Raw genomic sequence first — 53,906 nt, forward strand, 5'->3', positions numbered from 1 at the left:
CATAGCAAGTTGGCCCCACTCCTTCCCATCTCGAACAGGACAGTGAAACGACTTCGCGCCAATGATAGTGTGCATCCGCATGTGAAAGTAGGTCATCGTCAGACTCCTTACAAACAAAACGCCCCTCCAGAAATGGTGGGGCGTTTTGCTTTGTGCGATTTGATTTGCGTTCTGCTTGAAAGAAGTGACTTGCCCTCAGGTTTAACCGCTGCCCAGAGTGCGGCCGCTGCCGGGCGTGCATGGTTGGCCATTGGGGCCATACAGGCCGGCGGCGTGTTGTGACGAACTGATGAGTGCCTGCAGGGCTTGCTGGTTGTAGCGCTGTCCGATCTGAATTAGTTCACCATTGCTTCGGTTCAACTGGCCGGCATGCGCGGCGAGCTGGCGGAGGTCTTGCCAAGCCGTGAGTGCGGTGGGTGCATTCTGGTGCAGCCAAGGCTCGATGGCGGCAGTTGCGGCGGGGAAGAGGGTTTGGCGTTGGCGGACGGATGTTGCCAGCGTTTCCGCCAGATGCATTTTCTGCTTGGCCAGTTCAAGCAAGGGGTCGGTGTCTGAAGAAAGCAGAACGTGTTGTTCACGCTCGAGCAGTACGATAAATGCACGTAGCGCATCGCGCTCGGTGTCGATCAGTTGCAGGATGGCGGTTGGGGAGGTGCTCAACGTGTGCTCGTGCGGATGAGGTCCTGCACAGTGTCGATCAGGCGATCGGCGACCACTTCGGCGTTGACCTGGAAGCGGCCCTCGCTGATGGCCTGCTTGATCTCGGAAACTTTTTGGCTGTTCACCACCGGCGCACTGGCAATGCTGCTTTCCAGCTCGCGCAATTGGGCGCCGGTCGTCCCCAGATGCACGCGGGTGCTGTCGGGCGCGATTGCCGTGCCAGCGCCCGCCGGGCCGGATTTTGCCGCCGGACTACGCGCGGTGGATTCGCCGTTGCTGCTGGGGGGTAGAGGTTTGCCGGTCTGGTTGATTTTCATGCTGTACTCCATGCGAAGGGTTCGATTGAGTGTTATATCGTCCTGTCTTGCAAAAACTTTAGCAGACTTGCCCATTTTTCGCTGCGAATCGTGTGCCATGCCATGATTGTTTTCCTCCCCCCAAGCCTGCTTGCGGGCAAAAGAGGCGCGCGAATTTTAGGCTAACGCATCAGTTCGGCCACGCCGCTGCCCGCGGCGCGCGCGGTCATGACTTGTCCCGAAGCAAGACGGATGCGCACGGCTGCTCCCGCAGCGGCATCGTTCAGCGCTTGACCTTCATTGCCGAGGGCGTAACCCGCGCCGTGCACGATCAGGTTGACCGTCTGTCCCTGCCGGATCAACCACGGCTCGCGCAGCATGTCCACGCGCAGGACCTGTCCGGCACCGATGGCATATTTGAGGGTCTGGCCGATGGCCTGTTGCGGCGAGGTGAGCAGGCCGGGGCGATCCATTTCACCGCGTTGCAGGGTGAAATCCGCCTCGCTCACGATGCTGCCCTGCAGCAAGGGTTTGTTGGCAACCAGCAAATCGAGCGACACGCGTATCGTTGCCGGAACCAGAATGGTCCAGCCCTTGGGCATCGCGCAACGCACGCCGATCGTGGTGTGGCCGAACAGTTTTGCGCCCGGCGGAAGCCAGGCCTGCAAGGCGGGACAGGCGGCCAGTGTCAGGCGCGGATCAATGCCACCGACTTGGATCTGAACTTCGCCCGGCAGATTGCGCGTTTGGGTCTGGAGATATGCTTCGGCCGCGGCACGGATTGCGGCATGCGCCTGCAACGGTTCGGCCGCAATCGTGCCGCTCCACAGACTTAAAGCCAGCAATAGGGGGGAAACGTGTTTCATGGCGGGCATTGTCCCGCGCGCGCGCGGGAGCGAAGGCGGGAAATGCGACGGATTTCCACCGTTAATCGGCTGATAGGCTGGACGGCGGCGGGCCTAGGATGGCAGACATCAAGAAACCTTCGGGTGGGAGTCGCAAATGAGCGGCAGGATAGACGAACTGTTCCAGTTTCATCAGACGGCGCTGAATTTGCGCGCGGCGCGGCAGGAATTGCTGGCCTCGAATATCGCCAATGCCGATACGCCGAACTACAAGGCACGAGATATCGATTTCACCAGTGCGCTGCAGGGCGCATTGCAGGGAGACGGGACGGCGCTGCCGCTGCTGACCAGCGCGGCGGCGCATCTGCAGGCGGCCGGCGGCGAAACGGTGATGGGTGCGCCGGTGCAATACCGCATTCCCGCGCAGCCCAGTGCCGACGGCAACACGGTGGAGATGGATACGGAGCGGGCACAGTTTGCCGACAACGCGCTGCGCTACGAGGCCAGTGTGCGTTTCATCTCGGAGCGGGGCAAGGATGTGCTGGCCGCCTTGCAAGGCTAGTTTAAGGAGAAACCTTTATGTCGCTATTTAACATTTTCAACATCGCCGGTTCCGCCATGGCCGCGCAATCGCAGCGGCTGAACGTGGTGGCGAGCAATCTGGCCAATGCGGACAGCACCACCGGACCCGACGGCCAGCCGTACAAGGCCAAGCAGGTGATCTTTGAGACCACGCCGGCGGCTGGGCAGGTCGGGCAGGGGGTCAAGGTCAGTGCGGTGGTGGAGGATGCCGCGCCGATGCGGGTGGTGTATGACCCGGCGCACCCGATGGCGAACGAACAGGGTTATGTGACGCTGCCCAATGTCAATCCGGTGGACGAAATGGTGAACATGATTTCCGCCTCGCGCTCCTACCAGAATAATGTGGACGTGCTCAACACGTCCAAGTCCTTGCTGTTGAAAACGCTCACCATCGGTCAATAAGGAGACGCGCCATGGTCACATCGGTACAGAACACAGCAAACACCTTCAGCGCCCCCGCGCTCGATCAATCCCAGATCGGGGTGACGCAGGACCGATTTCTCAAACTGCTGGTGACGCAGATGAAAAATCAGGATCCGCTCAATCCGCTGGATAACGCGCAAGTCACTTCGCAGATGGCGCAGCTTTCGACGGTGACCGGCATCGACAAACTGAACGCGACCGTGCAGTCCTTGAGCAGCAGCATGCTGGCGGCGCAATCGCTGCAAGCTGTGGCCATGATCGGACACCCGGTGCTGGTCGCGGGTGACAGTCTCGAGCTGGGCAACGGCAAGGCGTTTGCTGCGGTGGAACTGGCGCAACCGGCGGACAAACTCACCGTCAGCATCAATGATGCTTCGGGCCGCAGCCTGCGCACCCTGCAACTCGGCGCGCAGGACAGCGGCATCGTCGAGGTCGCCTGGGATGGCGTGACCGACAGCGGCGCGATCGCGCCGGACGGCAGCTACACCCTGAGCGCGGTCAGCGAACTGGGCGGGCAAAAGATCGCGGCGGCGACCTTGTCTTACGGCCTGGTCAACAGCGTGGCGCAGTCGCAGAGTGGCGTTACGGTCAATGTCGGCAAGCTGGGCGACCTCAGTCTGACGGCCATCAAACAAATTTTGTGAGGAGAACACCATGGGTTTCCAGCAAGGACTTTCCGGTCTCAACGCCGCCGCCAAGAATCTGGATGTGATCGGCAACAATGTATCGAACGCCAACACGGTCGGCTTTAAGTTGTCGCAGGCGCAGTTTGCCGATGTGTATGCCAATTCGCTCGCCGGGTCCGGCGCGGCGCAAATCGGGATCGGGGTCCGGGTGGCTGCGGTCGCCCAGCAATTCACGCAGGGCAATATCAGTACCACCAACAATTCGCTGGATATGGCGGTCAGCGGCAGCGGTTTTTTCCGCCTCAGCGATAACGGTGCCGTCACTTATTCGCGCAACGGCCAATTCCAGCTGGACAAGGACGGGTTCATCGTCAGTAGCCAGGGGTTGCGCCTGACCGGATTCCTGCCGAACGCGCTGGGCCAGATTGTGGCGACCACGCCGGCGGACTTGCAGATATCGATGGCCGATCTTTTGCCGAACCAGACCACCACCATCAATGCCGGGCTGAATCTGGATGCACGTTCCGCCCTCATTCCGGCGGCGCCCCCGTTCGATCCGACGAATGCGGCCACCTTCAACAATTCCACCTCGATGACGGTGTTCGACAGTCTGGGGGCGAGCCATGTCGCTTCGCTCTATTTTGCCAAGACGGCGGCCAACAGCTGGGACAGCTATCTGACGATCGACGGCAATGGGGTGCCTGCGGCCGGCACGCCACTCACCGCCATGACGTTCAATACCAACGGCACCCTGGCGACGCCAGTCGCGCCTGTTACCTCGGCCGTCTTCAGCCCGACATCGCCGGGTATCGTGCTAGCCGGTTCATCGCTGGACGCAGCGGGCACGACGGCGACCGTAACCACCACCACCGGTCTGTCGGTCGGGGCAGCGGTCACGGGCGGCGGGTTCCCGGCGGGCACCACAATCACTGCAATCACGGGTGCGAACACCTTCACCACTTCGGCCGCCGGTACGCCGAGTGCGGTCAGCGTCAGCCTGACCGTGACCAACCCGGCCAGTGCCGCCGCGCAGACGCTGGCGTTCAATTTTGCCGGAACTTCGCAATTCGGCGGCATCTTCGGGGTCAACACCCTGAGTCAGGACGGATTCACGTCGGGTCGCATGACGGGGTTCAGTACCGGCGCGGACGGGATTATTTCCGGGCGCTATTCCAACGGCCAGACCAAGACGCTGGGGCAGGTGGTGCTTTCCAACTTCAACAACCCGCAGGGCTTGCAGCCGCTGGGGGGCAACAACTGGGCCGAGACCTCAACGTCCGGCACACCGCTCACCGGCGTGCCGGGTTCTGCCAGCCTGGGCGTGCTGCAAACCTCGGCGCTCGAAGATTCCAACGTCGATCTGACGGCGGAGCTGGTGAACATGATCACCGCGCAGCGGGTGTACCAGGCCAACGCCCAAACCGTGAAGACGCAGGACCAGGTGCTGCAGACGCTGGTGAATCTGCGCTGATTGAATTGAAGCGGGGGAGAATGACATGGATCGACTGATTTACACCGCGATGTCAGGGGCAACGCAGACGCTGCAACGCCAGGCCTCGGTGTCGAACAATCTGGCCAACGTCAACACGCCCGGATTCCGCGCCAGCCTCGACACTTTTCGCAGCGTGCCGTTGCAGGGCGCGGGGTTGCCCACGCGCGCCTTCGTGGTCGATTCCACACCGGGCACCGATTTCAGGCCGGGCGTGATCCAGCAGACCGGCCGCGCGCTGGACGTGGCGCTGGACGGCAAGGGCTGGATCGCGGTGCAGGACGCGAACGGCAATGAAGCGTACACGCGCAACGGCAGCTTGCAGATACAACCGAACGGCATTGTGCAGACGCGCAACGGGCTGACCGTGCTGGGCGATGCCGGGCCGCTCACCATTCCCGAGGACACCGAAATCACCATCGCCAAGGACGGCACGCTTTCCACTGTTCCCAGCACCACGCAGAAGGTGGGGGTGGTGGTGGTCGGACGCATCAAGCTGACCAATCCGGCGGAAGACCAGCTGGTGCGCGGCGAAGACGGATTGTTCCGCACCCGCGACGGCAATCCGGCCGAGGCGGACGCCGGTGTCACCGTCGTGTCCGGCAGTCTGGAAAGCAGCAACGTCAATACGGTCGATGCCATGGTCAGCATGATCGCCCTGGCGCGCCAGTTCGACACGCAGATCAAGCTGTTGCAGAACGCGGACGAGAATGCCCGTCACGCGAGCAGCCTGCTCAACCCCAACGGCTGATTTTCGAAAAGGAGACTCATCATGATTCGCTCACTGTGGATTGCCAAGACTGGCCTGGAAGCGCAACAGACGCAGATGGATGTCATCTCCAACAACCTGGCCAACGTCAGCACCACCGGCTTCAAGCGTTCGCGCGCCGTGTTCGAGGATCTGCTGTACCAGAATCTGCGCCAGCCCGGCGCGCAATCCTCGCAGCAGACGCAGATCCCGTCCGGTTTGCAGATCGGCACCGGCGTGCGCCCGATCGCGACCGAACGCATCCACACCCAGGGCAATCTGCAGCAGACCGGCAATCAGCTCGACCTGGCGATCCAGGGTAACGGATTCTTCCAGGTGCTGTTGCCGGACGGCAGTACCGCCTACAGCCGCGACGGGTCATTCCAGAGTGACGACCAGGGACAACTGGTGACCGCCAACGGCTACGTGGTGCAGCCGGCGATCACGCTGCCGGCCAATGCACTTTCGGTCACGGTCGGCCTCGACGGCGTGGTGTCGGTGACCCAGCCGGGCGTGACCGCGCCGGTGCAGGTGGGCAGCATCCAGCTCGCGACCTTCATCAATCCGGCCGGGCTGGAAAGCATGGGACAGAATTTGTATCTGGAAACGGCGTCCAGCGGCGCGCCCAACACCAATGTGCCCGGCACCAACGGCACCGGCAGCCTCAGTCAGGGCTATGTCGAGACTTCCAACGTCAACGTGGTGGAAGAACTGGTGAACATGATCCAGACCCAGCGTGCCTACGAGATCAACTCGAAGTCGATCACGACTTCCGACCAGATGCTGCAACGGCTGACACAAATTTAACGAGGTCCATCATGCGCCGTGTCATTATTTTGTTGGGGGTCAGTGTGCCGCTGATCTCCTGTGTGCCGACCACCCATATTCGCGAGCCGCTGACGGCGGTGGCACCCGCTGCCGCCCCGGTGCACGCGACCAACGGCGCGATTTTTCAGGCGGGCGTGAACGATCGGCCACTGTTCGAGGATCGTATCGCGCGCCGGGTCGGCGATCTGCTCACCATTACCATTGCCGAAGCGACCTCGGCGACCGGAAAATCAGACACGACGCATGAAAATAGCGGGAGTTCAAGCCTTGTGAGCTCGCTGACCAACCGCACTTTGTCCGGAAACAGCAGCCTCAAATCCGCCAGCACGAACGATGCTTCCGGCACCAATACCTTCACGGGCACGCTGACCGCGACGGTGGTCGAGGTGTTGCCCAACGGCAATCTGCGCGTGGCGGGCGAGAAACAGGTGAACATCCGCCATTCCAACGAATACGTGCGATTTTCCGGCGTGGTGTTTCCGCAGGACATCAAGGGAGATAACAGTGTGCTGTCCACCCGGGTGGCCGATGTGCATCTGGAATACAAGGGCACCACCAGTCTGGATGTGGCGGACGTGAGCAGCATGTTTGCCCGCATCTTTGCCAGCGTGCTGCCGTTCTAGGAGAGGGCGATGAAATCCATCTACCGATTTGTGCTTGCTCTGGTGCTGGGCTTGCTGGCCGCCGGAGCAGACGCCGAACGCATCAAGGACCTGGCCAGCGTGCAGGGCGTGCGCGAAAACCAGTTGATCGGTTACGGGCTGGTGGTGGGACTGGACGGCAGCGGCGACCAGACCACGCAGACCCCGTTCACCGTGCAGAGCATCGTGACCCTGCTGGCGCAGATGGGCGTGACGCTGCCCCCCGGTACCAGCCTGCAACTGAAGAATGTCGCGGCGGTCACCGTGACGGCGTCCCTTCCGCCCTTTTCGCGTCCGGGGCAGACCATCGACATCACCGTTTCCTCGATCGGCAATGCCAAGAGTTTACGCGGCGGCACGCTGCTGATGACCCCGTTGAAAGGCGCGGACGGGCAGGTGTATGCGATGGCGCAGGGCAGCCTGCTGGTGAGCGGCGCGGGCGCGGCGGCGGGCGGCAGCAAGACCGTGATCAACCATTTGGACGTGGGGCGCATCCCGGGCGGAGCGACCGTGGAGCGCGCGGTGCCGACCGCACTGGGACAGGGCGACTCCATCTTTCTGCAACTCAACACCGCCGACTTCACCACGGCGGCGCGCATGGCCGATGCCATCAACCGCGAATTCTTCCCCGCACAGAACATCGCCAGCGCGGTTGATGCGCGCACCGTGCGGGTCGCAGCCCCCCAGGACAACGAGCGCGTACAGTTTCTCTCACGCATCGAAAATCTGACGCTCGATGCGGCGGCGGGCGGGGCGAAAGTCATCATCAATGCGCGCACCGGCTCGGTGGTGATGAACCAGAACGTGATGCTGGCCGATTGTGCGGTGGCGCACGGCAATCTGAGCGTGGTGATCAGCGCCGAAAATGCGGTCAGCCAGCCCAATCCGCTGGCCGGTGGCGAGACGGCGGCAGTGAGCAATGCCAGCATCGAGATCAAGGCCGCGCCCGGCAATCTGCTGCATCTGAAGCGCGGCGTATCGCTGGGCGAAGTGGTCCAGTCGCTGAACGCCATCGGCGCCACCCCGCAGGACCTGCTGGCCATCTTGCAGGCGATGCAGGCCGCCGGTGCGTTGCGCGCCGAGCTGGAAATCATTTAGGCGCGCGCGATGTTGCCGGCGTCCCCTTCAATCAACACGCTTGCCGCCGATAGCCAGGCGCTGGACAAGCTGCGCTACCAGGCAAAACAGGCTCCCGACCAGGCGCTCAAGTCGGTGGCGCAACAGTTCGAGACGGTGTTCCTCGACATGATGCTGAAAAGCATGCGCGCGGCGACCCCGCAGGACGGCATGCTGGATAGCGAGCAAACCAAAATGTTCACCGGCATGCTCGACCAGCAACTGGCGCAGGAAATGTCAAAACGCGGCGTCGGGCTGGCCGACCTGATGGTGCGCCAACTCGGTCCGCAGGCAACGGCAGCTGTCCCACACGGCGCCAGCGCCACCCCCTATAGCGATGAGCGCCAGTCCTTCGTGAACCGGATGTTGCCGCATGCCGAGCAAGCCAGCCGCACGACCGGCATTCCGGCGCAACTGCTGCTGGGGCAGGCGGCCCTGGAGAGCGGCTGGGGCAAACACGAAATCAGACAAGCGGACGGCAGCAACAGCTACAACCTGTTCGGGATCAAGGCGGACCTGGACTGGCACGGCAAAGTGGCGGAAGTGACCACCACCGAGTACCGCGACGGGATTGCGTCCAGGCAGGTGGAACGTTTCCGCGCCTACGCTTCCTATGCCGAAGCGTTCGCGGATCATGCCCGCCTGCTCGGCGACAATCCGCGCTACGCCGGGGTACAGGCGCAGCAGGATGCGGCAGGATTTGCACAGGCCCTGCAACAGGCGGGCTATGCCACCGACCCGCGCTATGCGGACAAACTGGTCAAGGTCATCGGCAGTATCAACACAAAGGCCTAAAGATTTTTTGCGACGTGCCGATAAGCTCACCGAAGGGTTGCCAGGAGCAGTAAATGGGTTCAGGAATCTATGGAATCGGGGTCAGCGCGCTGAAGGTCGCCCAGGCGGGCATCAGCGTGACCACACACAACATCGCGAATGCCAATACGCCGGGCTATTCGCGCCAGGAGATATTGCAGGCGGCCGCGCTGCCCCAAAACACCGGCGCCGGATTTTTCGGGCAGGGTGCCGATGTGGTGGCGGTAAAACGGATTTACAGCGAGTTCCTCGGCGCGCAACTGACGGAGGCGCAGACGCGTTCCAGCAACTTGAGCACGCAGTTCGATCTGGCGACACAGATCAGCAACCTGCTGGGGGATGCCAACGGCGGTTTGAGCACGTCCCTGCAGGATTTCTTCGGTGCCGCCAATAGCGTTGCCGATGCGCCTGAATCGATCGCGGCGCGGCAGACCCTGCTGGGCAGCGGCCAGTCTTTGAGCAATCGTCTGCAAACCCTGGATGCGCGCCTGACCGAGATTCGCGACGGGCTCAACGGCCAGATCGGCAACAGCGTCACCCTGATCAACAGTTACGCAAAACAGATCGCGGTGCTGAACGACACCATCGTGCAAGCCCAGGCACAGAGCGGCCAGCGCCAGGCCCCGAACGACCTGCTTGACCAGCGCGACCAGTTGATCAACCAGTTGAGCCAGGAAATTCGCGTGACCTCGATCAAGCAACCGGACGGCTCGATGGATGTCTTCATCGGCAGCGGTCAGTCGCTGGTGATCGGCACGCAGACCTCTGCCCTGCAAGCGGCCGCTTCACCGACCGACCAGACGGCGCTCGAAGTGGTCTATGTCAACAACAAGGGCGTGATCCGCATCCAGCAAAGCGCGTTGCAGGGCGGCCATCTGGGGGGATTTCTCGCTTTCCGCGACGGAGTGCTCGACCCGGCACAGAACGCGCTGGGTCGAATCGCCATCGGCATCGCCGACACGTTCAACCAGCAACATCAGCAGGGCATCGACCTCAACGGAACGCTGGGTGGCACGTTCTTCAATGCCGGTTCGCCACAGGTTGCGGCTGCCTCCGGCAATGTGGGCAATGCCACGCTGAACGCCGTCATCAGCGATAGTGGCGCACTCACGGGCTACGACTACGACTTGCGTTTCGACGGGGCCAATTACACGTTATTCAACACGTCAACCAACGCCGCCGTGCAATCTTTCACTCCGGCCCAGCTCGCCACCCCGCAGGGGGTGAACGGAACGGGCCTCACGCTGCAATTGGCCGCCGGTTCAGTGGCCGATGTCGCGGGCGATTCCTACCGTATCCGTCCCACCGCCACCGGCGCGCGCGATTTCACCCTGGCCGTGGCCGATCCCGCGCGGATTGCGGCGGCCAATCCGGTGCGCGGCAACGCGGCCCTGGCCAACCTGGGGAATGCGACCATCGCCCAGCCCGTCGTCAGCGGCGGCCTGCCGCTGGATGCCAACCTGCAGCAGCCGATCACCCTTACTTTTGACAACCCGCCGACGACCTACACGGTCAGCGGCACGGGGGCACCGGTCGGTGCACAGCCCTACACCGATGGCGCCACTTTCACGATCAACGGCTGGAGCACACGGATTTCCGGCACGCCGGTCGCGGGCGACACGTTCACCGTTTCGGCCAACAGCAATGCCTCGACCGACGGCGGCAACATGCTCAAGCTGGCGCAACTGCAAACGGCCAACACGCTGGCCAATGGCACCACCAGTTATCAGGGCGCTTATGGCCAGCTGATCGCGCAGGTCGGCAGCCAGACCCGCGAGCTCGACGTGACCAGTCAGGCGCAGGCCAGCATGCTGGCGCAGATCACCCGGGCGCAGCAGTCCGAATCCGGAGTCAACCTGGACGAGGAAGCCGCCAATCTATTGAAGTTCCAGCAGGCTTATCAGGCGGCGGCGAAGGCGATGGCGATTTCCCAAGCCATGTTCGACTCGCTGCTGCAATTGGGAGGTTGACCATCATGCGCATCAGCACTTCTACCCTGTTCAGCGAGGGCGTGACCAGCATGAACCAGCTGCAGGTCAACCTGGCCAAGACACAAACGCAGATTTCCACCGGACGCCGGATCGTCAATCCGGCCGATGATCCGGCTGCGGCGGCGCGGGCGGTGGAGTTGAATCAGGCGGATGCAGCCAATACCCAACTGGCGGCTAACCGCACCGCGGCGACCAATACCATGGCGCTGGGCGAAAGCATTCTCGGCAGCGTGACCACACTGTTGCAGGATGCGAAAACGCTGGCGGTGCAGGCGGGCAATGCGACCCTAAACCCGGGCGATTTGCGCAGTATCGCCAGCGATTTGAGCGGCAGGCTGCAGGAGTTGATCGGCCTGGCGAACAGCACCGACGGCGCGGGGAATTTCCTGTTCTCGGGTGCCCAGGGCCGGGTACAGCCCTTCGTCGAGGCCGGGGGAAGCGTGAGCTATCAGGGGGATGAGGTGCAGCGCCTGATTCAGGCCGCCCCTTCGCGCCAGATTGCCAGCACCGATAACGGCGCGGATATTTTCATGCGCATCAAGAACGGCAACGGCACGTTTCAGACATCGCCGAATCCTGCCAATGCCGGCAGCGGCATCATCAGCCAGGGCCGCGTGCTGGATGCAACCCAGTACACGGCTAATCGCTACCAGGTGACGTTCAATGTCGCGGCTGGGGTGACGACCTATGATGTGGCCGATGTGAGCGGCGGCGCGCCGGTGGCGGTATTGAGCGGCCAGCCCTACGCCAGTGGGCAGGCCATCACGTTCAACGGCATCCAGTTCGAGGTCCAGGGTGCGCCGGCAAACGGAGACACCTTCGACATCAATCCCAGCAGCAACCAGAGCATGTTCGCCACCTTATCCAGTCTGATCGGTTCGCTCAATGCCGCCCCCGCCGCCGGCGATCCGGTGGCGACCGCCGTCTTCCAGCAAGGATTGCAGCAAAGTCTCGGCGCGCTCGACCAGGATCTGAACAAGGTCTTGAGTGTACGGGCGACCATGGGTGGGCGTTTGCGTGAACTGGATGCCCTGCAAAGCACCGGCGAAGACCTGGGTCTGCAGTACAAGCAGACCCTGTCCAGGATTCAGGACACCGACTACCTGCAAGCCATCAGCCAGCTCAACCAGCAACAGCTCAACCTGCAGGCGGCACAACAATCCTTTGCCAAGGTTTCACAGCTGTCGCTGTTCGACTTCCTGCGTTGAGCAAACCTGTTCGGTAACGCCATGCCGCCGGCAACGATGCACAATCGTTTCGCGCATCGTGGGGATTAAACCAACTGGATTCCCGCCTGCGCAAGAGTGACGGCAATACCTACTGCAATTCCCCGAAGAAATTTCTGATCGCCAGCACCCGCTGGTGCAGGTCGCCATACTTCAATTCGATGCGCAACTTGTCCTGTCCCGCCATCTTGATGTGCCGTTTGCTCTGGATCATCGTGATGATCTTCATCGGGTCGATGGGCGGTTCGGGGACGAACTGGATCACGATGGAATCAGCGGAGGCATCCACTTTGCTGATGCCGAGCGGCTTGGCGAGGATGCGCAGGCGGTGGCTGTCGAGCAGGGTCTGGGCGGGTTCGGGCAGCAGGCCGAAGCGGTCGATGAGTTCCTGCTGCATGTCGTCCATCTCTCCCTGGGTGTCGCAACTCGCCAGACGTTTGTAGATAACGAGACGCTGGTGGATGTCGCCGCAGTAGTCGGCAGGCAACAATGCGGGCGTGTGCAGGTTGATCTCGGTGGTGACGCCCAGCGGATGCGCCATGTCCGGCTCTTTGCCTTGCTTGAGTGATTTGATCGCGGCGTTGAGCATGTCGTTGTACAGGCTGAAACCGATCTCCTGCATCTCTCCGCTCTGCGACTCGCCCAGCACTTCGCCCGCGCCGCGGATTTCCAGGTCGTGCATGGCGAGATAGAAACCGCTGCCGAGTTGTTCCATCGCCTGGATCGCTTCGAGGCGTTTCTTCGCCTGACTGGTCAAGCCTTCCAGGCTGTCCACCAGCAGATAGGCATAGGCCTGGTGGTGCGAGCGGCCGACACGGCCGCGCAACTGGTGCAACTGCGCCAGGCCGAAGCGGTCGGCGCGGTTCATGATGATGGTGTTGGCGGTCGGCACGTCGATGCCTGTTTCAATAATCGTGGAGCACAGCAGTACATTGAAGCGCTGGTGGTGGAAGTCGCGCATCACTGCCTCCAGTTCGCGCTCGCCCATCTGGCCGTGCGCCACGCGGATGCGCGCCTCGGGCAGCAGGGTCTCCAGCTTCTCCAGCATGTTGGGCATGGTGTCCACTTCGTTGTGCAGGAAATAGACCTGGCCGCCGCGCTTGAGCTCGCGCAGCACGGCTTCGCGGATCACGCCCGCGCTGTAGTTGCTGACGAAGGTCTTGATGGACAGGCGGCGCTGCGGCGCGGTGGCGATCACCGAGAAATCGCGCAGGCCTTCCAGCGACATCGCCAGTGTGCGCGGGATGGGCGTTGCGGTTAAAGTCAAAACATCCACTTCTGCTCTTAAAGCCTTGAGCCGTTCCTTCTGTTGCACGCCGAAGCGATGCTCCTCGTCGAGGATGACCAGGCCGAGATTGTGGAACTTCACATCCTTCTGGATCAGCTTGTGCGTGCCGATGACGATGTCCAGTCTGCCTTGCGCCAGGTCTTTCAGCGTCTGCGTGGTCTCCTTCGCGGAGCGGAAGCGCGACAGTTCGGCCAGCTTGATGGGGAAGTCGGCGAAGCGCGTGGAGAAGTTCTGGAAGTGCTGCTCGACCAGCAGCGTGGTCGGGGCCAGCACCGCCACCTGCTTGCCTTCCATCGCGGCGATGAAGGCGGCGCGCAGCGCCACCTCGGTCTTGCCGAAGCCCACGTCGCCGCAGATCAGGCGATCCATCGGCTTGCCGGATTGCAGGTCGAGGATGACGGCTTCGATGGCGGCGGCCTGGTCGGCGGTCTCCTCGAAACCGAACCCGGCGGCGAAGGCTTCGTAGTCGTGGTAGTTGAACTTGAACGCATGGCCTTTGCGCAACGCGCGCTGGGCGTAGAGGTTGAGCAGCTCGGCGGCGGTGTCGCGCACCTGTTGCATGGCGCGGCGTTTGGCCTTGTCCCACGCGCCGCTGCCCAGCTTGTGCAGGGGGGCGGCCTCGGGTGCGCCGCCGCTGTAGCGGCTGATGACATGCAGTTGCGCCACCGGCACATACAGTTTGGCTTCGTCGGCGTATTCCAGCAGCAGAAACTCGTTCTCGCCGTCGCCCATGTCCAGATCGACCAGCCCGCGGTAGCGTGCGATGCCGTGCTGTTCATGCACCACCGGGTCGCCCGGCTTGAGCTCGGACAGGTCGCGCAGCATGCCTTCGACGTTGCTCTTCTTCGCCGTGCGCGAGATGCGCGCGCGCGACGGCGTGGCATAGAGTTCGCTTTCTGTCACCAGCGCGATGTTTTCATCCGTGAGCACGAAGCCATTGCCGACGGTCGCAACGCCGAGCATGAACTTCTCTTTGCCGGCGAGGAAGGTTGCATAGTCTTCGCACACCACCGGCTCCAGTCCGTATTCCAGCAGATAGCCGGACATGATCTCGCGGCGGCCCAGGCTGTCGGCCAGCAACAGCGCGCGTCCGTTGTAGTCGCGCAGGAAGTCGGCGAACTTCTGCGTGGGTATCTCGGCGCGGCGATCGACGGCGATGTCGGGCAGGGCGGCGGTAGGGCAGGGGGTCAGCGAGGCACTGCGCTCGTCTGCGGCGATGTCGATGCGGCCGAATTCTTTCGCCCGGACGAAGAACTGTTCTCCAGCCATGAACAGTTCACCGGGTTCCAGCAAGGGATGCTGCGGGTCGCCGCGCAGCAGCTTGTAGCGCGAGGCGGCATCCTGCGAGAACTGCCGGATGGCGCCATCCACGTCATGGTGCAGGCACACGGTGGCGTTGGCGGGCAGGTAGTCGAACAGGGTCGCGGTCTGCTCGAAGAACAGCGGCAGGTAGTACTCGATGCCGGCCGGGGCGATACCTTTGCTCACATCCTTGTAGATGCGCGATCTGGACGGGTCGCCTTCGAAGCGTTCGCGGAAGCGCTGGCGGAAGGTGGCTTGGCCTTTCTCGTCCATGGGGAATTCGCGCGCGGGCAGCAGGCGGATCTCCGGCACCGGGTACAGCGTGCGCTGGGTGTCCACATCAAAGGTGGCGATGGTCTCGATCTCGTCATCGAACAGGTCGATGCGGAACGGCAGCGCGCTGCCCATGGGGAACAAATCGATCAGACCGCCGCGCACGCAGTACTCGCCGGGCGTCAGCACCTGCTGCACATGGGTGTAACCGGCCAGCGTCATCTGCTGGCGGAAGGCGTCGAGTGCCAGCGCCTCGCCTTTCTTCAGGAAGAAGGTGTAGGCCGCCATGTAGCTCACCGGCGGCAGTGGATACAGCGCCGTGGTGATGGGCACGATGACGATGTCGAAGGCCTGGGTGCGGATATGATGCAGGGTCGCCAGCCGCTCCGAGATCAAATCCTGGTGCGGCGAGAAATGGTCGTAGGGCAGCGTTTCCCAGTCCGGCAAAAGATGCACGCGCAATGCCGGAGCGAAGAAGGGGATCTCTTCCACCAGCCGCTGCGCTTCCAGCGCATTGGCGGCGATGACGACCAGCGGCGCATGCTGCGGCGCATATTGCGCCAGGGCCAATGCATCCGAGGAACCGGCCAGACGGGTGTAACGGGGGCGCGAATGTTTTGATGAAAAAAGCATGGAAACAGCCTGAAGCAAGGGCGCGCATTATAAGTCAGCCCAACGGCTTTCCTTTACAATAACGCCATGTCCGAATTCCACGCTTTGGTCCCCGCCGCCGGCTTCGGCGCGCGCATGCGGAACGAACTGCCCAAGCAATATCTGCCGCTGGCCGGCAAGCCGATGCTCGCCCATGCCCTCGAAACCCTGTGCGGCTGCGGCGAACTCGCGACCGTGTTCGTCGTTTTGTCGCCCGATGATGCGCAGTTCCGCACTTTCGACTGGGCGCGCTTCGGCGACAAGTTGCAGCCCCTGTTCTGCGGTGGCGCGACGCGCGCACAGAGCGTGGCGAACGGACTGCTCGCCGCGGAACTGGAGGCGGACGACTGGGTGCTGGTGCACGATGCGGCGCGGCCTTGCCTCACCCAGGCGCACCTGGCCCGGCTGCTCGCCGAGTTGCGCGACGATCCCGTGGGCGGCATCCTCGCCGTGCCGGTGGCCGACACCCTCAAGCGTGCCGACGCGCAGCAGCGCATCGCCTGCACCGAGCCGCGCGAAGGCTTGTGGCAGGCGCAGACCCCGCAGATGTTCCGTGCCGGTCTGCTGATGCAGGCGCTGCAGCAATGCCGCGCGGTGACCGACGAGGCTTCCGCCGTCGAGGCGCTGGGCCTGCAGCCCAAGCTGGTGGCGGGCGACAGCGGCAATTTCAAGGTGACTTACCCGCAGGACATCGTGCTGGCGGAGTTGTTGCTAAGTAATAAAAAATGAACTGTCATTCCGGCGCGTTTATTAAAAATGCTTTCCGGTTTTGTCCCGCGTCGCGGGGGCGTTATTTTATGACTGGATTCCGGCCTGCGCCGGAATGACGGGGGAGAGGTTTTATGCGTATCGGACAAGGTTTCGACGTGCACCCACTGGTGGCAGGCCGCAAGCTCATCATCGGCGGCGTGGACATTCCGCATGAGAAGGGATTGCTGGGTCATTCCGATGCCGACGTCCTGCTGCACGCGATCTGCGATGCGCTGCTGGGCGCGGCGGCGCTGGGCGACATCGGCCGGCACTTCGCCGATACCGATGCGCAGTACAAGGGCATCGACAGCCGCATCCTGTTGCGCGAAGTGCTGCACCGCGTGCGCGCGGCAGGCTGGCGCGTCGGCAACGTGGACGCCACCCTCATCGCGCAAGCCCCGAAAATGGCGCCGCACATCCCGCAGATGGTGGAACACATCGCCGCCGACCTGCACCTCGAGAAACACGCGGTCAATGTCAAGGCGACCACCACCGAACAGCTCGGATACACCGGGCGCGGCGAAGGCATCGCGGCGCAGGCGGTAGTGCTGCTGCTGGCTGACGACTGATGCGTATCCTCGCGATCGAAACCTCCACCGAATACTGTTCCGTCGCGCTGTGGCAGGATGGTGCGGTGAGCGGGCGTTGCGAACGGGTCGGCCAGAAACATTCCGAGATTTTGCTGGGCATGGTGGACGGCGTGCTGCGGGAAGCGGGGCGCACGGTGCAGGAGATGGACGGCATCGCCTTCGGCAAGGGCCCCGGTTCGTTCACCGGGGTGCGCATTGCCTGCGGGGTGGCGCAGGGACTGGCGTTCGGCGCCAACCTGAAGGTCGTTGGCGTGTGCACCTTGCGGGCGCTGGCGGAAGCCTCGGGTAAAGACAAGATCATTGCGGCGCTGGACGCGCGCATGGGGGAGTTGTATCTCGCTGCCTATGCGCAACGCGATGGCGCCTTGAGGACGGTGGTCGAGCCGTGCCTGTGCACGGCCGGGGATGCGCCTGATGTCGGTGGCGAAGGATGGTTTGGGGCGGGGAGCGGGTTTCTGGAGAGTTCCGCCTCCAGCCCCTCCGTCGGAGAGAGCGGGGCGTTGGCGCAACGCTACTGCAAGCATCTCTCGGGTGTGGATGCGCGGGCCGTGCCGCAGGCCGGCGCCGTGGCGCGACTGGCGGCGGTCGAATTCGCGCGCGGCAATGCCGTGGATGCGGCGCAGGCTTTGCCGCTGTATCTGCGTGACAAGGTGGCGCTGACCACCCGCGAACGGGCGGCACGATGATCCTGCGCGACATGCGCGCGACCGATCTCGATGCGGTGGTCGCGATCGAGCGTGCCGTGCACGCACATCCCTGGACGCGCGGCAATTTCGACGATGCCCTGCGCAGCGGCTATCAATGCATGGTGGCCGAGACTGAACAAGGCATGCTGGGTTACGCCGTGATGCTGCTGGGTCCGGACGAAGCCGAGTTGCTCGACATCGCGGTTGCGGCAGACCGGCAGCGCCAGGGCTGGGGGGGGCGGTTGCTGGGCGGGATGCTGATACTGACGCGGCGGCACGGGATGCGGCGTGCCGTGCTCGAGGTGCGCGTGTCCAACACGCCGGCGATTGCCCTGTACCGCCGGCAGGGATTTGTCGAGATCGGTTTGCGCCGCGATTACTATCCGGCCCTGAATGGACGCGAGGATGCGATGTTGATGGGGTGTCTGTTGTGAATATCCGCGACGATGAAATTCTGCGCGAACTGAACCTGTATCCGCTATGGGTACGGCGCGATAGGCCTTTTGTGGGGCAGGGTTCAATCCGAGTTGCGTCCCTGCAATCAGCAGAACCTGTCGGGTTGAAACCCGACCCACAGGAGAAAAGTGATGAATTTTCCGCTCGGACTTCGGTCCGGCAGATTGCCCCTGACTGGGTGGCACTCAAACAACAAGTGGCTGAATGCGCCGCCTGCAAGTTGCGCGCCGGCTGCACCCAGACCGTGTTCGGCGTGGGCGACGAAAAGGCCGCCTGGCTGTTCGTCGGCGAAGGGCCGGGGGCGGACGAGGATGCGCAGGGCGAACCCTTCGTCGGGCAGGCAGGCAAGCTGCTCGACAACATGCTGCTGGCGCTCAAGCTGAAGCGCGGCAACGACGTGTATATCGCCAACGTCGTCAAATGCCGCCCGCCCGCCAACCGCACGCCGGAGGCGGACGAGATCGCCGCGTGCCTGCCCTGGCTGCACCGGCAGATTGAACTTGTCCAGCCGAAAATCATCGTGGCATTGGGCAGGACCGCCGCGACGGCCTTGCTCGGGCGCGATGCCGCGCTCGGTTCCCTGCGCGGTGCAGTGCACGACTATCGCGGCACGCCGCTGGTGGTCACCTATCACCCCGCCTACCTGTTGCGCAGCCCGGCCGAAAAAGCCAAAGCCTGGCAGGACCTGTGTCTGGCGCGGGCAACCCTATTACCCTCAAGCTCCGGGAATACAGAATGAAAGCCACAGCATACCGCCCCAAAATACTGGTGGTGGAAGACAGCAAAGTCACGGTCAAGGTGCTGACCGGCTATCTTGCCGGCATGGGCGTGGAACATCCGCTGGTGGCCGAAACCGGGATGCAGGCACTCACCCTGTTTCGCCACGAACATCCCGACATCGTGTTGCTGGATGCGCGGCTGCCGGACATCGACGGCTTCGAGGTCGCCCGCAAAATCCGCCAGTCCGAACAAGGGGAAGAGTGGACGGCCATCATTTTCCTGACGGCGATGAACAGCGACGAGGACCTGGCGCGGGGGATCGCGTCCGGCGGCGACGATTATCTGGTCAAGCCGGTGAGTGAAACCGTGTTCCAGGCCAAGCTGCGCGCCATGCAGCGACTGGTCGAGATGCAGCGCAAGCTGGTCGAGGTCACGCGCAAACTGGATGCGGCGAATGCCGAGCTGCAACGGCTTTCGACCACCGACGCCCTGACCGGCATCGCCAACCGCCGCGCGCTGGACGATTTCCTGTCGCGCGAATGGCGGCGCTGCCTGCGCATGGGCAAGCCCCTGTCGCTGGTGATGCTGGACATCGACTACTTCAAGCTGTTCAACGACAAATACGGACACCAGGCGGGCGACGACTGCCTGAAGAAAGTGGCCGAACAGATCGCGCGCGCCGCCCCGCGCGCCAGCGATCTGGCGGCACGCTACGGCGGCGAGGAATTCATGCTGGTGCTGGGCGAAACCGATGCGGACGGGGCGCTGTGGATGGCCGAGCGGGTGCGGCAGATGGTGGCCGACCTGAAAGTGCCGCACTATGCGACGGACAGCAAGTTCGTGTCGATCAGTTGCGGCGTGGTGTCGGTGCTGCCGGACGAAACGCGCTCGACCGAGACGCTGGTCCAGTCTGTCGATGCCGCGTTGTACCAGGCCAAGCGCGGCGGGCGCGACCGTGTCGCCGCCGGCGAATACGGGAAACTGTAGGTGCAAGCAGAACTTCTGCCGCTTCGGTGTGCGGGCGAATCGCGGCGTTGCATGCAGATTCAGCGCATCGTTTCTGGGCTGCGCGGTGCGCATTTCCAGCGCGCCCCGCTGGAGTGAATTTCAACAAGACGATTCTTCCGGAGCAACTGGGCAGCTTGATGCTGGCGCGGTTTTTACTCCGCCTGAAGCCGGTCGTTGGTGGTGAACGTCCAGGTGCGGGTGATGCTCAGAATGTCCGTTTCCTTGCGGATGTCGGGCGGGAAGGGGGTGTAGGGCGCGGCCAGGCGGACGATTTTTTGCGCGGCCGCATCGAGGATGCGCTGGCCGGAAGACTTGTTGATCTCGACGCTTTCCACGCTGCCATCGGCGCGGATGTTGACGGTCAGCAGCAGGCTGCCGAAAACCTTCTGCCGCCGCGCGGCTTCAGGGTAGTTGAGGTTGCCGATCTGCTCCACTTTCGCGCGCCAGTCTTCCACGTACTGGGCGTAGCGATATTCTTCCGTGCGAGCGCCGATCCGCTTGCGCTTGGGCAGCTTCTCGTAGAACGAGATGTTCTTGCTGATCTCGGCCTCGAGACGTGCGATCTCCAATGAACGTTGCACCAGTTCTTCCCCGCTGAGCGTGCTGTCGGTCTTTTTCGGCGCGACTTTCTGCGGTTCGATCCGGTAATCGCTCTTGTTGCGGGCCAGCAATTGTTTGACTTCACGTTCCAGCGCCTTGGTCCGCTGTGCGGCCTGTTCCGGCGTGAAGTTCGGGTCCTTGCCGAGCACCGGGAACGGGGTGCCGGCGCGGACCTCATCGGGCGTATTGCCGCCGCCATCCAGACTGCGCTGCGCGTAGGCGGTGGCCTTGTCAGGTTTGGTGCGCGACTGGCTGTTGACCAGGGTGACCTCCAGCGGCTGCAATTTCTTCGCCAGACTGCGCGCGTCCGGCAGGGAGAAGGTGATGCCGAACAGGACGAAGGCATGCAGCAGGAACGAGCAGGCGATGGCGAACGCCAAACGTTCCTGTGTCAGCAACGCGATGGCGGCCCGTTTTGTCACACCGGGGCTTCCGCTGGCGCGGCGGGGCGCGCATCGAAATTCAGTTCGAGCAGATCAATCGTGCCGATTTCCAGCATCACCCGGGTGTTGGGCGCCGTGTCCGGCAGGGACGGAATGCGTCCGACCAGCGGGATATCGACCAGCTTGACCAGGTTCTCGCGCAGCACAACGGCTGGGAGCCTAAGTTCGTGCTGCAGTTCGTTCGCACCCCCGACCGCATCGCGGGAGATGGTTGGGGAGAGTGCTTCCACTTTAGCCTTTTCCTGCAACAGCCAGCGCAAACACCAGTAACGTTCCATGTTGCGCTGGAATTCGCTGTAGGCGGTGTAGGCCGCGTCAAAGTCGCGCAGGATGGCGAATAGCGCGGTGTCGTTCTTTGCATAGGCGGGTGGCTCGCCGCGCAGCACGCTCATGATCTGGCGCTGGTTGACCAGATCGACATAGCGCCGCAACGGCGAACTCGACCAGGCGTAATGCGCAACGCCCAAGCCCTGATGCGGCGCGGCGACCGTGCTCATCTTCACCTTGCCGTTGTTCTGGGTGCGGTAGATGCCGGCCACACCCTGTTCGTCCAGCAACTTGCCCCAGGTGCTGTTGGCGAGAATCATCAGTTCCGATACCACCTTGTCGATGGGCGAACCGCGCAGGCGCTGGCCGATCGTTACGCGGTCGTTCTCAACGTGGAAGGTATAGTCGATCTGGGGGCTGTTGTCGGCCGACTTGCCGCGTGCCGCTTCCAGCGTGTTGGCGAAATCGAACAGCAATTTGAGTTCGGGCGCATAGGGGTAATCGAGCTTGCCCGCTGCCAGCGTCGCTTCGTTGAACAGCGGCTCCAGCGTGTCGTGGCGCAAATTGGCGGCGATGTGCAGGCGCTCGATGCGGCTTGTGCTGTTGACGATCTCCAGCGCGTCGTTCACGTCCACATATAAGGAGAGCGCGGGGCAGACCTTGTCGGCGCACAGCGTGAAGGCCTGTACCACGTTGTCCGGCAGCATGGTGATCTTGTCGCCCGGCATGTACACGGTGGACATGCGCTGCGCGGCGAGGGCGTCGATGTCCGAGCCGGGCGCAATGCCCAGCGTGGGCGCGGCGATATGGATGCCGATGCGCCATTTTCCGTCAGCCAGCTTCTCCACCGAGAAGGCGTCGTCGATCTCGGTGGTGCTGGCGTCGTCGATGCTGAAGGCGGTGATGCTGGCCAGCGGCAGTTCGGGATGTTCCGCCACCGTCACGCCGGGGAAGTCGGTGCCGCGCGGGAAGTGCTCGAACAGGAACTTGTTCAGGTGGTAAGCGTGCGAGGAAGGCAAGGCGCCGCAGTGCGCCAGCAGATGCGCGGCAGACAGATGGGTGGCGGCGCAGGCGGCTTCCAGCGCTTTGACTTCCAGGGTGTTGCGATCCGGTTTGTACAGCAGCATCGCCAATTTTTCGGGGAACTCGGGCGGCAGGCTGAAGTGCGTCAATTCATCGGTATAGCGCGCCTGCAATTCGGCTTGCAGGCGTTTTTTCTCGGCGCTGGCGAGCGCCGCCTTGAGGGCTTCCGGCGGTGCCGCCTTGTAGCGCCCCTTGCCCTTCTTGTAAAAGTGCATGGGCGATGAATGCAGGCGGATCAGCGCGCCCGCCGCTTCGACCGGAGTCGGCGCATGGCCGAAGTACTCCTGCGCCAGCGTATCGAAATTGAATTCGTCCGCCGGCGAAGCCTCCCACAGGAAATCCAGGTCGATGCCGGCAGCCACTTGTTCCGCCTGCGTCATGAATTCGGAGAGTGCCGGCTGCTCGAAGCGCAACATGACGCTGGCGGCCTTGATCTTGCTGCGTTTTCCGTGTGTATTCTCGACCTGCAGGGAAGTGGTGTTGTCGGCGAGGATGTTGCCGACCTTGAAACCGCCGTCTTCTTCGTAAAAAATATTCATGGGAGGGGACTGGAAAGAATGGGGCGGATTATAACCTGCGCACCCTGTACCTGAACTTTGTGCCGCTTTCCCTGTCATGGTCAGGCCGCTACACGATACGGCGCATATCCCTTATTCATACAGGAGCACATCAGATGAAAACTTTTCCCCTTTGGGTTGTGGCCGGCAGTCTGTTCTGCCTTGCCCCGCTGGCCTCTGCCTGTCCCGACGGACACCACGGGGCGCATCCCGGCATGGGCATGAGCGAGATGGACGCCAATAGCGACGGCATTCTCGACCAGAAAGAGTTCGCCGCGTTCCATGAGCAACGCTTCCAGCAACTGGATGCCAATCACGACGGCAAGATCAGTCGTGATGAACTGCCGGGCATGCAGGGTTGTGATCGGAAAAAGGCCGGGCAGCGCTTTGAAGACCGGTTTGACGCAACGGACATCAACCACGACGGTGTCTTGAGCAAGGAAGAAGCAGAGATCGGGATGCCGATGCTGTTTGCGCACTTCGACGAGATCGATGCAAACAAGGACGGCAAGCTCGGCAAGGATGAAGTGACTGCCAGCATGAAAAAGCTGCATGAGCAGGGCGGAGCGGGGATGCGGCGCAAGGAGTGACAATCTTGCAGGCAACAAAAAGGCCGGGGTTTACCCGGCCTTTTTGCTGTACAGCAGCGCTTACTTGCTGGCGAGGATCGCGGCGACCATGGCCTTGATTTCCGCGTCACTGGGCTTGGTCTGGGGGGGCATCGGCATGCTGCCAAAGCTGCCCGCACCGCCTTTGCGCACCTTCGCTTCCAGCCTGGCTGCGGCACCGGCATCACCGGCGTATTTATCGGCGATCATCTTCAGGCCGGGACCGACCGTCTTCTTCACGGCTTGGTGGCAGGTGACGCAGTTGTTCTTTTTCAGCAGGGCCATGCCATCATCGGCCAGAACCGGAGCCGACAGCATCAGGCCGGCGGTCAGCATCAGTGCATGTTGAACTTTCATGATTCACTCCTTGCGGTGGTTAAGAAATCAGTGGGTGCCATTATACTCCCGAATTCCGGGCAGGGGGGTGTAGCCCGGATGGGCCATCGTTTTGGGCTAAAACGCGCTCAGTGGTAACATGCGCGCGGTTAAATTCAGCTTGAGGAAGAATCATGGCAGGACACAGTAAATGGGCGAATATCCAGCATCGCAAAGGGCGGCAGGATGCCAAACGCGGCCAGATTTTCACGCGTCTCATCAAGGAGATCACCGTTGCGGCAAAGCTGGGCGGCAGCGATCCCGATACCAATCCGCGTTTGCGCCTGGCGATGGAAAAGGCCTACGACCAGAACATGCCGAAAGACAACGTCGAGCGCGCCATCAAGCGCGGCGCCGGCGAGCTGGAAGGCGTGGACTACCTGGAACTGCGCTATGAGGGCTACGGCATCAACGGCGCGGCGGTGATCGTGGACTGCATGACCGACAACAAGACGCGCACCGTGGCCGACGTGCGCCACGCCTTCACCAAGTACGGCGGCAACCTGGGCACCGACGGTTCCGTGTCTTTCCTGTTCAAGCACTGCGGCCAGATGATCTTCGCGCCGGGCACCGACGAGAATGCGCTGATGGAAGTGGCGCTGGACGCGGGTGCGGAAGACATCGTCAGCAACGATGACGGCAGCATCGAGGTCATCACCTCGCCTGGCGATTTCGTGGCGGTGAAGCAGCGCCTGGAGGCGGCCGGATTCAAACCCGAGATGGCCGAAGTCACCATGAAGGCCGAAACCGACGTGGAACTCGCCGGCGACGACGCGGTGAAGATGCAGAAGCTGCTGGACGCGCTGGAAGACGTGGGCGATGTGCAGCAGGTCTATACCAATGCGGTGCTGGAAGAGTGAAGCAGGAGAAGGGTAACGGGGGAAAGGGAAAGAGTAACAGCGAAACCGAGGGTTTGGCCGTTCCAGTTTTTCCACTCCCCATCCCCTCTTATACCCGGATTTTAGGAATCGACCCCGGCCTGCGCATCACCGGGTTTGGTGTCATCGACAAGCAGGGGCAGCAATTGCATTACGTCGCCAGCGGCTGCATCAAAACGCCTGCGGGCGAGTTGCCGGAACGATTGAAAGTCATTCTGTCTGCACTGGGCGAGGTCATTGCGCAGCATCTGCCGGAACTGGCGGCGGTGGAGAAGGTGTTCGTGAATGTGAACCCGCAATCGACTCTGCTGCTCGGTCAGGCGCGCGGGGCCGCGATCTGCGCGGCGGTGCAGGCGGGTCTGCCGGTGGCGGAATACACGGCATTGCAGATCAAGCAGGCGGTGGTCGGCAACGGCCACGCCGACAAGGAACAGGTGCAGGCGATGGTGGTGCGCTTGCTGAATCTGTCCGGTACGCCCAGTCCGGATGCGGCGGATGCGCTGGCCTGCGCCATTTGCCATGCGCACGGTGGCATGGGGCTGGGCGCATTGGCGACCCGGAGTTTTCGCATGAAGGGGGGGCGGCTGGTATGACGCGGGAACCGACGCTGGCATTGTTCGCCAATCCTGTGGCGCGTTATTTCGCCGCGACCCGACCGGCTTTTCTGACGGCCAGTCTGATGGCCTTTCTGATTGGGCTGGCCACCGCGTGGCATGACGGTGAAGACCTCGAAGCATTGTTGGCGCTCGTGACGTTTCTTTTTGCCTTGCTGGCGCATGCCGGGGTGAATGTGCTCAACGATTACTACGATGCGCTGAATGGCACTGACGCGCAAAACACCGAGCGTATTTTTCCGTTCACCGGCGGCAGCCGCTTCATCCAGAACGGCGTGCTGACCATGGCGCAGACGCGCAATTTCGGATTTGCCCTGATGGCGGGCGTGGCCGCTGCCGGGGTGTGGCTGATGGCGCGCACCGATGCGCAACTGATGTATGTCGGACTGGCAGGGCTGTTCGTTGGCTGGGCGTATTCCGCGCCGCCGTTCCGTCTCAACAGTCGTGGCTGGGGTGAGCTGTGTGTGGCAGCAGGATTCCTGGCGATCACGGTGGGCGCCGACTTCGTGCAGCGCAAAGGCTTCGATGCGGCGCCGTTCATCGCGGGGCTATCCTACGCCCTGCTGGTGACCAACCTTTTATACATCAACCAGTTCCCGGATCGCGCCGCCGATCGCGCCGCTGGCAAGTTGCACTGGGTCGCCCGGCTGGAAGTAAGCAAGGCGCGCTGGGGCTACGCGCTGATCGTGGCGCTGGCTTATGTCTGGCTGGTGGTCAGCGTGCTGCTTGGCTGGTTGCCCGGGTTGGCGCTATTGGCATTATTCGCGTTGCCGCTGAGCATCAAGGCAGCCCGCGAATTGCTGCATCATGCCGCACAACCGCAACAACTGGCCAACGCGATCAAGCTCACCATCGCCGCGATGCTGGTGCACGGCACGCTGCTGTTGCTGGCGTTGATTTTAAGCAAAGGAAACCCATGATCGGAAGATTGAGCGGCACGCTGCTGGAGAAGAACCCGCCGCAGATTTTGCTGGACGTGCAGGGCGTGGGCTACGAAGTGGATGTGCCGATGAGCACGTTCTACAACCTGCCTGCGCTGAACGAGAAGGTGGCCTTGCACACGCAACTTGTCGTGCGCGAGGACGCGCATCTGCTGTTCGGTTTTCTCACCCAGGAAGAGCGCATCGCGTTCCGCCAGTTGTTGAAGATCAGCGGCGTCGGTCCCAAACTGGCGCTGTCGGTGTTGTCCGGATTGAGCATCGGCGATCTGGCTGCCGCGGTGGCGAACAAGGATGCCTCGCGCCTGACCAAGATACCCGGCGTGGGCAAGAAGACGGCGGAGCGTTTGCTGCTCGAACTGCAAGGTAAATTCGCCGTGAGCGGTGTGGCAACTGCATCCGGTTCGGCTATCGCTTCGTCCGGCAACGATATTGTGAACGCACTCCTGGCATTGGGCTATAACGAAAAAGAAGCGGATTGGGCGGCGAAACAGTTGCCCAAGGATGCCGATGTCTCGGGCGGCATCCGCCAGGCGCTCAAGCTTTTGTCCAAGTCATGAATCCGCTTAAGTTATTATTCAAGGCATGATCCACAACGACGACCTCAGCGCCGCGCCGCGCATCATCTCCGCTGCCCCTGCCTCGGCGCAGGAGGAGGCACTGGAGCGCGCGCTGCGCCCCAGGCAGCTCGATGAATATGTCGGCCAGGAAAAGATTCGCGGGCAACTGGAAATTTTCATCGAGGCCGCGAAGAAACGCAAAGAACCGCTCGACCATGTGCTGCTGTTCGGCCCGCCCGGTCTGGGCAAGACCACGCTGGCACAGATCATCGCGCGCGAGATGGGCGTGAACATCCGCCACACCTCCGGCCCGGTGCTGGAGCGCGCGGGCGATCTGGCCGCCTTGCTCACCAACCTTGAACCGAACGACGTGCTATTCATCGACGAAATCCACCGCCTGTCGCCGGTGGTGGAAGAGATCTTGTACCCCGCGCTGGAGGATTACCAGATCGACATCATGATCGGCGAGGGGCCGGGCGCGCGTTCGGTGAAGATCGACCTGCCGCCGTTCACATTGGTCGGTGCGACCACGCGCGCGGGCATGCTCACCAATCCACTGCGCGACCGCTTCGGCATCGTGGCACGGCTGGAGTTCTACACGCCGGAAGAATTGCAGCGCATCGTCACCCGTTCGTCCGGTTTGCTCGAACTGCCCATCTCGCCCGATGGCGCGCTGGAAATCGCCAAGCGTTCGCGCGGTACGCCGCGCATCGCCAACCGCCTGCTGCGCCGCGTGCGCGATTACGCCGATGTGCGCGCCGACGGCAATGCCACGCGCGAAGTGGCGGATGCCGCGCTGACCATGCTGGATGTAGACGCGCGCGGGCTGGATGTGATGGATCGGAAGCTGTTGCAGACCGTAATCGAAAAATTCATGGGTGGCCCCGTCGGGGTGGACAACCTTGCCGCCGCCATCGGCGAAGAGCGCGACACCATCGAGGATGTGCTGGAACCCTACCTCATCCAGCAAGGTTACTTGCAGCGCACGCCGCGCGGGCGCATGGCGACGGCAAACGCCTATGAACATTTCGGGCTGGTGCAGCCGCGCAACGGCAACCACAGGGAACTGTGGGATGAATAAGCGCGAAAAGATATTTTCCTGGCCGGTGCGGGTGTATTTTCAGGACACCGACGCCGGCGGTGTGGTCTATCACGCCAGCTATGTGAACTTCATGGAGCGCGCACGGACGGAGTGGTTGCGCACGTTTGGCTACAGCAATGCCGGGCTGATGAAAGCGCTGGGCGTGGTGTTCGTGGTGCGCTCGCTCAAGCTGGATTACCTGAGGCCGGCGCTGCTCGACGACCTGCTGGAGGTGACGGCGCAGATCAAGGCCATTGGGCGGAGCCGGGTTACTTTGTTGCAAACCGTGCAGCGCAGCGACGAGTTGTTGACCGAGGGCGAGGTGCATCTGGTGTGCGTCAGTGTGGACAGTTTCAAGCCGGTGAGCGTGCCGGAACTTTTGCGCAAACAATGGAGTTGAATGCATGGACATGATCCGCGATTTGTCGCTGCTGCATCTGCTGACCAATGCCAGCCTGCCGGTGCAGCTGGTGATGGGTTTGCTGCTGGGGGTGTCGCTGTTTTCCTGGTGGTATATCTTTCTAAAAATGTTTGCCGTGCGCGCCGCAGTCCGCCAGACACGCGAATTCGAGGATGCCTTCTGGAGCAATCCGAATCTGGTCGCGCTGTATCAGCAGGCGGCAAGCCAGATGCGCCACAATCAGGGGGGGCTGGAGCATATCTTTGCCGCCGGCTTCGCCGAGTACGTCAAGCTGAAGAAAACGCATGGCGTGGATAGCGCCGCGCTGATGGAGGGCACGCGCCGCGCGATGCGCGCGCGTTACCAGCGCGAGATGGATCGACTGGAGTCGCATCTGTCCTTTTTGGCGACCGTGGGTTCGGTCAGTCCGTATGTCGGTCTGCTGGGCACGGTATGGGGCATCATGAACGCGTTTCGCGGCCTGTCCAGCGTGGGGCAGGCGACCCTGGCGCAGGTCGCGCCGGGTATCGCTGAAGCCCTGGTGGCGACTGCGATGGGTTTGTTCGCCGCGATTCCGGCGGTGGTGGCCTATAACCGCTACGCGCGCGACATCGATCGCCTGGCCACCCGTTTCGAGAGCTTCATCGAGGAATTTTCCAATGTTTTGCAACGTCAGCCCTGAACAATGAGCATGCCGGCCCAGCGACGCTCGCGCAACCGGCTGATGAGCCAGATCAACGTGGTGCCCTACATCGACGTGATGCTGGTGCTGCTTGTCATCTTCATGGTGACCGCGCCGATGATGAACCCGGGGCAGATCGATCTGCCCAGCGTGGGCAAGTCGGCGACCCCGTCGGTGGCGCCGCTGGAGGTGATGATCAAAAAAGATGCGACGCTGGTGTTGCGTGATCACGCGCAGGGCGGCGCCGAACAGCCGGTCACGCGGGATGAGCTGGCCGGCCTGTTGAAACAGCGGCTGGCGAAGAATCCGCAGCAGGCCGTGGTGATCTCGGCGGACAAAAAGATCCGCTACGAAGAAGTCATCCATGTGATGGATATGTTGCAGCAGCAGAACGTCCAGAAAGTCGGTCTGCTCACCCGCACGAGATGAGCGGGGCGCTGCACTATCGCGAACCGAATCGGCTGGCCGCCGGCATGCTGGCGATGGCGGTGCATGGCGGTTTCTTGCTGCTGCTGATGTTTGGCGTGCACTGGCAGAACCGGGCACCCGATAGCTTCTCCGTCGAATTGTGGCAGAGTTTGCCGCTGGATGAAGCCGTCAGCATGAACGAACCGGCACCGGTTGCGGTTCCCAAACAGGAAGAGGTTGCCACACCTAAACAGGAAGAGGTGCCTGCGTCGCCACCGCCCCCGACACCACAAGCTGAAATTGAACTGCGCGACCGGAAAGTCGTCAAGAAAACGCCGCCCCAGCCGAGTGCCAGGGAACTTCACCGCCGCAGGGAAGCCGAAGCGCAGCGCAGGCTGGAAGAACAGGCCGAGCAGCGCAGGAAGGCAGAACAGGCGCGGGTGCGGGATGAAGTGAGGGCCGCCACGGCGGCCGAGGTGGGGCGTTATCAGGACATGATCCGCGGCAAGATCCGCCACAACATCGTGATGCCGCCCGATGTGTCGCCGAATGCGGAGGTTGTGTTCAAAGTGACGCTGTTGCCGGGCGGTTCGGTGCTGGACGCGGTGCTGCTCAAAAGCAGCGGCAACCCGGCCTACGACGAAGCGACCGAGCGCGCCATCTACAAGGCGCAACCCCTGCCGCTGCCGACCGATCCGCTGCTGAAGAAAGAATTTCGCGAGTTGCGCCTGACCATCAGACCCGAGGAGAAGTGATTCATGTTGCGTTGGATAGTGTTATGCCTGTTGTTGATTGCAGCGCCGGTGCGTGCCGAGTTGAGCATCGAGATCACCGGGGCGGGTGAGCATCAAACGCCGCTGTCGCTGGTACGCTTCGCAGGCGACCCGCTGATCGCGCAGAGTCTGCTGGAAGTGATCGGCAACGATCTGTCCCGCACCGGCCTGTTCAAGCTGGTTGATCCCGCCGGCAAGCTGCCGCACCGCGTTGCGGAAGTGCGCGTGGCGGAATGGGCGGGGGTGGAAACCCTGCTGCTCGGCACCATTCAAGAGATGGACGGCGAGCAGTTGGCGGTCAGATTCAGCCTGTTCGATGTGGTGCGCAATGCGGAGCTGATGGCGCAGGTGGTGACCGCAAAAAGAACCCATCTGCGCGCGATTTCGCATCGTATCGCGGATAGGGTGTATGAGCGGCTGACCGGCAGTCCGGGCGTGTTCGGCACGCGCATCGTGTATGTCAATCGCGATCAGGGCAGCTATCGGCTGGTGGTGGCGGACAGCGACGGTTATGGCGAACAATCCCTGCTGACTTCGAAAGAACCCATCATGTCTCCGGCCTGGTCGCCTGACGGGAAGCAGATTGCCTATGTCAGCTTCGAGCGGCAACGCGCGATGGTGTATGTGCAGGCGCTCGATTCGGCCCAGCGGCGCTTGATTGCCGATTTTCCCGGCAGCAACAGCGCACCGGTCTGGTCGCCCGACGGCAAGCAATTGGCGCTGGTGCTGACGCGCGATGGCAGCTCGAACCTGTATTTAACCGAACTCCGCGGACGGGGAGTGCGTCAGCTTACCCAGGGATATGCAATCGATACCGAGCCGGTCTTTTCGATAGATGGGCAAAGCTTGCTGTTCACGTCAGACCGGGGCGGAAATCCGCAGATATACCGGCTGTCCCTTAAAGATGAACGCATACAACGTCTCACTTTCGAGAGTGGTAGCGCTTTTTCGCCGCGTCCGTCTCCGGATGGACGTGGCTTTGTGTTCTCGTTATATAAGGAGGGCGTGTTCTATGTTGCAGTACAGGATTTTGAAAGCGGCCAGGCCCAGATTCTGACCGCGGGCGGATGGGAAAAGAAACCCAGTTTTGCCCCCAATGGCAAAATGATCCTGTTTGCGACAGAAGTCATGGGCCGTGGTATATTGGCGACGGTTTCAAGCGATGGCAGAGTGAAGCAAAAAATGGTGGCCCAGCGGGGGGATATTCGCGAACCGATGTGGGGCCCGTACCTGAAATAACGATTAACAAGGAGTCAATGCAATGAAAAAACTGATCCTGGCTATTTTTCTGACCCATTTCCTGGTGGCGTGCGCCAGCAACAAGCCCAAAGAAGAAACGGCCGCCCCCGTGACGACTCCGGAGTCTTCCGTGTCCAGTGCTCAAACTGACGCGCAAGCCGCTGCCGCCGCCGCGCAAGCGGCTACCGATGCGCAAGCCGCCGCCGCCGCGCAAGCCGCTGCCGATGAACTGGCCGCATTGAAGAGCAAGAGCAGCGTGTATTTCCCGTTTGACATTGATGCCGTACAAGCGGGTGATCGTGAAATCATCCTGATGCATGCCCGTTATTTGGCGGCCCATCCGGCGGTACACGTTCAGGTCGAAGGCAATGCGGATGAGCGCGGCAGCAGCGAATACAACCTGGCCTTGGGACAGCGCCGCGCCGAAAATACCAAACGCGCATTGGTGCTGGGCGGAGCTGATGCAATGCAGATAGATTCCGTCAGCTACGGCGAAGAAAAACCGCGCTGCGCCGACCACAATGAAGCGTGCTGGGCACAGAATCGCCGCGCCGACATCAACTACGACGCGCAATAACCATGTTGAAGGCGGCCTCCTGTTTGCTGGGTGGGCTGTTGTTGGTCAGCAGCCCCGCTTTTGCGGGGCTGTTTTCTGATGACGATGCCCGCAAGCAGATTCAGCAACTGGAAGCCCGTGTCATCAAACTGGAGCAACAACTGGCTGAAGCGGAGCTACAGAACAAGCTGTCCGTGCGTTCCATCCTCGATTTACAAATGCAACTGGAGATGCAGGCGACTGAACTCCGTAAGCAACGCGGCGAGTTTGAGGAGATTGGACACGCGCTGCAAGAGGGCGAAAAACGGCAAAAGAACTTCTATACCGATCTGGATTCTCGTTTGCGTCCGCTGGAGGCCGGAACAACGGGCAACGTTGCGCGCGTGACGCAGGATTCGGCCGGGGGCAGTGATCCGATGGGCGAGAATCGCGCATTCGAGACCGCTTACGGTATCTATCGCGCCGAGAAATACCCGGAAGCAGCCCGTGCCTTCAGCGATTTTCTCCGGCAATATCCGCAGTCGATGCACGAAGCCAATGTGTATTACTGGATGGGCAACGCCCATTTCCTGAGCAGGGACTATGCGAATGCGGTGGCTGCTTATCGTTTTCTGCTGGACAAACACGATGACCATCCGCGCGCGCCGGAATCCATGTTGAATCTTGCGGAAAGCCAGTTGTTGCTAAAACAGAAGGCCAATGCGCAAAAAACATTCAAGCAACTGATCGCCCGTTTCCCGGGTAGCGATGCTTCCGACAAGGCCAAGAAGCGCCTGGCGACGATCAAATAATTTTCTCCGTAGTCCATGAATCAGTCCGTTGCCGTCACGCTGCGTGTCAGCGAAATCTTTTATTCCCTGCAGGGTGAAACCAGCCGCGCCGGATTGCCGACCGTGTTCGTGCGCCTGACTGGCTGCCCTTTGCGTTGCACCTACTGTGACACGGCCTACGCGTTCACCGGCGGACAAAGCATGGCGCTGGCGGAAATCATGGCGGCGGTTGGACAGTATGCGCCGCGCCACGTAACGGTGACCGGGGGCGAGCCGTTGGCGCAAAAGAACAGCCTGCCGTTGTTGCGCGCCTTGTGCGATGCGGGTTACGCCGTTTCGCTGGAAACTGGCGGCATGCTCGACATCTCGGCGGTGGATGAGCGGGTGATGCTCGTGCTCGACATCAAAACACCCGCTTCCGGCGAAGCCGACAAAAATCTCTGGTCGAATCTGGACTCTCTCAAGCCGCAGGACGAGATCAAGTTCGTGCTGTGTGACGAGCCCGATTATCGCTGGGCCAAACAGGTTCTGCTGGAACGCGGATTAGCCGAACGGTGCGGGGTTCTTTTCTCGCCGGCACAGGGCCAGCTTGCCGCCCGGGAACTGGCGGAATGGATCCTGCGCGATCGTTTGCCGGTGCGTTTTCAGTTGCAGTTGCACAAACTGCTGTGGGGCAACGAGGCCGGGCGATGAAACGCGCAGTCGTATTGCTGTCGGGCGGTCTGGATTCGGCCACGGTGTTGGCCATGGCGCGGGAACAGGGGTTTCAGTGCCACGCCCTGAGCGTGGACTACGGGCAACGCCATCATGCCGAGCTGGCGGCGGCACAGCGCGTCGCCAGAGTGCTCGGCGCCCATCAGCACCGGGTGATTCGGGTCGATCTGACCGCTTTTGGCGGGTCGGCGCTGACCGACGCCAATATTGCGGTGCCGGAACAGGCCAGCGCCGGCATCCCGCTCACCTATGTGCCCGCACGCAACACCATCATGCTGTCGCTGGCGCTGGCCTGGGCCGAAGTGTTGCAGGCGCAGGACATCTTCATCGGGGTCAACGCCGTGGACTACTCCGGTTATCCCGATTGCCGTCCCGAATTCGTGCAGGCTTTCGAGCACATGGCGAATCTGGCCACCAAGGCGGCTGTCGAAGGCAGGCGGCTCACCCTGCATGCGCCGCTGCTCGAATTGAGCAAAGCAGAAATCATCCGGCAAGGGATGCAACTGGGGGTCGATTATGCGCAAACGGTCTCCTGTTACCAGGCGACCGAACAGGGGCTTGCCTGCGGTCGCTGCGATTCCTGTCGCCTGCGCCGTGAAGGATTCGCAGCGGCTGGAATCCCCGATCCCACGCGGTATTGCGAGGGTTGAATGGCGTCCGCCGGTTTGACACCCCGGCCTTAATCCGTATAATGCGCGCTCTTTTTGGGGTCGGTAGCTCAGCCGGTAGAGCAGCGGACTTTTAATCCGTTGGTCGCGAGTTCGAATCTCGCCCGACCCACCAGTTTCAACCTAGCCGCTTTAGCTCAGTTGGTAGAGCAACCGCCTTGTAAGCGGTAGGTCGTCAGTTCGAATCCGACAAGCGGCACCATTCAAATGAAGCCCTGTAGAAATACGGGGCTTTATTCTTTGTTGGCGATCGTAGCCGAATCGTAGCCAATCATCACAGAATCCAACCGAGCCGCAGCCGCTGCAAGATGGTCTGATGCAAGGTGAGCATAGCTTTCCACCATTGCGCCTGGCTTCCAGCGAGACTTTAAGCCTGTCTTGGTATTCTTGAGCTTTTACACCATCGACGACGAAATCCTCAAGGTGATCGAAGGTTCCGGCTTGTTGATTGCCGATCTGACCTTTGGTAACCGCAACGTCTATCACGAGATCGGCTATCTGATGGGTATAAATCGTGGCAAAGGATTGGAGCAGGATAATTTCATCCTCATCGCCGACAAGAAGGCACGTGGCGAAGAGTTGGAGAAAGATGTCGGCTTCAATCTTAAGAGCTGGCAGCAATTGCGATTTGAGAGCACGCGGCAGCTTAAGGATGGGCTCACCGAATCCTTGAAAAGGTACTACAAGTTGAATGGCGTTAAATGATAAAGCGCGTGCACACCGTCCCAATTTCAATTCGCTAAAACTAATCCAATGGATTAGAATGCTCCCGTGATTACGATTGCCGAAGTGCCGGAATATATTCGCCAAGCGGAAAAGCTGATGACCGTCGAGGAGCGTCAGGACATTGTGAGTTATCTGGCCGCACATCCGAAGTCAGGTGATCTAATCGAAGGTGCGGGCGGTATTCGCAAAATACGCTGGGGTAGAGGTGGCCGCGGTAAAAGCGGCGGGGTGCGGGTGATCTACTACTACCACAGCGAATTGATGCCGCTTTATCTGCTGGCATTGTTCGCCAAGAACGAGCAGGCGAATTTAAGCAAGGCCGACCGCAACGGATTGGCGAAGTTGGTCGATGTATTGGTGGCAACCTGGATTGAGAGGTGAGTTATGGGAAAAGCTTTTGACAGTATCGCGCGTGGATTGAATGAAGCGATTTCGCATGCGAAAGGTGCGAAGGTCGCCGTGAAAACTTACACGCCGGAAGAGGTGGATGTTTCTGCATTGCGTCGCCGTATGGGCATGACGCAAGAACAATTCGCCGCACGGTTTGGGTTTTCTGTTGCGACCTTGCGCCATTGGGAGCGTGGAGATCGTTCACCGCAGGGGGCCTCGTTGGTGTTGCTGAACGTCATCAAGCGCGCACCAGATGCGGTGCAAGCGGCATTGAACTGATCCGAGAAGCGCACAAATGCTGTGCAATTGTGAGGCACGGTCTCATACTGAATAAACCAGACTGAGGGATTTTTAACCGTCACACCAGCGTTGCTCGTGTGCAAAGTCGGTGCAGACTTGCGCAGCAAGACTGCGTGGGCGTAGCCAAAACGTATTTGTTTTAACGAAAATTCTAGTGCTAGTAAGCTTTTTGTAGCTGCCAAGCAAACATTGCGGATGATGCAAAGCATTGATAAATAATAATTAAGCAATCGGCGGCTTCGGCTTTTAATCCGTTGGTCGCGAGTTCGAATCTCGCCCGACCCACCAGTTTCAACCTACCTCTTCCTGTTGCAGGTATTCCTGCGGCCGATCTTTATGGTGATCGGATTCGTGTTATCGATCATCGTGATGGAAGTGATGGGGAAATTCTTCTTCTCCACGTTCGCGCTGGCGATGCATGATGCGAGCACGATCTCCAATATCTTCGACCTGGTGGGGATTGTTGTTGCGGTCGGAGTGTTCTTTACCACCTCGGTGATGATCGTGAACCTGTCGGTCAATCTGATACACTTGATCCCGGACACCGCCCTGCAGTGGCTCGGATCCCACACGCAGAGCTCAAGTGCGGGTAACCGTGCAGGTGAGAATTTCACGGCCGTGGCGACGGGTGGGACGGCTGCGGGACGGGATATCATGGGCGGCGCGATGCAGAAGAGTCGGCAGCGCAGGGATGGCGCAGCAAGATCAGAAGCCGAAGCTAAGCGCCATAGTGAGATGCTTGATGCGATCAGTGGCCGCGCAAACAATGCAACTTCGGCTGGGGCTCGAGGTGCTGCGGTTAGTGGTGGCTGATCTCTTCCTGACTCATGGCTCATGAACACTAAACCGTAACTCAGTGCAAAATGACTTTGAGTTACTAGCGCGCACCTCAGGTGCTTACTGCTAACCGTAACCCGGCGCTCACGCTTCAAAGTCCGGGTTACTAGCGCGCAGACGATGTCTGCTTACATGCTTACATAAAGGAGGGAATATGAGTAATCAATTGTTGACCGGTCTGGTGATGGGCAAGCTGCTCGGCGGCGGTGACAAGACTGCCGAGATTGCAGCTGAAGGGGAAGCGCAGCGTGCACGTGCAGATGCAGCCTACTCACACAACACTGCACTCGCTATTGTGGGTGCGCTCAATCGCGTCGAAGGCGCGCTGAAGGAAGAGCGCGAAGCCAAACAAGGCTGGCGCCAGTATGCCGCCCGCCTGCGCACGAACCTGGAAGCCCGCAAGATGAGCGAGGCCGCCCTGCTGGAGGCGTTGAAGCAGGAGAACGTCAAGAATCCGCTGGCGACTGAGGAAGGTTTCAAGGAACACTTCCAGGCGGAACTGGCGAAGCAATATGGGGTAGGGCTGGATGCCGACCCTCAGACTTTCGACGCTCGCGAGGAAGCCACCATGCTGAAGCAACGTACCGAGGGGCGTGGCGCGGTTGAGTAAGTAAGGAAGCGAAGCTTCCGCGCTAGTAACCCGGTAATTGAAGCGATAGCGCCGGGTTACGTTTAGGAAACAAGCCCGCCAGGGCGCGTCAGTGAGTGTCTTGTACGCGAACGGCTAGGAAGCAAGCGTGATCGCCGCAATTTCAGAGTGGAGTGATCTGATGAAAGTTCTTGGGAGATCGAGTGAGCCAGTTCTTGGGGTGGCTTCGGAAGATAGGCTGAAGCGCGGATGCGCGTTCAATGAATCTTTGCAGTCATTTTTCCCCGCTGGAAGGGTTGGATATATACCCAAGGGTGTGTACCGATTCAAAACCCACGCCGATGCGAATGCCCACCAGGATGACTGTCTTGCTATCCATATGGCGCAGCTGTCGCTGAAGCGTTCGGCGCGATCGCATGAACCAATGGATGTGCCATCCTCCCGATGAGTGATACCGCCAGACCGGCCACGCTTGCCGATTTGAAGATGCTCGCCAAATCGCTGAATGACAACGGCGTGGATTATCTGTTGATCGGCGGTTATGCATTGTTTGCTCACGGCTATGAGAGAGCAACAACCGACATTGATCTTCTTGTTCCGGCGACGATCGAGGTTGGGGAGAAAATAAAAAAAGCCCTTCTCGTGCTACCGGAGAAAGTTGCTGCCGAAATTGATGTGTCATGGTTTCAGCAGGGTGGCACTATCAGGGTCGGGGATGAAATCGTTGTTGATTTGTTGTTCAATGCGGCAGGGCAAACGTACGACTCACTGCTGAAATATCAAGAGATCATTGATGTTGATGGCATGCAAATCCGGACCGTATCGCTTGAAGCCCTACTATTGACAAAACAAACCGTACGAGAGAAGGATGTTCAGGACAGGTTGATATTGGAGAGGGCGATTCAGTATATGAATGAACACCCAAATATTTGCCCATCCTGTGGGATGGCTCCGTGCATCTGTCAGTCGCCCCACAGGGGGTGATGCTGAACCTGAACGCCCGCAAGATGAGCGAGGCCGCCCTGCTGGAGGCGTTGAAGCAGGAGAACGTCAAGAATCCGCTGGCGACTGCGGATGGGTTTGAGGCGCAATACAAGGCGGAGTTTGCGTATTTCGGAGCATCGTGACCGGTCATTTCGCTAAGTCGTGACCGGTGATTTCGGTCTATCGTGACCGGCTGTTTCGCTAACTCGTGACCGATTTCGGGTGGCGAGCGAAATGAGCGGTCACGAGTGCTGATGTCTCCCTTGTCCGCGCGTATTAGTTTTTGATCTGCCGGTCGCGGGAGCGCCGGCAATAATGAGTATGGTGAATGATGGTGTGGCGGGGGTTGCAGGGGAATTTCAGGGCGTATATACTTTACGTATATCCATTGACTAAAGGTGACCCAAATGACCTTGGCGCGCGTATTCCAATCCGGTAACAGCCAAGCCGTTCGTTTGCCGAAAGAGTTTCGCTTTTCAGCCGATCAGGTTGAGATATTCCGTCGGGGGGATGAAGTCATTCTGCGCGAGCGCCAGCGAAATGCATTGGATATCTTTTCTGCCCTAAGCCAGCTTCCTGAAGATTTCATGTCGAAAGGACGTGATGACTCCCTGCCTCAGGAAAGGGAGAGCCTCTGATGTCGGTTCGGTATTTGCTGGATACGAACATCTGCATTTACATCGCCAAACACAACCCGCCAGCCGTGCGTGATCGATTTGCGCACCATACGGCCGATGAGCTGGCGATGTCGGTGGTTACCTTGGGTGAACTTCGTTTCGGCGCAGAAAAGAGCCAGAACCGTGAACGTGCATTGGCGGTCATCAGTCAGCTCGAATCAATGATGCAAATTGCGCAACTGAATGCGGCGGTCGGAGAGCATTACGGTCAGATCAGAGCCGTGTTGCAACAACGTGGCGAAATGATCGGTAACAACGATCTGTGGCTGGCTGCTCATGCAAGAGCGGAGGGTTGGATACTGGTTACCAACAATGAGCGCGAATTTGTGCGAGTCGACGGGTTGCAAGTGGAAAATTGGGCGGCCTGATGTCGCTGAGCGAGTTCGAACTGAAACGATTGGAGAAGTTGGTTGGGCGCCCATACCGCGCTAGCGGTTTAGTCCATGGCCAATCTCCGGCCCTTCATTGACAACAGAACGAACGTTCTTTACTATGCTGCAAACGTTATCCATCAACGTTTGCCATGAACACCACTGCACCATTTCCTGTAATTGAGCCCACTGTAGGGTTACAGCCCGTACTGTTGCCGCTGTTCGGCAATCGGGTCCCGGCGGGCTTCCCTTCGCCCGCAGATGACTATCTCGAACGTCGCCTGAGTCTGGATGAGTACTTGGTCCCGAACAAGAATTCGACCTTTCTGGTTCGTGCCCGTGGCAACAGCATGACAGGTGCTGGGATCTTTGATGGCGATCTGATGGTCGTGGACAAAGGGCTGAATGCGCAGCCTGGCGATATCGTGGTTGCGGTGGTAGATGGGGAATTCACGGTTAAGTATCTGGGCATGCTGAACGGAGCAATCTGTTTGAAGCCCGCGAACCCACGTTTCCAGACCACCGAATTCAAGGAAGGGCAGGAGCTGGAGATCTGGGGGGTCGTTACCTCAACCATCAAACAGTTCCGCCGTTGATGTCATGCCCATCGCCCTTGTCGACTGCAACAACTTCTATGTGTCCTGCGAGCGGGTCTTTAATCCTAAACTCGAAGGAAAGCCGGTAGTCGTTCTCTCAAACAATGATGGCTGTGCTGTCGCCAGATCTAACGAGGTGAAGGCCCTAGGTGTGAAGATGGGCGAGCCATGGTTCAAGATGGAGAAACTGGCCAAGCAACACGGCATCATTGCCCTCTCCAGCAACTACACTCTCTATGGCGATATGTCCGCTCGGGTGATGAGCATCCTGTCGGAGTTCAGCGAACAGCAAGAGGTGTACAGCATCGACGAGTGTTTCCTCGGACTCGAAGGGTTCGCCTCTGAATACTTGGTCGAACATGGCCAGAAGATTCGACGGGCCGTGCGCAAGCAGACAGGCATCCCAGTGTGTGTCGGTATCGCAGATACCAAGACGCTTTCCAAGCTGGCCAACCATTGCGCCAAGAAAGGGTTCGCCGGCAGTGACGGCGTGTGCGACTTTGGTCGACTGCCTGAGGCGCAGCAATCCAAACTGTTCAAGAGCATCGCTGTTGGCGAGATATGGGGCGTGGGGAGACAGATTGGCTCCAAGCTGGCGGTGATGGGCATCGAGACGGTGGAGGCTCTGCGTCGTGCCGATCCTGAGTACATCCGTCAGCAGTGTTCGGTTGTGGTCGAGCGCACGGTCAAGGAGTTGAACGGCATTCCATGCATCGAGTTGGAACAGGCGGGCACTCCTCGTCAGCAGATCATGGTGTCGCGTTCCTTTGGGCAGCCTGTGACCTCCATTGAAGACCTATCCGAGTCTGTAGCTTACTTCGCCACCGCGGCAGCCATGAAACTGCGAAAGGACGGCTCGGTTGCTTCAAGCCTGTGTGTCTTTGTGCGAACCAACCCATTCAAGGAGAACGAAGCTCAGTACCATCGCTCGCTGGTCGTGCCGCTATCCCGACCCAGTGCAGATACTGCAAAGATCGTCAGTGCTGCATTGGCAGGTCTAAAGCAGGTGTTCAAGCCGGGCTTTCGCTACAAGAAGTCTGGTGTGCTGCTCATGGGATTGCAGGGCAAGGATACTGTTCAGGCTGACCTGTTCGATCAGCCCATGGATCAGGCCAAGTCAGAAGCCAGAATGAAGATCATGGACCAGATCAATCAGAAGATGGGGAAGGGCAGTGTGACAATCGCGGCCATTGGGGTTGGCCAGCGCTGGGCGATGCGTCGAGAGAGAAAGTCACCGGGCTATACCAGTGAATGGGAAGAGCTGCCGATTGCGGGGTGAATTTACCTGGGCCTGACCGTTTGTCAGCACCGCTCGTGGCAAGCGTTTGGCGAGCTTCCAATGCCTGGGGATTGCTCCACCAGACGGGGCGCTTGTTGCCATGACAGCCCGTTCATGCGCTCGATATGGCGCAGCAGTACGCCTTTGTCTGAACGGCCATGAGGGAGTAGCCAAAACGTTTGAATACGCGCTCCCGCTCAAAAAATGAGCGGGACAGTATCTAACGTGGGTCAAATTTGGATGCATATTACTGACCTAGGTGGGTCAGATTCGGGTGCAATTCAACATCGCAAGGGCAACTGCTGGGATAACGCCCCGACCAAAACCCGTCCCTTGGAAGACGAAAAACCGTGGGGAGGTCACCCATCGAGATCCCCGCTTGTTCGGTAAAACCTCTTTTGCATACTTGCCAAGAAGATATCCAAACGTCTTGTCGGGGATGCCAGACACCTTTCCTGCTATGATGTCAGACTCAGTGGCGGCACCCCAGTTTTGAGCTTCAATTTTGGTGGGAAAAGTTGCGGATTTGCGCCCCCCATTTTGGGTAACGAAAACCTCCCAGGATTTTCCAGCTTTTCTGATTGATGCCATCCTGTAAAAATCCTGTAACAGGATACCCAATAGAGTGGAAACAATGCAAAAAGAGTGGAGTAGAGTGGAAACAAAAAAGCCGACAAATCAGTTACATGTCGGCTTTTCAGTTAGTTACGATTGTATTAGTGGTGCCCAGAAGAGGACTCGAACCTCCACACCTTGCGGCACACGGACCTGAACCGTGCGCGTCTACCAATTCCGCCATCTGGGCAATGCTTCAAGGGTGCGCACTTTAATTGTTATAGGATTTTGTGTCAATGACGAAAAAGAAAAAAAATATCCGCGAGCTCGACCCGTTTCTGGCGCGTGAACGCGAACAATACGAACAGCCCTTGCCCAGCCGCGAATTTGTGTTGCAGGTGCTGACCGAGCAGGGCGTACCGGTGGAGCAGGAGGCATTGTGTGCCTTGCTCCAGATCGAGCCGCACGAGGAGGAATTGTTCTCCCGCCGCCTGCGCGCGATGGAACGCGACGGGCAGATCATGCGCAACCGCAAGCGCGCGCTCTGCGTGGTGGACAAGCTGGACTTGGTCAAGGGCAAGGTCCAGGGCCATCCGGACGGGTTCGGCTTCCTGATCCCGGACGACGGTAGCGGCGATCTCGTGCTGAGCGAGAAGGAGATGCACAACGTGCTGCACGGCGATACGGTGATGGCGCGGGTGGCCGGAGAAGACCGGCGCGGCCGGCGCGAAGCCAAGATCGTCGAGGTGCTGGAACATGCCAATACGCGCGTGGTCGGCCGGCTCTACGAGGAGCACGGTATCCAGTTCGTGGTGGCGGAGAATCGCCGCATCAGCCAGGATTTCCTGGTGGCGGCAGGACAGCACGGCGGGGCGAAGGCGGGGCAGGTGGTGATTCTGGAAATTCTGCAGCAGCCCTCCAGGCACGCACAACCGATCGGCCGCATCGTCGAGGTGCTGGGAAATTACGCCGACCCCGGCATGGAAATCGAAATCGCCCTGCGCAAGCACGATCTGCCGAACGAATTTCCGCCGGAAACGAAACGGCTGGCGGAATCCTTCTCTCCTGAGGTGAGAGCAGCCGACTACGCCGGACGCGAAAGCGTGGCGCATTTGCCGCTGGTGACCATCGACGGCGAAACGGCGCGCGATTTCGACGATGCGGTGTATTGTGAACCCAGTGGCCAAGGTTACCGGCTGGTGGTGGCGATCGCCGATGTCAGTGCCTATGTGCAGCCGGGCGATGCGCTGGACCGGGAAGCGATCGCTCGCGGCAACTCGGTGTATTTCCCGCGCCGGGTGATTCCGATGCTGCCGGAAGAGCTTTCCAACGGGCTGTGTTCCCTGAATCCGAATGTCGAGCGCCTGTGCATGGTGTGCGACATGGAGATCTCCGCCGCCGGCGAAATCCTGCAACATCGTTTTTACCCTTCGGTGATGTTCTCCCATGCGCGCCTGACCTACACCCAGGTGGCCGACATGCTGGCCAACCCGCAGGGCGAGACTGCACGCCAGTATGCGGCTGTGCTGCCACACATCAACCATCTGTACCAGCTGTTCCAGACCCTGCTCCAGGCGCGCGAGAAGCGCGGTGCCATCGATTTCGAGACGGTGGAGACGCAGATGATCTTCAACGACCAGGGCAAGATCGAGAAGATCGTGCCGGTGGTGCGCAACGACGCGCACAAGCTGATCGAGGAATGCATGCTGGCGGCCAATGTGTGTGCGGCAGCCTTTTTGAAAGAGCACGAGCATCCGGTGCTGTATCGAGTCCATCAGGGACCGACCCCGGAGAAGCTGGAAGCGCTGCGCGAGTTCTTCAAGGAGTTCGGTTTGCAATTGGGCGGCGGCGACGATCCGCAGGCGGGCGACTATTCCAAGTTGCTCAAGCAGATCAAGGGGCGTCCCGATTACGGCCTGCTGCAGACCGTGATGCTGCGCTCCCTGCGCCAAGCCGTGTATGCCCCGGAAAATCTGGGGCACTTCGGTCTCGGTTACGAAGCCTATGCGCACTTTACCTCGCCCATCCGCCGCTATCCCGACTTGCTGGTGCACCGCGCCATCAAGGCCGTGCTGGCCGGAAAACAGTACAAGCCGAAACTCAAGTGGACGGAACTTGGGGTGCATTGTTCGATGACCGAGCGCCGTGCCGACGATGCGACGCGGGATGTCGAGGCGTGGCTCAAATGCTTCTTCATGCGCGATCATCTGGGCAGCGTGTTTGACGGTACGATTTCGTCCGTGACCGGCTTTGGCCTGTTCGTGTCGCTGGACGATCTGTATGTGGAAGGACTGGTGCACGTGTCCGAACTGGGCGCCGACTATTACCATTTCGATCCGGCCAAGCATCAGATGCTGGGGGAGAGAACGGGCAAGCGCTACCGTCTCGGCGACCGCGTGCGGGTGAAGGTGGTGCGGGTCGATATGGAAAGCACCAAGATCGATTTTGTGCTGGAAAGCGCGCCGAGCGAAGATGCGCCGGATGTGGGGGCCTGGGGACGGGCGGCAGCGAAGAAAACCGGGACGGGCGGCAAATCCGGCAAGGCGGGGAAGCGTCATGGCTGAAGCGCGCATCATCCACGGCTTCCATGCCGTCACGGCCCGCCTGCGCCAGAACGCGGATAGCGTGCTGGAATTGTATGTCGATCCGCAGCGGCGCGACCCGCGCGCGCGCGACCTGCTCAAACTCGCCGAGAGCAACGGGGTACGCATCATTCAGGTGGACGGGAAACGGCTGGATGGCATGGCTGGCAATGCGCGTCATCAGGGGGTCGCGGCGCGCGTGAATGCGGCGCAAAAAGTGCAGCACCTCGACGATGTGCTGGACACATTGACCGAACCGGCGCTGCTGCTGGTGCTGGACGGGGTGCAGGATCCGCACAATCTGGGCGCCTGCCTGCGCAGTGCCGACGCGTTCGGGGTGCATGCGGTGATCGCGCCGAAGGATCGCGCGGTGGGCGTCAATGCCACGGTGGAGAAAGTCGCCTGTGGCGCGGCGCAGACCGTGCCCTATATCACGGTCACCAATCTGGCGCGCACCCTGCGTGAGTTGAAGGAACGCGACATCTGGGTCATCGGCATGGACGGCGAGGCGGAGACGAACCTGCATGAGACGCGACAAACCGGCGCCGTGGCGCTGGTGCTCGGCGCGGAGGGGGAGGGAATGCGCCGCCTGACGCGTGAGACCTGCGATCAGCTGGCACGCATCCCGATGCTGGGCAGCGTGGAAAGTCTAAATGTCTCGGTCAGCGCCGGCATCTGCCTGTACGAAGCCCGCCGCGCGCGCACGGTGAAGATTCCGGTTTAGCCCGCGATGCAGAAATTCGATTTCTCGATTCGAACGCGTGACGGGCAGCACATTGTCAGTGTGGTGATCGGGGCAAACGATCAGGCGGAGGCCGAACGCAAATTGCGCCAGATGTACCACCACTGCGAGGTGTTGTCGTGCGGAATGCGTGAAAGCGGCGCGGCGCAGCATGCGGTGTCGATGGAAGAGATCATTACCCTGATCTCGAAATGAAATTCATTCGATGAAACCGCTTTCCAGCAATTCCTGCAACAGCGCCGCGTAATCTCGCGCCCCGCGGCTGTCGGGGGCATAGTCGAACACCGTCTGGTTGACGGCGGGGCTCTCCGCCAGGCTCACGTTTTCCGCGATGCAGGTATGGCAGACGTCCTCGCCGAAACGCGCCTGCGCCTGTTCCAGCACATCCCAGGACATGCGCCGGCGCCGGTCGAAACGGGTGAGGAGGTAACGCCGTTTGACGCGGCGCTTGAGCACCGGCTCCAGCGCACGCAGCGTCTTCTCGATATGTTGCGCACCCTGTAGCGAGAGATGGTCAGCGGAGATCGGCACAATCAGCCCGTCGCAGGCGAAGATCGCATTCAGCGACAGGACGCCGATCATCGGGCTGCAATCCATGACCAGCGGTTCGTTCGGGTGGGTGACGAATCCCTCGCCGCGCAGGGCTGTATGTAGCCGGTTCACCACATTAAAGCCTTTGCCGAACAGGACATCCACCTTGGCCAGTTCAGTGTGCGATGGAATCAGGGGAAACCCGCAGGAGGAAGGTCGCAGCAGGTCGCGCAAGGGGCGGTTCCGCTGGAACAGCGAGAGCAGCGTGTCATCCCCGGAGTGGGTGTCGATCCGGGCGATCGCAGTGAATTGCGCCTGCGGATCGAGATCGATGGCGCGGGGCTCGCGGCCGCCAAGGCGCAATGCCGCAGTCAAATTGAGCGCTGTGGTGGTCTTGCCGACCCCGCCTTTCTGGTTGAATACCGCAACGATGCTCATGAAGTCAGCGCAGCAACTCCTCGATTTTGCGATTGGCCTGCTGCAATTTGCGGAACAGGGCGTTCATCAGGGCCTTGTCCATATAAGTCATGTTTTCGCCGCCCAACGACTTGATGTCCGTTTTGCGGATCACGGCGGCGATCACTTCACCCTCGGCAATCACGGTGGCCGAACGCGAGGTCGCCTCGGCCGCAAAGAACGCGGCTTCGCCGATACATTCCCCGCTATGCAGCACGGCCACTTCCTGATTGCGAACCTGCACGCTGGCCTTGCCGAACAGGATCACATAAAAGGCATTGATCTCGTCGCCTTCCGTGGTGATCTTCTCCGCATGCTTGAAGGTTTTGATCGAGGTCGATCTGGCGATCGATTGCAGCGCCGCGCTGGGAATCGGATCAAAGAATGAACATTTGCGAATCTCGTCGAACTGATTCTGCGCAACCTCGTCCAGGCGCTGCGTAAAACTGGCGAGACTGGTCTGGATGGCATCCAATTCGTCCATATTCCCCTCCACTGTTTTGACTGGCGCACAAGTTATCACATGCGCCCTGACCTGTCTTGGGCAAGCCGCGCCGCCGCAACGCCGCTGATGACCGCCCCCTCCAGGGTCGCGGGGTAATCGCCTGCCACATAGTCTCCGGCCAGCCACAGCCCGGGGAGCGGTGTTTGCGGCGGCGGACGTTGCAGGTTGGGTGTGCAACAGAAGGTGGCGCGCTTTTCGGCGATGACCTGGAACCAGTGTGGCGTCTGCGCGATCCCGAATTCCTCGCGCAGTTCGCTGATGACCCGTTGCGCCAATTCTTCCTGTGCCAATTGCTGATGGACGCCTTCCGCGCTGATGACGGCGGCCAGCAGGCCGTTCTGCCCGGCGATCCTGCCTTTGTCGAACAGCCACTGGCTGAAGCGCCGGTGCAGGCCGATCATCGGGTGGGGCAGGGTGACGTGCGCGGGATATTGCAGATACACGGTGTAGATCGGTTGCTGCTCCAGCGCGGCAATCTGGTGCACGGTGGCGTCCATCCCGGGCAACGGGCCCAACAGTCTTGCGGCAACACCGGGTGCGACGGCGCAGATGACCTGGCTGAAACGTTGTACGCCCTGCGCGGTAGCAAGCGCTATCCCTTCGGGGTGTGCAACAACAGACTCCACGGCGCAGGAAAGGCGAACCGTTCCGCCATGCCGCGCGACGTATGCGGCGGCGCGCTGCGGGAACAGCGCGCCGAGGTCGATCCGCGGCAGGAGCATGTCGCTGTCGGCGCGTTTCCTGTTCAGCGCATCGCGCAGCACGTTGAGCAGCACCTGGGCCGAGGCCTTGTGGATCGGGGTGTTCAGCGCGGCGAGGGTGAGCGGTTCCCACAGTTTCAGGGTCAGGTCGGCATCCTGCCGGTATTGCACGAGCAATGCGGCCACGGTCATGTCTTGCGGGAGACGGAATTTCATAACGCGCAGGGATAGCATGAAACGCATGGCGGCAATGCGTTCACGCTTCGTCAGGCCTCGCGCACTGGCAAGCGCGACCAGCAGATGGAACGGGGCGGGCAGACGCGGCGCGCGCAGTTCGAGATGGCGGTGCAGATCGAGTTGCAACGGCAGGCGCAGGAAGTCTGTTTTGATGTTGCCGCCAACCCGTTCGATCAGGCGCAGGGTCTCGCGGTAGCAGCCCAGCAGCAGATGTTGCCCGTTGTCCAGAGTCAAATATTCCCCCGTCAAGGGACGGTTGCCCTTTTCCCCTTCGGGGGAAAGTTGGAAAGAGGGAGAAGCAGGGTGTTCTCCTTGCCCCGGCGGGTTAGGAATGCGCACCCCGCGTGCACGCCCGCCAAGTTGTTTCGCGCTTTCGAATACCGTGACCGGGATGCCTTGGGCGGCAAGTTCGACCGCGGCCGCCATGCCGGCATAACCGCCGCCGATGATGGCAAGAGTCAGAGATTGTTTTTCGCGGTTGCCCCCGCTCCCTCCGGGGGAGGGTTGGGGAGGGGGTATGGCGTTCAGTTCCTCCACCATGCCTGGATGACCAGCCACACTTTGTATAGCGGCCCCAGCGACACGCGCTCGCGCAAAACATGGCAGCCGCTGCGTTCCACCTCGTCCAGCACGGCCTGATAGACCGCGGCCATCAGGAGCCCGGCACGCTGCGCCTTGCGATCCACCGCGGGCAGGTGGTCGAACGCCTGCCGGTAATAGCGTCGGGCGCGTTCGATCTGGTATGACATCAGTTTCCGGAAGTTGTCGGTCTCGCGCGCATTCAGGATGTCATCCGCAGTCACGCCGAACTGCTGCATCTCGTCCATGGGCAGATAGATGCGGTTGCGCCGCGCGTCCTCGCCCACGTCGCGGATGATGTTGGTGAGCTGAAAAGCGATGCCGAGATCGTGCGCATACTTCAATGTCTCGCGGTCGCGGTAGCCGAAGATCTCCGCCGAAAGCTGGCCGACCACCGAGGCCACGCGGTAGCAGTACAGTTGCAGCGACTTGAAGTCGGCATAGCGCGGCTGGTCGAGATCCATCTCCATGCCGTCGATGATTTCCAGCAAATGTTCCTGCGGCAGGTTGAACTGCTGCACGACGGGCGCCAGCGCCTGACACACCGGGTGTTGCGGGATGCCACCGTAAATCGCGGCAACTTCGCCGCGCCACCAGTTCAACGTGGTGCGCGCCACTTCGGCTTCCGAGCATTCGTCCACCACATCGTCCACCTCGCGGCAAAACGCATACAGTGCGGTCATCGCCCGGCGTTTGTCCGGCGGCAGGAAGCGAAAGCTGCCGGTGAAGCTGGAACCGCTTTGCCGGGCTTTGTCTGCGCAGTATTGGTTCGGATCCATATGTGTTTAGAAGGGGGCGGATTTGGTCAGCATGATAACCCAGTCGAACGGACGCAAGACCGGGCGCCGGGTGAACACGTCGTAATCGGCGGCTTCGATTTTATCCAGAATGCGCAAGCCGCCCTGGATGATCAGGCGCATCTCCAGCCCGATGCGGCCAGTCAGGATGCTGCCCAGCGGCTTGCCGGCCAGCATCAATTGGCGCGCCCGCGTCACCTCGAACTGCATCAGTTCGCGCCAGTGTGGGTTGCAACACGCTTCTGCGATCTGTGTTTCGGCCACATTGAAACGGGCCAGGTCGTCCTGCGGCAGATAGACCCGTCCGATGGCCCAATCCTTTGCCACGTCCTGCCAAAAGTTGATGAGCTGGAGCGAAGTGCAGATGGCATCGCTGTATCTCAAGTTGACCCCGGTCGCTTCGCCGTACAGGTGCAATAGCAGATTGCCGACCGGGTTGGCCGAGCGGCGGCAGTAGGCGAGCAGCTCGTCGAAATCGGCGTAGCGTTTCTTCGCCACATCCTGGGAAAACGCATCGAGCAGGTCGTGGAAGGGCTGCATGGGCAGTTGGTGCGCCCTGATTTCGGTGGCCAGACGCTTGAACAGCGGTGACAGCGGCACATCGCCCCGCGCGATGCGGTTCAGCTCGGCGCGGAAATCGTCCAGCCGTTGCAGTCGTTCAGTATCGGAGTCGTTGCCCTCGTCGGCGATGTCGTCCGCCGCGCGGGCAAAATGGTAGATCGCCGCCACCGGCTTGCGCAGGCGGCGCGGCAAAAGGATGGAAGCGACGGGGAAATTCTCGTAATGATCTACAGGCATTAGGGCAGATCGTTGCGATGCAACAGGAAGACGAACTCGTCGCCGGCGCTGACATCCAGCCAGGTGAAAGGCAGTTCCGGGAAGGCTGCTTCGAGCGCATCGCGGTTGTGCCCGATCTCGACCACCAGCAAGCCGTTTTCGGTGAGATGTTCGGCGGCCTGGGCGAGGATGATGCGCGTGGCATCCAGGCCATCGTCCCCGCTGCCCAAAGCGAGCTTGGGTTCGTGTAAGTATTCTTGTGGCAGCGCAGCCACTGAAGGCGCATCGACGTAAGGGGGATTGCTGATGATGAGGTCGTATTGGCGGCCTTGCAGGGCAGTGAACAAATCGCTTTGGAAGAGTTCGATCCGTTCTTCCAACTGATAGTCCAGCACATTGCGGTGCGCCACATCGAGTGCGTCTGCGGATAGATCGACGGCATCAATCAAGGCATTGGGGAAAGCATGCGCCGCCAGGATGGCCAGGCAACCGCTGCCCGTACACAGGTCCAGCACGCTGCCAACCCCCTCGGCATCGTCTATCCAGGGATGCAACCGTTCGCGCAACAGTTCGGCGATGAAGGAGCGCGGCACGATGACACGTTCGTCCACGTAAAACTCGAAGTCGCCGAGAAATGCCTGGTACGTCAGGTAGGCGGCGGGGATGCGCTGTTCGACCCGTTTCTCGATCATGTTCAATACCAGCAGCAGTTCGTTGTGGGTCAGGCGCGCATCGAGAAAAGGTTCGAGACGATCCAGCGGCAAATGCAGGGTGTGCAGGATGAGATAGGCGGCCTCGTCGTAGGCGTCCTCGCTGCCGTGGCCGAAAAACAGTTTGGCTTCGTTGAAACGGCTGACCGCGAAGCGCAGACAATCGCGCACGGTGACCAGTTGCTGAACGGCCTCGTTGTACAGGCTCATGCTTCACCCAGCAGTTCAACCAGGGTCTGGTAGTAGATTTCGGAAAGCGCGTCGAGGTCCGCGACCGCCACGCATTCGTTGAGCTTGTGGATGGTCGCGTTGAGCGGTCCCAGCTCGATCACCTGCGGGCAGATGTCGGCGATGAAGCGCCCGTCCGAGGTGCCGCCGCTGGTGGAGAGTTCGGTCTCGATACCGGCGACCCGCTTGATTGCCGCGGCCACGGCATCGACCAGATCGCCGCGCGGGGTGAGATAGGGTTTCCCCGACATTTCCCATAGCAGGTCGTATTCCAGGCCGTGCCGGTCGAGGATGGCATGCACTCTGGTCTGCAGCGATTCGGGGGTGCTGGCGGTGGAGTGGCGGAAGTTGAACAGAATTTCCACCGTGCCGGGCACCACGTTGGTTGCGCCGGTGCCGCCCCTGATGTTGGAGACCTGCCAGGAAGTCGGCGGAAAGTATTCATTGCCTTCATCCCACACGGTCGCCGCCAGTTCCGCGATGGCGGGTGCCGCCAGGTGGATCGGATTCTTCACCAGGTGCGGATAGGCGATGTGGCCCTGCACGCCTTTGACCGTGAGCGTGCCGGAGAGCGAGCCGCGCCGGCCGTTCTTGATCGTGTCGCCGAGTTTGTTCACGCAGGTCGGTTCGCCGACGATGCAGTAATCGAGCCGTTCGCCGCGTGCCTGCAACGCTTCGACCACGCGCACGGTGCCGTCCACTGCGATGCCTTCCTCGTCCGAGGTGAGGAGGAGGGCGATGGAGCCTGTGTGTTGCGGGTATCGGGTGATGAATTTTTCGCTGGCGCAGACGAAGGCGGCGATGGAGCCTTTCATGTCGGCCGCGCCGCGCCCGTACAGCATGCCGTCACGGACGGAGGGTTTGAACGGGTCGCTGTCCCACTGGTTCACCGGGCCGGTCGGCACCACATCGGTATGGCCGGCAAAGCATACGACCGGGGCGGCATCGCCGCGCCGCGCCCACAGGTTTTCCACTTCGCTGTGGCGCATCTTTTCCAGATTGAAATCCAGGGGGGCGAGGCGCGCGCCGATGATGTCGAGACAGCCGTCATCCATCGGGGTGAGCGAACGGCGGGCGATGAGTTGTTTTGCTAAATCGAGAGTGCTGCTCATTTTGTCGTGATCAAAGTTCCAGTGCGTTGTATTCGTGTTCGACAAATCCGGTCGCCAGCACTTTGCCCTTGCTGACCAGCACCGGGCGTTTGATGACGTTGGGTTTTTCCAGCATCAAGGTCAGCGCGGAGGCATCGTCCCGGATCGAAGTTTTGACCGCATCCGGCAATTGTCCCCAGGTCGGACCGGTTTTCTTCAGCAGTTTTTGCCAGCCGATTTGCCGCAGCCATTCGGATAACTGGGGTGCGGAAACGGGCTGTTTCCTGAAGTCGATGAACGCGTAACGTGTCCCGTGTGCATCCAGCCAGGCACGGGCTTTTTTTACCGTATCACAATTCGGAATGCCGTACAGTTTCATCGCTCCGTTCCCGGCGTCCCGAGATGGAGCTTGATCCCGTCGAAATCCGCCGGGGGCGCATTGGGCCGGGTCGCCGGTTTTTCATTCGGGTCAAACGCTTTAACCTGGCTGGTCTGCGAATAATCGATATGCGAAGACAGGTTGCTGGCCGAGTCGGCATTGAGCAGGGCTTCTTCCTTGGTGATTTCGCCCGATTTGAACAGTTTGTACAGCGCCTGCTCGAAGGTTTGCGAACCCTGTGAAACACTTTGTTCGATCGCCTCGCGAATTTTTTCGATCTGGTCGTTCTTGATCAGGTCGGCGATCAGCGCCGAATTCAGCAGAACTTCCACCGCCGGTACCTGCTCCCCTTGCACATTGCGCACCAGGCGCTGCGAGATGACCGCGCGCAAACACATGGACAGATCGGACAGGACGCTTTGCCGTGCATCGTAAGGGAAGAAGTTCACGATGCGGTTGAGCGCGTGATAACTGTTGTTGGCGTGCAGGGTGGACAGACACAGGTGGCCGGTCTGGGCGAAGATCAACGCATGTTTCAGCGTGTCGCGGTCGCGGATCTCGCCGATCATCAGCACATCGGGGGCCTCGCGCATGGCGCTGACCAGTGCCGCGCCGTAGTCCTCGGTGTCGGTCCCGATCTCGCGCTGGTTCACGATACATTTGTCGTGATGGATCAAGTATTCGATCGGATCTTCAATCGTCAGGATATGACCGCTGCTGGTGCTGTTGCGGTGCTGGATCATGGAAGCCAGCGTGGTCGATTTGCCCGAGCCGGTGGCGCCCACCATCAGCACCAATCCGCGCTTTTCCATGACCAGCCCCTTTAATACGGCGGGCAGATTGAGCGATTCGATATCCAGCACCTGGCCGCGCACATAGCGAATGACCACCGCGATGCTGCCGCGCTGGCGGAATATATTGACGCGGAAGTTGCCGATCTGCGGCATGCGGTAGGAGAAGTTCATCTCCATATGCAACTCGAAGTCTGCGATCTGTACCGGGTTCATCAGTTCGTACGCGACCTGCTTGACCTGCTCTTCCGTCAACTTCTGCTGCTGGTTGACCGGCATCACGATGCCGTTGATCTTGATGTTGATGGGGGCGCCCACCGAGAAGAACAGGTCGGAAGCCAGTTTGTCGGCGGCGAGTTGCAGGAGTGGCGTGACGATCATTGGTTCACCTCGATTCCAGGAGACCGGGGGCTGAATTCAGGGAAAGCGGCGGTATCCTGAATCACCACTTCCGCGTTAAATGCCGCGCAGCAATTCGTTGATGCCGACCTTGCCCAGGGTCTTGGCATCGACCTTCTTTACGATGACGGCGCAATACAGGCTGTATTTGCCGTCGGCGGAGGGCAAGTTGCCGCTGACTACCACGGAACCCGCCGGTACTCGGCCATAATGCACCTCGCCGGTTTCGCGGTCATAAATCTTGGTGGACTGGCCGATGAACACGCCCATCGAGATCACCGCCCCTTCCTCCACGATAACGCCCTCGACGATTTCGGAGCGTGCGCCGATGAAGCAGTTGTCCTCGATGATGGTCGGGTTGGCCTGCACCGGCTCCAGCACGCCGCCGATGCCGACACCGCCCGAGAGGTGCACGTTCTTGCCGATTTGCGCGCAGGAACCGACCGTGGCCCAGGTATCGACCATGGTGCCTTCATCCACGTAGGCGCCGATGTTGCAGTAGGAAGGCATCAGCACCACATTTTTGGCGATGTACACGCCGCGCCGCGCCGCCGCCGGGGGTACCACGCGGAAGCCGCCTTCGCGGAACTCCTTGGAGTTGTAGTCGGCGAACTTGGACGGCACCTTGTCGAAATAATTGGTGAAGCCGCCCTTGATGAAATTGTTGTCCTCAATGCGGAACGAAAGCAGCACGGCTTTTTTCACCCACTGGTGGGTCACCCAGTCGCCGTTGATTTTTTCCGCCACGCGCAGCTTGCCCTGATCCAGATATTCGATCACGGTGTTGAGGGTCTCCTTCAGCTGCGCGTCGACATTGCGCGGCGTGATCTCGGCGCGGCGATCAAAAGCTTCTTCGATGATGGTTTGCAAGTGGG

General features: G+C 60.8%; 63 protein-coding genes, 3 tRNA genes and 1 rRNA gene (1 of these 67 running past the window's edge). 49 read left to right on the forward strand and 18 right to left on the reverse strand.

The window, feature by feature from the left end:
• Window positions 1-104 (forward strand): 5S ribosomal RNA (gene rrf / locus ACKTSJ_RS06960); the annotation flags it as partial.
• Window positions 105-201: 97 nt separating this feature from the next.
• Here the strand turns inward: rrf and ACKTSJ_RS06965 are convergent.
• The 3 genes from ACKTSJ_RS06965 to flgA form a co-directional block, all read right to left on the reverse strand.
• Window positions 202-660 carry a flagella synthesis protein FlgN gene (locus ACKTSJ_RS06965; RefSeq protein ID WP_407898724.1) on the reverse strand — a complete coding sequence of 153 codons (459 nt, stop codon included), beginning with the start codon at window positions 658-660 and terminating at the stop codon, window positions 202-204.
• A complete protein-coding gene (gene flgM, locus ACKTSJ_RS06970) occupies window positions 657-977 on the reverse strand; it encodes a flagellar biosynthesis anti-sigma factor FlgM (RefSeq protein ID WP_407898726.1) in 321 nt (106 codons plus the stop codon). Before flgM ends, ACKTSJ_RS06965 begins: the two co-directional genes overlap by 4 nt.
• 161 nt (window positions 978-1,138) lie before the next feature.
• On the reverse strand, window positions 1,139-1,822 hold the full coding sequence (gene flgA / locus ACKTSJ_RS06975; protein ID WP_407898728.1) for a flagellar basal body P-ring formation chaperone FlgA: 684 nt from the start codon (window positions 1,820-1,822) through the stop codon (window positions 1,139-1,141).
• A 136-nt stretch (window positions 1,823-1,958) separates the two neighbouring features.
• On the opposite strand from flgA, the gene flgB reads away from it, so the two are divergent.
• From flgB to flgL, 11 genes are read left to right on the forward strand one after another with little or no spacing between them, the layout of a single operon-like run.
• On the forward strand, window positions 1,959-2,363 hold the full coding sequence (gene flgB / locus ACKTSJ_RS06980; RefSeq protein WP_407898730.1) for a flagellar basal body rod protein FlgB: 405 nt from the start codon (window positions 1,959-1,961) through the stop codon (window positions 2,361-2,363).
• 17 nt (window positions 2,364-2,380) lie between these two features.
• Window positions 2,381-2,785, forward strand: a complete 405-nt coding sequence (flgC, locus tag ACKTSJ_RS06985) for a flagellar basal body rod protein FlgC (RefSeq protein WP_407898732.1) — start codon at window positions 2,381-2,383, stop codon at window positions 2,783-2,785.
• A gap of 11 nt (window positions 2,786-2,796) precedes the next feature.
• A complete protein-coding gene (locus ACKTSJ_RS06990; protein WP_407898734.1) occupies window positions 2,797-3,450 on the forward strand; it encodes a flagellar hook assembly protein FlgD in 654 nt (217 codons plus the stop codon).
• A 10-nt stretch (window positions 3,451-3,460) separates the two neighbouring features.
• A complete protein-coding gene (gene flgE, locus ACKTSJ_RS06995) occupies window positions 3,461-4,903 on the forward strand; it encodes a flagellar hook protein FlgE (protein ID WP_407898736.1) in 1,443 nt (480 codons plus the stop codon).
• Between the two features lie 25 nt (window positions 4,904-4,928).
• Complete coding sequence (flgF, locus tag ACKTSJ_RS07000) at window positions 4,929-5,672, forward strand: flagellar basal-body rod protein FlgF (RefSeq protein ID WP_407898738.1); 744 nt, start codon at window positions 4,929-4,931, stop codon at window positions 5,670-5,672.
• Between the two features lie 21 nt (window positions 5,673-5,693).
• On the forward strand, window positions 5,694-6,476 hold the full coding sequence (gene flgG, locus ACKTSJ_RS07005; protein WP_407898740.1) for a flagellar basal-body rod protein FlgG: 783 nt from the start codon (window positions 5,694-5,696) through the stop codon (window positions 6,474-6,476).
• An 11-nt stretch (window positions 6,477-6,487) separates the two neighbouring features.
• Complete coding sequence (locus tag ACKTSJ_RS07010; protein ID WP_407898742.1) at window positions 6,488-7,120, forward strand: flagellar basal body L-ring protein FlgH; 633 nt, start codon at window positions 6,488-6,490, stop codon at window positions 7,118-7,120.
• Window positions 7,121-7,129: 9 nt separating this feature from the next.
• Complete coding sequence (locus ACKTSJ_RS07015) at window positions 7,130-8,236, forward strand: flagellar basal body P-ring protein FlgI (RefSeq protein WP_407898744.1); 1,107 nt, start codon at window positions 7,130-7,132, stop codon at window positions 8,234-8,236.
• 9 nt (window positions 8,237-8,245) lie between these two features.
• The gene (gene flgJ, locus ACKTSJ_RS07020) at window positions 8,246-9,049 is read left to right on the forward strand and encodes a flagellar assembly peptidoglycan hydrolase FlgJ (protein WP_407898746.1); all 804 of its coding nucleotides are present in this window, start codon (window positions 8,246-8,248) and stop codon (window positions 9,047-9,049) included.
• 53 nt (window positions 9,050-9,102) lie between these two features.
• Window positions 9,103-11,037 carry a flagellar hook-associated protein FlgK gene (gene flgK / locus ACKTSJ_RS07025; RefSeq protein ID WP_407898748.1) on the forward strand — a complete coding sequence of 645 codons (1,935 nt, stop codon included), beginning with the start codon at window positions 9,103-9,105 and terminating at the stop codon, window positions 11,035-11,037.
• 5 nt (window positions 11,038-11,042) lie between these two features.
• Window positions 11,043-12,266 (forward strand): flagellar hook-associated protein FlgL, encoded by a 1,224-nt coding sequence (gene flgL, locus ACKTSJ_RS07030; protein ID WP_407898750.1) that lies wholly within the window; start codon window positions 11,043-11,045, stop codon window positions 12,264-12,266.
• Between the two features lie 109 nt (window positions 12,267-12,375).
• Here flgL and mfd read toward each other — a convergent pair whose 3' ends face one another.
• Complete coding sequence (gene mfd, locus ACKTSJ_RS07035; protein ID WP_407898752.1) at window positions 12,376-15,780, reverse strand: transcription-repair coupling factor; 3,405 nt, start codon at window positions 15,778-15,780, stop codon at window positions 12,376-12,378.
• A 66-nt stretch (window positions 15,781-15,846) separates the two neighbouring features.
• Here mfd and ispD point away from each other — a divergent pair, with 66 nt between their 5' ends.
• From ispD to ACKTSJ_RS07065, 6 genes are all read left to right on the forward strand, one after another.
• Window positions 15,847-16,527, forward strand: a complete 681-nt coding sequence (gene ispD, locus ACKTSJ_RS07040) for a 2-C-methyl-D-erythritol 4-phosphate cytidylyltransferase (RefSeq protein ID WP_407898754.1) — start codon at window positions 15,847-15,849, stop codon at window positions 16,525-16,527.
• 113 nt (window positions 16,528-16,640) lie between these two features.
• The gene (ispF, locus tag ACKTSJ_RS07045; protein ID WP_407898756.1) at window positions 16,641-17,117 is read left to right on the forward strand and encodes a 2-C-methyl-D-erythritol 2,4-cyclodiphosphate synthase; all 477 of its coding nucleotides are present in this window, start codon (window positions 16,641-16,643) and stop codon (window positions 17,115-17,117) included.
• Window positions 17,117-17,824, forward strand: coding sequence for a tRNA (adenosine(37)-N6)-threonylcarbamoyltransferase complex dimerization subunit type 1 TsaB (gene tsaB / locus ACKTSJ_RS07050; protein WP_407898758.1), 708 nt, complete (start codon window positions 17,117-17,119; stop codon window positions 17,822-17,824). Before ispF ends, tsaB begins: the two co-directional genes overlap by 1 nt.
• Complete coding sequence (gene rimI, locus ACKTSJ_RS07055) at window positions 17,821-18,258, forward strand: ribosomal protein S18-alanine N-acetyltransferase (RefSeq protein ID WP_407898760.1); 438 nt, start codon at window positions 17,821-17,823, stop codon at window positions 18,256-18,258. Before tsaB ends, rimI begins: the two co-directional genes overlap by 4 nt.
• A gap of 200 nt (window positions 18,259-18,458) precedes the next feature.
• Window positions 18,459-19,019, forward strand: a complete 561-nt coding sequence (locus ACKTSJ_RS07060) for a uracil-DNA glycosylase (protein ID WP_407898762.1) — start codon at window positions 18,459-18,461, stop codon at window positions 19,017-19,019.
• Window positions 19,016-19,987 (forward strand): diguanylate cyclase, encoded by a 972-nt coding sequence (locus ACKTSJ_RS07065; RefSeq protein ID WP_407898764.1) that lies wholly within the window; start codon window positions 19,016-19,018, stop codon window positions 19,985-19,987. Before ACKTSJ_RS07060 ends, ACKTSJ_RS07065 begins: the two co-directional genes overlap by 4 nt.
• A 173-nt stretch (window positions 19,988-20,160) precedes the next feature.
• On the opposite strand, the gene ACKTSJ_RS07070 is transcribed toward ACKTSJ_RS07065, so the two are convergent.
• Both ACKTSJ_RS07070 and ACKTSJ_RS07075 read right to left on the reverse strand, forming a co-directional pair.
• A complete protein-coding gene (locus ACKTSJ_RS07070; protein ID WP_407898766.1) occupies window positions 20,161-21,030 on the reverse strand; it encodes an energy transducer TonB in 870 nt (289 codons plus the stop codon).
• Window positions 21,027-22,940, reverse strand: coding sequence for a ribonuclease catalytic domain-containing protein (locus ACKTSJ_RS07075; RefSeq protein WP_407898768.1), 1,914 nt, complete (start codon window positions 22,938-22,940; stop codon window positions 21,027-21,029). Before ACKTSJ_RS07075 ends, ACKTSJ_RS07070 begins: the two co-directional genes overlap by 4 nt.
• A 134-nt stretch (window positions 22,941-23,074) precedes the next feature.
• Between ACKTSJ_RS07075 and ACKTSJ_RS07080 the strand changes: the two genes are divergently transcribed.
• Entirely contained in the window at window positions 23,075-23,548 is a 474-nt protein-coding gene (locus ACKTSJ_RS07080) for an EF-hand domain-containing protein (protein WP_407898770.1), read from the forward strand.
• Window positions 23,549-23,608: 60 nt separating this feature from the next.
• On the opposite strand, the gene ACKTSJ_RS07085 is transcribed toward ACKTSJ_RS07080, so the two are convergent.
• On the reverse strand, window positions 23,609-23,923 hold the full coding sequence (locus tag ACKTSJ_RS07085; RefSeq protein WP_407898772.1) for a c-type cytochrome: 315 nt from the start codon (window positions 23,921-23,923) through the stop codon (window positions 23,609-23,611).
• Window positions 23,924-24,075: 152 nt separating this feature from the next.
• On the opposite strand from ACKTSJ_RS07085, the gene ACKTSJ_RS07090 reads away from it, so the two are divergent.
• The 27 genes from ACKTSJ_RS07090 (at window position 24,076) to ACKTSJ_RS07220 (ending at window position 40,971) form a co-directional block, all read left to right on the forward strand.
• Window positions 24,076-24,801: a YebC/PmpR family DNA-binding transcriptional regulator gene (locus ACKTSJ_RS07090; protein ID WP_407898774.1), complete on the forward strand. Its 726-nt coding sequence runs from the start codon at window positions 24,076-24,078 to the stop codon at window positions 24,799-24,801.
• 53 nt (window positions 24,802-24,854) lie between these two features.
• Window positions 24,855-25,412 (forward strand): crossover junction endodeoxyribonuclease RuvC, encoded by a 558-nt coding sequence (gene ruvC, locus ACKTSJ_RS07095; protein ID WP_407898776.1) that lies wholly within the window; start codon window positions 24,855-24,857, stop codon window positions 25,410-25,412.
• On the forward strand, window positions 25,409-26,353 hold the full coding sequence (locus ACKTSJ_RS07100) for a prenyltransferase (protein ID WP_407898778.1): 945 nt from the start codon (window positions 25,409-25,411) through the stop codon (window positions 26,351-26,353). The genes ruvC and ACKTSJ_RS07100 overlap by 4 nt, the downstream gene beginning before the upstream one ends.
• Window positions 26,350-26,931, forward strand: a complete 582-nt coding sequence (gene ruvA / locus ACKTSJ_RS07105) for a Holliday junction branch migration protein RuvA (protein WP_407898780.1) — start codon at window positions 26,350-26,352, stop codon at window positions 26,929-26,931. Before ACKTSJ_RS07100 ends, ruvA begins: the two co-directional genes overlap by 4 nt.
• 25 nt (window positions 26,932-26,956) lie before the next feature.
• On the forward strand, window positions 26,957-28,012 hold the full coding sequence (gene ruvB, locus ACKTSJ_RS07110) for a Holliday junction branch migration DNA helicase RuvB (RefSeq protein ID WP_407898782.1): 1,056 nt from the start codon (window positions 26,957-26,959) through the stop codon (window positions 28,010-28,012).
• Window positions 28,005-28,412, forward strand: coding sequence for a tol-pal system-associated acyl-CoA thioesterase (gene ybgC, locus ACKTSJ_RS07115; protein WP_407898784.1), 408 nt, complete (start codon window positions 28,005-28,007; stop codon window positions 28,410-28,412). Before ruvB ends, ybgC begins: the two co-directional genes overlap by 8 nt.
• Before the next feature lie 4 nt (window positions 28,413-28,416).
• Window positions 28,417-29,094: a protein TolQ gene (tolQ, locus tag ACKTSJ_RS07120; protein ID WP_407898786.1), complete on the forward strand. Its 678-nt coding sequence runs from the start codon at window positions 28,417-28,419 to the stop codon at window positions 29,092-29,094.
• A gap of 9 nt (window positions 29,095-29,103) precedes the next feature.
• Window positions 29,104-29,523, forward strand: coding sequence for a protein TolR (gene tolR, locus ACKTSJ_RS07125; RefSeq protein ID WP_407898788.1), 420 nt, complete (start codon window positions 29,104-29,106; stop codon window positions 29,521-29,523).
• Window positions 29,520-30,257, forward strand: coding sequence for a cell envelope integrity protein TolA (gene tolA / locus ACKTSJ_RS07130; RefSeq protein ID WP_407898790.1), 738 nt, complete (start codon window positions 29,520-29,522; stop codon window positions 30,255-30,257). The genes tolR and tolA overlap by 4 nt, the downstream gene beginning before the upstream one ends.
• 3 nt (window positions 30,258-30,260) lie before the next feature.
• The gene (gene tolB / locus ACKTSJ_RS07135; RefSeq protein ID WP_407898792.1) at window positions 30,261-31,514 is read left to right on the forward strand and encodes a Tol-Pal system beta propeller repeat protein TolB; all 1,254 of its coding nucleotides are present in this window, start codon (window positions 30,261-30,263) and stop codon (window positions 31,512-31,514) included.
• A 22-nt stretch (window positions 31,515-31,536) separates the two neighbouring features.
• Complete coding sequence (pal, locus tag ACKTSJ_RS07140) at window positions 31,537-32,091, forward strand: peptidoglycan-associated lipoprotein Pal (RefSeq protein ID WP_407898794.1); 555 nt, start codon at window positions 31,537-31,539, stop codon at window positions 32,089-32,091.
• A gap of 2 nt (window positions 32,092-32,093) precedes the next feature.
• A complete protein-coding gene (gene ybgF, locus ACKTSJ_RS07145; RefSeq protein WP_407898796.1) occupies window positions 32,094-32,861 on the forward strand; it encodes a tol-pal system protein YbgF in 768 nt (255 codons plus the stop codon).
• Window positions 32,862-32,876: 15 nt separating this feature from the next.
• Window positions 32,877-33,533 (forward strand): 7-carboxy-7-deazaguanine synthase QueE, encoded by a 657-nt coding sequence (gene queE / locus ACKTSJ_RS07150; RefSeq protein ID WP_407898798.1) that lies wholly within the window; start codon window positions 32,877-32,879, stop codon window positions 33,531-33,533.
• Window positions 33,530-34,204 carry a 7-cyano-7-deazaguanine synthase QueC gene (gene queC, locus ACKTSJ_RS07155; RefSeq protein ID WP_407898800.1) on the forward strand — a complete coding sequence of 225 codons (675 nt, stop codon included), beginning with the start codon at window positions 33,530-33,532 and terminating at the stop codon, window positions 34,202-34,204. The genes queE and queC overlap by 4 nt, the downstream gene beginning before the upstream one ends.
• 57 nt (window positions 34,205-34,261) lie before the next feature.
• A tRNA-Lys gene (locus ACKTSJ_RS07160) sits at window positions 34,262-34,337 on the forward strand.
• A gap of 11 nt (window positions 34,338-34,348) precedes the next feature.
• A tRNA-Thr gene (locus ACKTSJ_RS07165) sits at window positions 34,349-34,424 on the forward strand.
• A 185-nt stretch (window positions 34,425-34,609) separates the two neighbouring features.
• The gene (locus tag ACKTSJ_RS07170; RefSeq protein WP_407898802.1) at window positions 34,610-34,927 is read left to right on the forward strand and encodes a hypothetical protein; all 318 of its coding nucleotides are present in this window, start codon (window positions 34,610-34,612) and stop codon (window positions 34,925-34,927) included.
• Between the two features lie 66 nt (window positions 34,928-34,993).
• Window positions 34,994-35,329: a type II toxin-antitoxin system RelE/ParE family toxin gene (locus tag ACKTSJ_RS07175; protein ID WP_407898804.1), complete on the forward strand. Its 336-nt coding sequence runs from the start codon at window positions 34,994-34,996 to the stop codon at window positions 35,327-35,329.
• 3 nt (window positions 35,330-35,332) lie between these two features.
• Window positions 35,333-35,617: a helix-turn-helix domain-containing protein gene (locus ACKTSJ_RS07180; protein WP_407898806.1), complete on the forward strand. Its 285-nt coding sequence runs from the start codon at window positions 35,333-35,335 to the stop codon at window positions 35,615-35,617.
• 357 nt (window positions 35,618-35,974) lie between these two features.
• Window positions 35,975-36,451, forward strand: coding sequence for a hypothetical protein (locus ACKTSJ_RS07185; protein WP_407898808.1), 477 nt, complete (start codon window positions 35,975-35,977; stop codon window positions 36,449-36,451).
• A gap of 178 nt (window positions 36,452-36,629) precedes the next feature.
• Complete coding sequence (locus ACKTSJ_RS07190; protein WP_407898810.1) at window positions 36,630-37,085, forward strand: hypothetical protein; 456 nt, start codon at window positions 36,630-36,632, stop codon at window positions 37,083-37,085.
• A 423-nt stretch (window positions 37,086-37,508) separates the two neighbouring features.
• Window positions 37,509-38,048: a nucleotidyltransferase gene (locus ACKTSJ_RS07195; RefSeq protein WP_407898812.1), complete on the forward strand. Its 540-nt coding sequence runs from the start codon at window positions 37,509-37,511 to the stop codon at window positions 38,046-38,048.
• Window positions 38,048-38,191, forward strand: coding sequence for a hypothetical protein (locus tag ACKTSJ_RS07200; RefSeq protein WP_407898814.1), 144 nt, complete (start codon window positions 38,048-38,050; stop codon window positions 38,189-38,191). Before ACKTSJ_RS07195 ends, ACKTSJ_RS07200 begins: the two co-directional genes overlap by 1 nt.
• A gap of 264 nt (window positions 38,192-38,455) precedes the next feature.
• Window positions 38,456-38,686: an antitoxin gene (locus ACKTSJ_RS07205; RefSeq protein WP_407898816.1), complete on the forward strand. Its 231-nt coding sequence runs from the start codon at window positions 38,456-38,458 to the stop codon at window positions 38,684-38,686.
• Window positions 38,686-39,093 (forward strand): type II toxin-antitoxin system VapC family toxin, encoded by a 408-nt coding sequence (locus ACKTSJ_RS07210; protein ID WP_407898818.1) that lies wholly within the window; start codon window positions 38,686-38,688, stop codon window positions 39,091-39,093. Before ACKTSJ_RS07205 ends, ACKTSJ_RS07210 begins: the two co-directional genes overlap by 1 nt.
• 155 nt (window positions 39,094-39,248) lie before the next feature.
• Window positions 39,249-39,692, forward strand: a complete 444-nt coding sequence (locus tag ACKTSJ_RS07215; protein ID WP_407898820.1) for a LexA family protein — start codon at window positions 39,249-39,251, stop codon at window positions 39,690-39,692.
• Between the two features lie 4 nt (window positions 39,693-39,696).
• Window positions 39,697-40,971 carry a Y-family DNA polymerase gene (locus ACKTSJ_RS07220; protein WP_407898822.1) on the forward strand — a complete coding sequence of 425 codons (1,275 nt, stop codon included), beginning with the start codon at window positions 39,697-39,699 and terminating at the stop codon, window positions 40,969-40,971.
• A 720-nt stretch (window positions 40,972-41,691) separates the two neighbouring features.
• Here ACKTSJ_RS07220 and ACKTSJ_RS07225 read toward each other — a convergent pair.
• A tRNA-Leu gene (locus ACKTSJ_RS07225) sits at window positions 41,692-41,776 on the reverse strand.
• A 46-nt stretch (window positions 41,777-41,822) separates the two neighbouring features.
• On the opposite strand from ACKTSJ_RS07225, the gene rnr reads away from it, so the two are divergent.
• Genes rnr through ACKTSJ_RS07240 form a run of 3 tightly spaced genes read left to right on the forward strand, consistent with a single transcriptional unit; the run spans window position 41,823 to window position 45,045 of the window.
• A complete protein-coding gene (gene rnr / locus ACKTSJ_RS07230; protein ID WP_407898824.1) occupies window positions 41,823-44,090 on the forward strand; it encodes a ribonuclease R in 2,268 nt (755 codons plus the stop codon).
• Window positions 44,083-44,832, forward strand: coding sequence for a 23S rRNA (guanosine(2251)-2'-O)-methyltransferase RlmB (gene rlmB / locus ACKTSJ_RS07235; protein WP_407898826.1), 750 nt, complete (start codon window positions 44,083-44,085; stop codon window positions 44,830-44,832). Before rnr ends, rlmB begins: the two co-directional genes overlap by 8 nt.
• A 6-nt stretch (window positions 44,833-44,838) precedes the next feature.
• The gene (locus tag ACKTSJ_RS07240; protein ID WP_407898828.1) at window positions 44,839-45,045 is read left to right on the forward strand and encodes a hypothetical protein; all 207 of its coding nucleotides are present in this window, start codon (window positions 44,839-44,841) and stop codon (window positions 45,043-45,045) included.
• A gap of 3 nt (window positions 45,046-45,048) precedes the next feature.
• Here ACKTSJ_RS07240 and ACKTSJ_RS07245 read toward each other — a convergent pair whose 3' ends face one another.
• From ACKTSJ_RS07245 to dapD, 10 genes are all read right to left on the reverse strand, one after another.
• The gene (locus ACKTSJ_RS07245) at window positions 45,049-45,819 is read right to left on the reverse strand and encodes a ParA family protein (protein WP_407898830.1); all 771 of its coding nucleotides are present in this window, start codon (window positions 45,817-45,819) and stop codon (window positions 45,049-45,051) included.
• Window positions 45,820-45,823: 4 nt separating this feature from the next.
• Window positions 45,824-46,321: a Crp/Fnr family transcriptional regulator gene (locus ACKTSJ_RS07250; protein ID WP_407898832.1), complete on the reverse strand. Its 498-nt coding sequence runs from the start codon at window positions 46,319-46,321 to the stop codon at window positions 45,824-45,826.
• A 35-nt stretch (window positions 46,322-46,356) separates the two neighbouring features.
• Window positions 46,357-47,820: a hydroxysqualene dehydroxylase HpnE gene (gene hpnE, locus ACKTSJ_RS07255; RefSeq protein WP_407898834.1), complete on the reverse strand. Its 1,464-nt coding sequence runs from the start codon at window positions 47,818-47,820 to the stop codon at window positions 46,357-46,359.
• Window positions 47,805-48,638, reverse strand: coding sequence for a presqualene diphosphate synthase HpnD (hpnD, locus tag ACKTSJ_RS07260; RefSeq protein ID WP_407898836.1), 834 nt, complete (start codon window positions 48,636-48,638; stop codon window positions 47,805-47,807). The genes hpnE and hpnD overlap by 16 nt, the downstream gene beginning before the upstream one ends.
• A gap of 6 nt (window positions 48,639-48,644) precedes the next feature.
• Window positions 48,645-49,454 (reverse strand): squalene synthase HpnC, encoded by an 810-nt coding sequence (gene hpnC, locus ACKTSJ_RS07265; RefSeq protein ID WP_407898838.1) that lies wholly within the window; start codon window positions 49,452-49,454, stop codon window positions 48,645-48,647.
• Window positions 49,454-50,353, reverse strand: coding sequence for a 50S ribosomal protein L3 N(5)-glutamine methyltransferase (gene prmB / locus ACKTSJ_RS07270; protein WP_407898840.1), 900 nt, complete (start codon window positions 50,351-50,353; stop codon window positions 49,454-49,456). Before prmB ends, hpnC begins: the two co-directional genes overlap by 1 nt.
• A complete protein-coding gene (gene dapE / locus ACKTSJ_RS07275; protein ID WP_407898842.1) occupies window positions 50,350-51,483 on the reverse strand; it encodes a succinyl-diaminopimelate desuccinylase in 1,134 nt (377 codons plus the stop codon). Before dapE ends, prmB begins: the two co-directional genes overlap by 4 nt.
• A 10-nt stretch (window positions 51,484-51,493) precedes the next feature.
• The gene (locus ACKTSJ_RS07280; RefSeq protein WP_407898844.1) at window positions 51,494-51,841 is read right to left on the reverse strand and encodes an arsenate reductase; all 348 of its coding nucleotides are present in this window, start codon (window positions 51,839-51,841) and stop codon (window positions 51,494-51,496) included.
• The gene (locus tag ACKTSJ_RS07285; protein ID WP_407898846.1) at window positions 51,838-53,013 is read right to left on the reverse strand and encodes a PilT/PilU family type 4a pilus ATPase; all 1,176 of its coding nucleotides are present in this window, start codon (window positions 53,011-53,013) and stop codon (window positions 51,838-51,840) included. Before ACKTSJ_RS07285 ends, ACKTSJ_RS07280 begins: the two co-directional genes overlap by 4 nt.
• 75 nt (window positions 53,014-53,088) lie before the next feature.
• A protein-coding gene (gene dapD, locus ACKTSJ_RS07290) for a 2,3,4,5-tetrahydropyridine-2,6-dicarboxylate N-succinyltransferase (RefSeq protein WP_407898848.1) crosses the window boundary here: on the reverse strand, window positions 53,089-53,906 show its 3' portion. 4 nt of this gene lie beyond the right edge of the window; 818 of the gene's 822 nt are visible here — the last part of the coding sequence; its start codon lies beyond the right edge, outside the window; the stop codon is at window positions 53,089-53,091.

Source organism: Ferrigenium sp. UT5 (assembly GCF_045866295.1).
Classification (GTDB): domain Bacteria; phylum Pseudomonadota; class Gammaproteobacteria; order Burkholderiales; family Gallionellaceae; genus Sideroxyarcus.

Excerpts from the sequence above, each read along its gene's own strand:
- ACKTSJ_RS07215 (WP_407898820.1), top strand. The coding sequence starts at position 39,249 with ATGAACACCACTGCACCATTTCCTGTAATTGAGCCCACTGTAGGGTTA.
- ACKTSJ_RS07185 (WP_407898808.1), top strand. The coding sequence starts at position 35,975 with ATGGTGATCGGATTCGTGTTATCGATCATCGTGATGGAAGTGATGGGG.
- flgK (WP_407898748.1), top strand. The coding sequence starts at position 9,103 with ATGGGTTCAGGAATCTATGGAATCGGGGTCAGCGCGCTGAAGGTCGCC.
- tolQ (WP_407898786.1), top strand. The coding sequence starts at position 28,417 with ATGGACATGATCCGCGATTTGTCGCTGCTGCATCTGCTGACCAATGCC.
- queC (WP_407898800.1), top strand. The coding sequence starts at position 33,530 with ATGAAACGCGCAGTCGTATTGCTGTCGGGCGGTCTGGATTCGGCCACG.
- hpnC (WP_407898838.1), bottom strand. The coding sequence starts at position 49,454 with ATGCCTGTAGATCATTACGAGAATTTCCCCGTCGCTTCCATCCTTTTG.
- flgA (WP_407898728.1), bottom strand. The coding sequence starts at position 1,822 with ATGAAACACGTTTCCCCCCTATTGCTGGCTTTAAGTCTGTGGAGCGGC.
- flgJ (WP_407898746.1), top strand. The coding sequence starts at position 8,246 with ATGTTGCCGGCGTCCCCTTCAATCAACACGCTTGCCGCCGATAGCCAG.
- ACKTSJ_RS07010 (WP_407898742.1), top strand. The coding sequence starts at position 6,488 with ATGCGCCGTGTCATTATTTTGTTGGGGGTCAGTGTGCCGCTGATCTCC.
- ACKTSJ_RS07280 (WP_407898844.1), bottom strand. The coding sequence starts at position 51,841 with ATGAAACTGTACGGCATTCCGAATTGTGATACGGTAAAAAAAGCCCGT.
- hpnD (WP_407898836.1), bottom strand. The coding sequence starts at position 48,638 with ATGGATCCGAACCAATACTGCGCAGACAAAGCCCGGCAAAGCGGTTCC.
- dapE (WP_407898842.1), bottom strand. The coding sequence starts at position 51,483 with ATGAGCAGCACTCTCGATTTAGCAAAACAACTCATCGCCCGCCGTTCG.
- tolA (WP_407898790.1), top strand. The coding sequence starts at position 29,520 with ATGAGCGGGGCGCTGCACTATCGCGAACCGAATCGGCTGGCCGCCGGC.
- rlmB (WP_407898826.1), top strand. The coding sequence starts at position 44,083 with ATGGCTGAAGCGCGCATCATCCACGGCTTCCATGCCGTCACGGCCCGC.
- ACKTSJ_RS07285 (WP_407898846.1), bottom strand. The coding sequence starts at position 53,013 with ATGATCGTCACGCCACTCCTGCAACTCGCCGCCGACAAACTGGCTTCC.
- ACKTSJ_RS07075 (WP_407898768.1), bottom strand. The coding sequence starts at position 22,940 with ATGAATATTTTTTACGAAGAAGACGGCGGTTTCAAGGTCGGCAACATC.
- ACKTSJ_RS07205 (WP_407898816.1), top strand. The coding sequence starts at position 38,456 with ATGACCTTGGCGCGCGTATTCCAATCCGGTAACAGCCAAGCCGTTCGT.
- flgM (WP_407898726.1), bottom strand. The coding sequence starts at position 977 with ATGAAAATCAACCAGACCGGCAAACCTCTACCCCCCAGCAGCAACGGC.
- tolB (WP_407898792.1), top strand. The coding sequence starts at position 30,261 with ATGTTGCGTTGGATAGTGTTATGCCTGTTGTTGATTGCAGCGCCGGTG.
- rnr (WP_407898824.1), top strand. The coding sequence starts at position 41,823 with ATGACGAAAAAGAAAAAAAATATCCGCGAGCTCGACCCGTTTCTGGCG.
- ACKTSJ_RS07210 (WP_407898818.1), top strand. The coding sequence starts at position 38,686 with ATGTCGGTTCGGTATTTGCTGGATACGAACATCTGCATTTACATCGCC.
- flgL (WP_407898750.1), top strand. The coding sequence starts at position 11,043 with ATGCGCATCAGCACTTCTACCCTGTTCAGCGAGGGCGTGACCAGCATG.
- ispF (WP_407898756.1), top strand. The coding sequence starts at position 16,641 with ATGCGTATCGGACAAGGTTTCGACGTGCACCCACTGGTGGCAGGCCGC.
- ybgC (WP_407898784.1), top strand. The coding sequence starts at position 28,005 with ATGAATAAGCGCGAAAAGATATTTTCCTGGCCGGTGCGGGTGTATTTT.
- ACKTSJ_RS07180 (WP_407898806.1), top strand. The coding sequence starts at position 35,333 with ATGGGAAAAGCTTTTGACAGTATCGCGCGTGGATTGAATGAAGCGATT.
- flgB (WP_407898730.1), top strand. The coding sequence starts at position 1,959 with ATGAGCGGCAGGATAGACGAACTGTTCCAGTTTCATCAGACGGCGCTG.
- ACKTSJ_RS07190 (WP_407898810.1), top strand. The coding sequence starts at position 36,630 with ATGAGTAATCAATTGTTGACCGGTCTGGTGATGGGCAAGCTGCTCGGC.
- ispD (WP_407898754.1), top strand. The coding sequence starts at position 15,847 with ATGTCCGAATTCCACGCTTTGGTCCCCGCCGCCGGCTTCGGCGCGCGC.
- flgF (WP_407898738.1), top strand. The coding sequence starts at position 4,929 with ATGGATCGACTGATTTACACCGCGATGTCAGGGGCAACGCAGACGCTG.
- ACKTSJ_RS07080 (WP_407898770.1), top strand. The coding sequence starts at position 23,075 with ATGAAAACTTTTCCCCTTTGGGTTGTGGCCGGCAGTCTGTTCTGCCTT.
- ACKTSJ_RS07195 (WP_407898812.1), top strand. The coding sequence starts at position 37,509 with ATGAGTGATACCGCCAGACCGGCCACGCTTGCCGATTTGAAGATGCTC.
- ACKTSJ_RS07200 (WP_407898814.1), top strand. The coding sequence starts at position 38,048 with ATGCTGAACCTGAACGCCCGCAAGATGAGCGAGGCCGCCCTGCTGGAG.
- ACKTSJ_RS07100 (WP_407898778.1), top strand. The coding sequence starts at position 25,409 with ATGACGCGGGAACCGACGCTGGCATTGTTCGCCAATCCTGTGGCGCGT.
- flgE (WP_407898736.1), top strand. The coding sequence starts at position 3,461 with ATGGGTTTCCAGCAAGGACTTTCCGGTCTCAACGCCGCCGCCAAGAAT.
- hpnE (WP_407898834.1), bottom strand. The coding sequence starts at position 47,820 with ATGGTGGAGGAACTGAACGCCATACCCCCTCCCCAACCCTCCCCCGGA.
- rimI (WP_407898760.1), top strand. The coding sequence starts at position 17,821 with ATGATCCTGCGCGACATGCGCGCGACCGATCTCGATGCGGTGGTCGCG.
- ACKTSJ_RS07240 (WP_407898828.1), top strand. The coding sequence starts at position 44,839 with ATGCAGAAATTCGATTTCTCGATTCGAACGCGTGACGGGCAGCACATT.
- prmB (WP_407898840.1), bottom strand. The coding sequence starts at position 50,353 with ATGAGCCTGTACAACGAGGCCGTTCAGCAACTGGTCACCGTGCGCGAT.
- ruvB (WP_407898782.1), top strand. The coding sequence starts at position 26,957 with ATGATCCACAACGACGACCTCAGCGCCGCGCCGCGCATCATCTCCGCT.
- ybgF (WP_407898796.1), top strand. The coding sequence starts at position 32,094 with ATGTTGAAGGCGGCCTCCTGTTTGCTGGGTGGGCTGTTGTTGGTCAGC.
- ACKTSJ_RS07090 (WP_407898774.1), top strand. The coding sequence starts at position 24,076 with ATGGCAGGACACAGTAAATGGGCGAATATCCAGCATCGCAAAGGGCGG.
- tolR (WP_407898788.1), top strand. The coding sequence starts at position 29,104 with ATGCCGGCCCAGCGACGCTCGCGCAACCGGCTGATGAGCCAGATCAAC.
- flgC (WP_407898732.1), top strand. The coding sequence starts at position 2,381 with ATGTCGCTATTTAACATTTTCAACATCGCCGGTTCCGCCATGGCCGCG.
- ruvA (WP_407898780.1), top strand. The coding sequence starts at position 26,350 with ATGATCGGAAGATTGAGCGGCACGCTGCTGGAGAAGAACCCGCCGCAG.
- ACKTSJ_RS07220 (WP_407898822.1), top strand. The coding sequence starts at position 39,697 with ATGCCCATCGCCCTTGTCGACTGCAACAACTTCTATGTGTCCTGCGAG.
- ACKTSJ_RS07245 (WP_407898830.1), bottom strand. The coding sequence starts at position 45,819 with ATGAGCATCGTTGCGGTATTCAACCAGAAAGGCGGGGTCGGCAAGACC.
- mfd (WP_407898752.1), bottom strand. The coding sequence starts at position 15,780 with ATGCTTTTTTCATCAAAACATTCGCGCCCCCGTTACACCCGTCTGGCC.
- ACKTSJ_RS07065 (WP_407898764.1), top strand. The coding sequence starts at position 19,016 with ATGAAAGCCACAGCATACCGCCCCAAAATACTGGTGGTGGAAGACAGC.
- ACKTSJ_RS07250 (WP_407898832.1), bottom strand. The coding sequence starts at position 46,321 with ATGGACGAATTGGATGCCATCCAGACCAGTCTCGCCAGTTTTACGCAG.
- flgG (WP_407898740.1), top strand. The coding sequence starts at position 5,694 with ATGATTCGCTCACTGTGGATTGCCAAGACTGGCCTGGAAGCGCAACAG.
- ACKTSJ_RS07015 (WP_407898744.1), top strand. The coding sequence starts at position 7,130 with ATGAAATCCATCTACCGATTTGTGCTTGCTCTGGTGCTGGGCTTGCTG.
- queE (WP_407898798.1), top strand. The coding sequence starts at position 32,877 with ATGAATCAGTCCGTTGCCGTCACGCTGCGTGTCAGCGAAATCTTTTAT.
- ACKTSJ_RS06990 (WP_407898734.1), top strand. The coding sequence starts at position 2,797 with ATGGTCACATCGGTACAGAACACAGCAAACACCTTCAGCGCCCCCGCG.
- tsaB (WP_407898758.1), top strand. The coding sequence starts at position 17,117 with ATGCGTATCCTCGCGATCGAAACCTCCACCGAATACTGTTCCGTCGCG.
- ACKTSJ_RS07085 (WP_407898772.1), bottom strand. The coding sequence starts at position 23,923 with ATGAAAGTTCAACATGCACTGATGCTGACCGCCGGCCTGATGCTGTCG.
- pal (WP_407898794.1), top strand. The coding sequence starts at position 31,537 with ATGAAAAAACTGATCCTGGCTATTTTTCTGACCCATTTCCTGGTGGCG.